The organism is Pseudomonas sp. 8(2025) (assembly GCF_052665325.1).
Genome location: NZ_JBQOIE010000026.1, coordinates 1 through 57671 on the forward strand (window position 1 = coordinate 1; position 57671 = coordinate 57671).

At 62.3% G+C, this 57671-nt stretch carries 46 protein-coding genes and 1 pseudogene (1 of these 47 running past the window's edge); 17 read left to right on the forward strand and 30 right to left on the reverse strand.

Annotation, left to right across the window (positions count from 1 at the left end; genetic code table 11):
• The 5 genes and pseudogenes from ACUXVH_RS29635 to ACUXVH_RS29655 all read right to left on the reverse strand — a co-directional run.
• Positions 1–204: pseudogene (locus ACUXVH_RS29635) on the reverse strand (energy transducer TonB); the annotation flags it as partial.
• A gap of 3 nt (positions 205–207) precedes the next feature.
• The gene (locus ACUXVH_RS29640; RefSeq protein WP_011061113.1) at positions 208–633 is read right to left on the reverse strand and encodes an ExbD/TolR family protein; all 426 of its coding nucleotides are present in this window, start codon (positions 631–633) and stop codon (positions 208–210) included.
• 11 nt (positions 634–644) lie between these two features.
• Positions 645–2462, reverse strand: coding sequence for a DUF2341 domain-containing protein (locus tag ACUXVH_RS29645; RefSeq protein ID WP_065363954.1), 1818 nt, complete (start codon positions 2460–2462; stop codon positions 645–647).
• A gap of 21 nt (positions 2463–2483) precedes the next feature.
• Entirely contained in the window at positions 2484–4118 is a 1635-nt protein-coding gene (locus ACUXVH_RS29650; protein WP_370505756.1) for a ShlB/FhaC/HecB family hemolysin secretion/activation protein, read from the reverse strand.
• A gap of 74 nt (positions 4119–4192) precedes the next feature.
• Entirely contained in the window at positions 4193–4795 is a 603-nt protein-coding gene (locus ACUXVH_RS29655; RefSeq protein ID WP_011061110.1) for a transposase, read from the reverse strand.
• A 339-nt stretch (positions 4796–5134) separates the two neighbouring features.
• Between ACUXVH_RS29655 and ACUXVH_RS29660 the strand changes: the two genes are divergently transcribed.
• A complete protein-coding gene (locus ACUXVH_RS29660; RefSeq protein ID WP_370505755.1) occupies positions 5135–5323 on the forward strand; it encodes a short-chain dehydrogenase in 189 nt (62 codons plus the stop codon).
• Between the two features lie 177 nt (positions 5324–5500).
• Here ACUXVH_RS29660 and ACUXVH_RS29665 read toward each other — a convergent pair whose 3' ends face one another.
• The gene (locus ACUXVH_RS29665) at positions 5501–6712 is read right to left on the reverse strand and encodes an MFS transporter (RefSeq protein ID WP_065363952.1); all 1212 of its coding nucleotides are present in this window, start codon (positions 6710–6712) and stop codon (positions 5501–5503) included.
• A gap of 14 nt (positions 6713–6726) precedes the next feature.
• Positions 6727–7044: a hypothetical protein gene (locus ACUXVH_RS29670; RefSeq protein WP_255313421.1), complete on the reverse strand. Its 318-nt coding sequence runs from the start codon at positions 7042–7044 to the stop codon at positions 6727–6729.
• A gap of 99 nt (positions 7045–7143) precedes the next feature.
• Here ACUXVH_RS29670 and ACUXVH_RS29675 point away from each other — a divergent pair, with 99 nt between their 5' ends.
• The gene (locus ACUXVH_RS29675; protein ID WP_065363950.1) at positions 7144–8037 is read left to right on the forward strand and encodes a LysR family transcriptional regulator; all 894 of its coding nucleotides are present in this window, start codon (positions 7144–7146) and stop codon (positions 8035–8037) included.
• Between the two features lie 123 nt (positions 8038–8160).
• On the opposite strand, the gene ACUXVH_RS29680 is transcribed toward ACUXVH_RS29675, so the two are convergent.
• From ACUXVH_RS29680 to ACUXVH_RS29690, 3 genes are all read right to left on the reverse strand, one after another.
• Complete coding sequence (locus ACUXVH_RS29680; protein WP_065363949.1) at positions 8161–8700, reverse strand: AAA family ATPase; 540 nt, start codon at positions 8698–8700, stop codon at positions 8161–8163.
• A gap of 339 nt (positions 8701–9039) precedes the next feature.
• Positions 9040–9636, reverse strand: coding sequence for a hypothetical protein (locus ACUXVH_RS29685; RefSeq protein ID WP_065363948.1), 597 nt, complete (start codon positions 9634–9636; stop codon positions 9040–9042).
• A gap of 63 nt (positions 9637–9699) precedes the next feature.
• The gene (locus ACUXVH_RS29690; protein WP_065363947.1) at positions 9700–9978 is read right to left on the reverse strand and encodes a hypothetical protein; all 279 of its coding nucleotides are present in this window, start codon (positions 9976–9978) and stop codon (positions 9700–9702) included.
• Here ACUXVH_RS29690 and ACUXVH_RS29695 point away from each other — a divergent pair.
• Both ACUXVH_RS29695 and ACUXVH_RS29700 read left to right on the forward strand, forming a co-directional pair.
• Positions 9977–10447, forward strand: a complete 471-nt coding sequence (locus ACUXVH_RS29695; RefSeq protein WP_065363946.1) for a DUF6896 domain-containing protein — start codon at positions 9977–9979, stop codon at positions 10445–10447. The two genes, ACUXVH_RS29690 and ACUXVH_RS29695, sit on opposite strands and share 2 nt — an antisense overlap.
• A complete protein-coding gene (locus ACUXVH_RS29700) occupies positions 10444–10875 on the forward strand; it encodes a hypothetical protein (protein ID WP_065363945.1) in 432 nt (143 codons plus the stop codon). The genes ACUXVH_RS29695 and ACUXVH_RS29700 overlap by 4 nt, the downstream gene beginning before the upstream one ends.
• A gap of 123 nt (positions 10876–10998) precedes the next feature.
• On the opposite strand, the gene ACUXVH_RS29705 is transcribed toward ACUXVH_RS29700, so the two are convergent.
• Positions 10999–12183 (reverse strand): contractile injection system protein, VgrG/Pvc8 family, encoded by a 1185-nt coding sequence (locus ACUXVH_RS29705; protein WP_065363944.1) that lies wholly within the window; start codon positions 12181–12183, stop codon positions 10999–11001.
• A gap of 164 nt (positions 12184–12347) precedes the next feature.
• Complete coding sequence (locus tag ACUXVH_RS29710; RefSeq protein ID WP_065363943.1) at positions 12348–13451, reverse strand: extracellular solute-binding protein; 1104 nt, start codon at positions 13449–13451, stop codon at positions 12348–12350.
• A gap of 139 nt (positions 13452–13590) precedes the next feature.
• Between ACUXVH_RS29710 and ACUXVH_RS29715 the strand changes: the two genes are divergently transcribed.
• Both ACUXVH_RS29715 and ACUXVH_RS29720 read left to right on the forward strand, forming a co-directional pair.
• Positions 13591–14382 carry a response regulator transcription factor gene (locus ACUXVH_RS29715; protein WP_011061102.1) on the forward strand — a complete coding sequence of 264 codons (792 nt, stop codon included), beginning with the start codon at positions 13591–13593 and terminating at the stop codon, positions 14380–14382.
• Positions 14383–14505: 123 nt separating this feature from the next.
• Complete coding sequence (locus ACUXVH_RS29720) at positions 14506–15288, forward strand: hypothetical protein (protein WP_065363942.1); 783 nt, start codon at positions 14506–14508, stop codon at positions 15286–15288.
• Between the two features lie 302 nt (positions 15289–15590).
• Here the strand turns inward: ACUXVH_RS29720 and ACUXVH_RS29725 are convergent, their stop codons facing one another.
• Positions 15591–16178, reverse strand: a complete 588-nt coding sequence (locus ACUXVH_RS29725; RefSeq protein WP_169891718.1) for a TetR/AcrR family transcriptional regulator — start codon at positions 16176–16178, stop codon at positions 15591–15593.
• Positions 16179–16327: 149 nt separating this feature from the next.
• On the opposite strand from ACUXVH_RS29725, the gene ACUXVH_RS29730 reads away from it, so the two are divergent.
• The 4 genes from ACUXVH_RS29730 to ACUXVH_RS29745 all read left to right on the forward strand — a co-directional run bounded on the left by ACUXVH_RS29730 (position 16328) and on the right by ACUXVH_RS29745 (position 20282).
• Complete coding sequence (locus tag ACUXVH_RS29730; protein ID WP_065363940.1) at positions 16328–17428, forward strand: alkene reductase; 1101 nt, start codon at positions 16328–16330, stop codon at positions 17426–17428.
• A 54-nt stretch (positions 17429–17482) separates the two neighbouring features.
• Entirely contained in the window at positions 17483–18271 is a 789-nt protein-coding gene (locus tag ACUXVH_RS29735) for an SDR family NAD(P)-dependent oxidoreductase (protein WP_065363939.1), read from the forward strand.
• Between the two features lie 75 nt (positions 18272–18346).
• Positions 18347–19216: an alpha/beta fold hydrolase gene (locus ACUXVH_RS29740; RefSeq protein WP_065363938.1), complete on the forward strand. Its 870-nt coding sequence runs from the start codon at positions 18347–18349 to the stop codon at positions 19214–19216.
• A 67-nt stretch (positions 19217–19283) separates the two neighbouring features.
• Positions 19284–20282 (forward strand): NADP-dependent oxidoreductase, encoded by a 999-nt coding sequence (locus ACUXVH_RS29745; protein ID WP_065363937.1) that lies wholly within the window; start codon positions 19284–19286, stop codon positions 20280–20282.
• A gap of 192 nt (positions 20283–20474) precedes the next feature.
• Here the strand turns inward: ACUXVH_RS29745 and ACUXVH_RS29750 are convergent, their stop codons facing one another.
• The 7 genes from ACUXVH_RS29750 to ACUXVH_RS29780 all read right to left on the reverse strand — a co-directional run bounded on the left by ACUXVH_RS29750 (position 20475) and on the right by ACUXVH_RS29780 (position 28383).
• Positions 20475–20864, reverse strand: a complete 390-nt coding sequence (locus tag ACUXVH_RS29750) for a hypothetical protein (RefSeq protein ID WP_255313422.1) — start codon at positions 20862–20864, stop codon at positions 20475–20477.
• Between the two features lie 285 nt (positions 20865–21149).
• Positions 21150–21749: a LysE family translocator gene (locus tag ACUXVH_RS29755; RefSeq protein ID WP_170866300.1), complete on the reverse strand. Its 600-nt coding sequence runs from the start codon at positions 21747–21749 to the stop codon at positions 21150–21152.
• A gap of 71 nt (positions 21750–21820) precedes the next feature.
• Positions 21821–23317, reverse strand: a complete 1497-nt coding sequence (locus ACUXVH_RS29760) for an efflux transporter outer membrane subunit (RefSeq protein ID WP_019095976.1) — start codon at positions 23315–23317, stop codon at positions 21821–21823.
• Between the two features lie 11 nt (positions 23318–23328).
• Positions 23329–24447, reverse strand: coding sequence for an ABC transporter permease (locus ACUXVH_RS29765; RefSeq protein ID WP_015635464.1), 1119 nt, complete (start codon positions 24445–24447; stop codon positions 23329–23331).
• Between the two features lie 4 nt (positions 24448–24451).
• Positions 24452–25600 carry an ABC transporter permease gene (locus ACUXVH_RS29770; protein WP_019093651.1) on the reverse strand — a complete coding sequence of 383 codons (1149 nt, stop codon included), beginning with the start codon at positions 25598–25600 and terminating at the stop codon, positions 24452–24454.
• A gap of 3 nt (positions 25601–25603) precedes the next feature.
• The gene (locus ACUXVH_RS29775) at positions 25604–27373 is read right to left on the reverse strand and encodes an ATP-binding cassette domain-containing protein (RefSeq protein ID WP_041117996.1); all 1770 of its coding nucleotides are present in this window, start codon (positions 27371–27373) and stop codon (positions 25604–25606) included.
• Positions 27370–28383, reverse strand: coding sequence for an HlyD family efflux transporter periplasmic adaptor subunit (locus ACUXVH_RS29780; protein WP_445496640.1), 1014 nt, complete (start codon positions 28381–28383; stop codon positions 27370–27372). The genes ACUXVH_RS29775 and ACUXVH_RS29780 overlap by 4 nt, the downstream gene beginning before the upstream one ends.
• A 111-nt stretch (positions 28384–28494) precedes the next feature.
• Here ACUXVH_RS29780 and ACUXVH_RS29785 point away from each other — a divergent pair, with 111 nt between their 5' ends.
• Complete coding sequence (locus ACUXVH_RS29785) at positions 28495–29130, forward strand: TetR/AcrR family transcriptional regulator (RefSeq protein WP_026020031.1); 636 nt, start codon at positions 28495–28497, stop codon at positions 29128–29130.
• A 5-nt stretch (positions 29131–29135) separates the two neighbouring features.
• On the opposite strand, the gene ACUXVH_RS29790 is transcribed toward ACUXVH_RS29785, so the two are convergent.
• The 8 genes from ACUXVH_RS29790 to ACUXVH_RS29825 are packed head-to-tail and all read right to left on the reverse strand — an operon-like array spanning position 29136 to position 48655.
• The gene (locus tag ACUXVH_RS29790; protein WP_011061085.1) at positions 29136–29918 is read right to left on the reverse strand and encodes a thioesterase II family protein; all 783 of its coding nucleotides are present in this window, start codon (positions 29916–29918) and stop codon (positions 29136–29138) included.
• Between the two features lie 3 nt (positions 29919–29921).
• Complete coding sequence (gene pltF, locus ACUXVH_RS29795) at positions 29922–31418, reverse strand: L-proline--[L-prolyl-carrier protein] ligase (protein ID WP_065363936.1); 1497 nt, start codon at positions 31416–31418, stop codon at positions 29922–29924.
• Positions 31415–32557 carry an L-prolyl-[peptidyl-carrier protein] dehydrogenase gene (gene pltE, locus ACUXVH_RS29800; protein WP_011061083.1) on the reverse strand — a complete coding sequence of 381 codons (1143 nt, stop codon included), beginning with the start codon at positions 32555–32557 and terminating at the stop codon, positions 31415–31417. Before pltE ends, pltF begins: the two co-directional genes overlap by 4 nt.
• A gap of 1 nt (position 32558) precedes the next feature.
• Positions 32559–34193 carry an NAD(P)/FAD-dependent oxidoreductase gene (locus ACUXVH_RS29805; RefSeq protein ID WP_053158244.1) on the reverse strand — a complete coding sequence of 545 codons (1635 nt, stop codon included), beginning with the start codon at positions 34191–34193 and terminating at the stop codon, positions 32559–32561.
• Between the two features lie 50 nt (positions 34194–34243).
• The gene (locus ACUXVH_RS29810) at positions 34244–39568 is read right to left on the reverse strand and encodes a type I polyketide synthase (RefSeq protein WP_065363935.1); all 5325 of its coding nucleotides are present in this window, start codon (positions 39566–39568) and stop codon (positions 34244–34246) included.
• Positions 39569–39616: 48 nt separating this feature from the next.
• A complete protein-coding gene (locus ACUXVH_RS29815) occupies positions 39617–46993 on the reverse strand; it encodes a type I polyketide synthase (RefSeq protein WP_065363934.1) in 7377 nt (2458 codons plus the stop codon).
• Positions 46994–47025: 32 nt separating this feature from the next.
• Positions 47026–48375 carry an NAD(P)/FAD-dependent oxidoreductase gene (locus ACUXVH_RS29820; protein ID WP_011061079.1) on the reverse strand — a complete coding sequence of 450 codons (1350 nt, stop codon included), beginning with the start codon at positions 48373–48375 and terminating at the stop codon, positions 47026–47028.
• A gap of 13 nt (positions 48376–48388) precedes the next feature.
• Positions 48389–48655 (reverse strand): phosphopantetheine-binding protein, encoded by a 267-nt coding sequence (locus ACUXVH_RS29825; RefSeq protein ID WP_011061078.1) that lies wholly within the window; start codon positions 48653–48655, stop codon positions 48389–48391.
• Positions 48656–49140: 485 nt separating this feature from the next.
• On the opposite strand from ACUXVH_RS29825, the gene ACUXVH_RS29830 reads away from it, so the two are divergent.
• From ACUXVH_RS29830 to ACUXVH_RS29840, 3 genes are all read left to right on the forward strand, one after another.
• Positions 49141–50172 carry a LysR family transcriptional regulator gene (locus ACUXVH_RS29830; RefSeq protein WP_011061077.1) on the forward strand — a complete coding sequence of 344 codons (1032 nt, stop codon included), beginning with the start codon at positions 49141–49143 and terminating at the stop codon, positions 50170–50172.
• Positions 50169–51677 carry an NAD(P)/FAD-dependent oxidoreductase gene (locus tag ACUXVH_RS29835; RefSeq protein ID WP_011061076.1) on the forward strand — a complete coding sequence of 503 codons (1509 nt, stop codon included), beginning with the start codon at positions 50169–50171 and terminating at the stop codon, positions 51675–51677. Before ACUXVH_RS29830 ends, ACUXVH_RS29835 begins: the two co-directional genes overlap by 4 nt.
• Positions 51678–51827: 150 nt before the next feature.
• A complete protein-coding gene (locus tag ACUXVH_RS29840; RefSeq protein WP_445496647.1) occupies positions 51828–54047 on the forward strand; it encodes an OsmC domain/YcaO domain-containing protein in 2220 nt (739 codons plus the stop codon).
• Between the two features lie 247 nt (positions 54048–54294).
• Here the strand turns inward: ACUXVH_RS29840 and ACUXVH_RS29845 are convergent, their stop codons facing one another.
• Both ACUXVH_RS29845 and ACUXVH_RS29850 read right to left on the reverse strand, forming a co-directional pair.
• Positions 54295–54732 carry an HIT family protein gene (locus ACUXVH_RS29845; RefSeq protein ID WP_065363933.1) on the reverse strand — a complete coding sequence of 146 codons (438 nt, stop codon included), beginning with the start codon at positions 54730–54732 and terminating at the stop codon, positions 54295–54297.
• A 74-nt stretch (positions 54733–54806) separates the two neighbouring features.
• Positions 54807–55166, reverse strand: coding sequence for a DUF7677 family protein (locus tag ACUXVH_RS29850; protein WP_065363932.1), 360 nt, complete (start codon positions 55164–55166; stop codon positions 54807–54809).
• A gap of 186 nt (positions 55167–55352) precedes the next feature.
• Between ACUXVH_RS29850 and ACUXVH_RS29855 the strand changes: the two genes are divergently transcribed.
• The 3 genes from ACUXVH_RS29855 to ACUXVH_RS29865 all read left to right on the forward strand — a co-directional run.
• A complete protein-coding gene (locus tag ACUXVH_RS29855; protein WP_191974382.1) occupies positions 55353–56201 on the forward strand; it encodes a suppressor of fused domain protein in 849 nt (282 codons plus the stop codon).
• Positions 56202–56221: 20 nt separating this feature from the next.
• Entirely contained in the window at positions 56222–56689 is a 468-nt protein-coding gene (locus tag ACUXVH_RS29860; protein WP_011061071.1) for a hypothetical protein, read from the forward strand.
• Positions 56690–56867: 178 nt separating this feature from the next.
• Positions 56868–57671: the 5' portion of an amidase gene (locus ACUXVH_RS29865; protein ID WP_065363931.1), read on the forward strand. Its footprint extends 909 nt past the window's final position; only the first 804 of its 1713 coding nucleotides appear in the window; it begins with the start codon at positions 56868–56870; its stop codon lies off the right edge, out of view.

Consider the following 57671-nt stretch of genomic DNA (forward strand, 5'->3'; position numbering starts at 1 on the left):
GGGTGGAGGCGGCGGAGGCGGCAGCGGGATGATGGTCGGCACCTTCGGCGCTTCCCGGCGCACCCCGGCCATGTCATTGGCCCACTGCCACAGCAGCCAGGCCGCCACGGCACCCAGCAGCAGCCCCGCGCCCCACTTGAGCAGGCGCAGGGCGCGCGGCTTGTTCTGTACCGGCGGCAGCTCGAACGGTTGATGTGCGCTCATGGCTCAGCCCTGGCTCGGTTTGCCGGTGACCAGGCCGACCTGGGACAACTCCAGGCGGCGCAGCAGGTCGAGGACTTCGATGACCTTCTGGTACTGCACCGTGGCATCGCCACGGACGATGATCGGGAAGTCCGGGTTCTGCGCCTTCTCGATGCGCAGGCGCTCTTCCAGCTCGCCCAGGGTCACCGGGTAGGCGTCGAGGAACACCTGGCCGCCATCGTTCACCGAAATGGCCTTGGTCTTGGCCTCGGACAGCGACACCGAGGCGCTGGCCTTGGGCAAGTGGATCTGGATGCCCGAGACCTGGGCGGTGGCGGTGAGGATGAACATCACCAGCACCACCATCAGCACGTCCACCAGGGGCGTGATGTTGATGCTGTCGACGGCGGCATCGTCTTCGTCGTCATGGGAGGCATTCACGGAAGCCATGGCAGTTCTCCTCAGGCCGGAACCGACGCGTTACTGTGGCTGACCCGCCAGTGGGCGTTCTCGCTGTGCTGGCTCTCGCCATGCAGCTCCGCCAGCCGGGTGATGAACTCGTCGACGAACACCCGCATATCGGCGCCGACTTCCTTGTTGCGGGTGATCAGGCGGTTGTAGCCAAACAGCGCCGGGATCGCGACGAACAGGCCCATGGCGGTGGCCAGCAGGGCCGCGGCCATGCCCGGGGCGATGGCGTTGATGTTGACGTCACCGGCCATGGCGGTGCCGAGGAACACCACCATGATCCCCAGCACCGTGCCCAACAGGCCGATGTAGGGGCCGCCGGCAATGGCGTTGGACAGGGTCGAGAGCTTGGAACTCAGCTGCTGGTTTTCCCGGGTGCGCACGCCATCCATGGAGCAGCGGATGGCCTCGATGGTGGCCGCCGACACCGACGAGGTATCGGCGCCCTGCTCGCGCCGGGTGCGAATTTCTTTCACCGCCACCAGGTACAGGCGCCACAGCGAGGAATGCTCCAGGCGGCTGGCCAGCACCTGGTCGTCGGCAAACATCTCCAGGCGGGTGCCGACCTTGGCGAACTGCTCGCGAAACAGCGCATTGGCAGCGCTGACCCGGCCGACCATGCGGTTCTTGCGCAGCATGATCACCCAGGACTGGATCATCATCCCCACCAGCACCAGGATGATCACCCAGGCATCCACCGGCACCGCCTTGAGCAGGAAACCCAGGCTGCCGAAACCAAAACCCGACTGTTCTTCATCGACGCCATAGGCCACCAGCTTCGACTCCGCGCCCTGGGCGCTGGCATCGGCCAGGATCAGCGCCGCCGGACGTGCCACCTTGGACAGGCGCAGCTCGTCCAGGGCCCCGGTGAAGGGCTGGAAGTGACTGGCCTCGGCCCCGGCGGCCGCTGGCAAGTCGGCGCCGATGGCCAACGGTGAATTGAAGGTGGGAATAGCCTGGGCCAGGCTCGCGGTCTCGCGGCCGTTGACGTACAGCGCCAGCCGGCTGCCCTCGCCGCTCAGGGCCAGGTGCTGCCACTGCCCCGGGTTCAGCGGCTGAGTGGAGGCAGCGCGCTGGCCGTCCACTTCGACGAAGGGCATGCCCTGGTTGATGCCGATCAGCAAGCTGCCGACACCTTCGCGACGAGCCAGCAGCAATTGTTCGCCGCTGGCCTGGTCCAGGCGCACCCAGGCGCTGAAGGTGAAGGCGCCGCCGGCGTTGTGCTGCAGCGACGGGCTGGCCGGCAGCAACAGCGGCTGACCGCTGAACTGCAAGGCCCGGCCGATCACCCCGTCAATCGCCGCGCCGGTGGCGTTCTGCGCGGTATTGCCGTAGGCGGTGGTGTCCTTGGCGGGGGTGCCGTTGCTGCCGTCGAAGTGGTAGATCGCGGTGTAGCTGGGGTCGAAGGTCAACTGGCCGTTGGCCGTGCTCGGGGCCTTCTGGTTGCCGTAGTACATCCAGATGTCCTGGCGCTGGCCGCCTTCGACCTTGGGCACATCGACCCATATCAGCGCCATGCCCATCAGCGGGTCGAAGCTTTCGATCTGGTGATTGAGCACGGTCTTGTCATCGGCGGCGACAAAGCGCAGGTCGGCGCCGTCTTCCTTGACCCCGTCGAAAGTGAAGTTGCCGGTGTGCAGGCGCACCAGCAGCGCGGTGCGGCCCAGGGCCTCGTTGATGGGCGCGCCTTGCGGGGTGGTGTCCACGCTGATCTGCTTGCGGTAATGCCAGTCGTCCTGCCACCAGGCATGGGCCGTGGCCGGGAGCACGAAGCCCAGGCAGATCAACAGGCTCAGGAATAAGCGTTGCATGTGAAGGGTCTCCGTAAAAAGTCAGAACGTCGCTTGCACGCTGAAGTGCAGGCGCGGGTCGTATTTCTGGGTGTTGGGGCCGTCCTTGAGCGGGTAGCCCCAGTCCAGGCTGCCGGACAGCCACTTGCTCAAACTGGCGCGGGTGCCCAGGCCGACACTGGCCAGGCTGTATTCGTCCTCCTGCTCGGGCAGCGGGTCGTGCAGCGACAGGTGCGCGCCTTCGGCAAAGGCATAGAAGCGCCACTCCTGCACGTAGCTGCCGAGGAACTTGGCCAAAGACGGCGTGCGCAGCTCCTGGGAAAACAGGTAGCCCTCGTCCCCGGTGCGCTCGGCGGCCAGGTAGCCGCGCACCGAGGTGGCGCCGCCGGCGGAATACTGCTCGTTGGACACCAGCGGCCCCGAGGCCAGCTGGAACGCCGCCTTGGACGCCGACTGCCAGTCGTTGGCGAAGGTGTAGGTGAAATTCAGGTCGCCCTTGAGCACCGAGAAGCTGGCGCTGGCCTCGTCGCGCTTGTAGTGAAACTCCTCGGCGTCGCTGCCGTAGCCGAAGAAGCGCCGGGTGCCGACGATCAGGTTCAGGCCCAGGCCCAGCTGGGCTTTCTCGCTGTAGCGGTAGCCGTTGTAGCCAAAGGTCATGGGGGCGTACTTCAGCGGAATCTGGTCGCTGCTGCGGCCAAAGCGCATCTCTTCCTCGAAGTCCTTGAAATCCACACCCACCGACAGCGAGTTGGCCCAGTTGCCCGCGGCGGGCAAGGTGTAGATCGCCGACACCCCGTAGGAATGGCCCTTGCCCAGCACATTGCTGCCGCCGATGGTGGCGATGTTGCTGTCGGACTGGTAACCGGAGAACTGCAGGGCCCAGCGATCGCTCAGCGGCGCGGTGTAGGAACCGGACCAGACCTTGGCGTTGTCGGTGTCCTGGGGCGCGGTGAAATAGGTCAGGGAAATGCTGTGGCCCAGTTGCCAGAGGTTGTCGTAGCCGACATTGACCACCGTGCGCAGCTTCTCGGTGTCGGCGCTGTAGTCGTTGTTCAGGCCGACACTGGCGTGCCAGGGGTTCTGGTCTTCCACTTGCAGGTCCACGTCCATGGTCCCCGGGCGCTGGCCTTCGCGCACCAGCGGCATGACCTGGCGCCCGGCGCCGCGGTTGAGCCCGGCCAGCTGGCTTTGTACCGTGGCAAAGTCCGGTACCTCGCCTTCTTTCAGCGCCGGCACCTGGTCGCGGATCTCCACCGGCGAATAATGCTTGGCCCCCACCACCCGCACCCGACCGACCTTGGTTTCACTGACCTGCAGATAAACGATACCGTCCTCGACCTTCTGCTCCGGCAGCTCGACGAACACCGACTGGTAGCCGCGCTCCTGATAGACCTTCTGCAGCGCATCCCGGGCGCCTTCGATATCGGCCAGGGCCTTCTGCGGGCCAAGGAAGGGATACACCGCCTCCTCGATGGCCCGGGCATCGAGCACCGTATTGCCACGCACGAAGTACTCATTGACGTCCACCAACCGCGCCGCGGCCGAGGCTTCGACCGGGGCCGGCTCGCCCTCCTCGGCCTGCACCGCCGGCACCAGCGCCGCCAGTGCCAACCAACCGCACAACGGCCACCAGCGCCCGCCACTGCCCGGTCGCCCTGATTTGCCCAGATGCTCCACACCGCCCCCTAAAAAACTGAAAATTGGCGCGCGTACGCGCATTGCCGTCGCCGTCTGCACAGCGTTTGGCCGCTTCAATTGCTGGTGATCGAGGTGTTTTCGTGGCGAGCCAGCCAGGTGTGCAACAGCGCGAAGTTCAACGAGAACTCGGGCATTTGCAGCAAGGCACCGCAGAACACTTCACCGATGATTTTCTGGATCAACTGCACCGCCCGCGGGTTGTTCAACAGCGTGGCGATGTCGCGACTCAGGACACTGAAGCTCCAGACCTTCTGGTTCAGATCGAGACCGACGAACCAACGGAACAACAGGTTGTAACTGAGCTGTTCATACAGCTGCTGCTCGCTGGGCACCGAATACAGCAACTGCAACAACAGAATGTGCATCACCGTGCGCGGCGCAATCAGCATCCCCGGCTCGGCATTGAGGCCCTGGAGCAGATCGCGGTGCTGATCCAGCAACTCATCGATCTGCGGACGCAGCAGCACCAGCGAATGCCCCGGCGGGATATAGCTGGCCACCTCCTTCAAGGCGCCCTGCCAATCATCCTGGGAGACGATCCAGACCCACGGCGCGCCGTAGCGATAGACCGACACCGGCTTCTTGCGCGCGGCCTCGACAATCTTCGACAGCCGTTGATCCAGCTCCTGCATGCCCACTTTCGAGTAGCGTTCCATAGTCCCCATAGCCTCACTCCCGGCGTCCCGCCTCGGCTTAAAAAAGTGGCCTGGCGGCCCCCTCAAGCGCGTTACATACCCAAGACGCGCGTGGCCATGTGCTACCGAACTTTTGTCATAAAAGCTTCATTCACGAGAGCAACGCGCGAACGTTGTAGGAGTCGGCTTGCCGGCGAAGACAGCCGCCAGGGCAGCGCTGGGCTGTCGTTATTCCGCGCACGACCAGGCCGCCCTCTTCGCCGGCAAGCCGGCTCCTACGAGAGGGAATTGTTGTACTGGGGAAAGCTTGAAAATGCGCCGCCCGGACGGGGGCTCTGTTTCATAAGCAAGACCGCACCATTGGACGTGCTACATGCCAAGGGTGCGGCACCTTTACTGGCCATGACTCAACTGCTGGAAAGCCTCTCCCGCGCAGAGCCGGGGAATGCTGACGACGCCAATCTGCAACAGATCTCCAACGTAGCGGCAATCGTGCTGCGTGACAGTTGCGCCCTGTTGGGTGTGATGGGCTGGCGGCTGCAAGCCTGATGCGTTGCGCTCCGTACTGCTGGGCGGCGCGGAGCGCTTCAAATGGAGGCGGTGATTTGTTTTTTAGGGGGAAAGAAGTCTTTTAAAAGTGGTTGAAAACGGCCAATAGCGGATGTTGGATCAAATCCGATCTTACAAATTGTGGACAGTTGCCTGCCTTACTCAGTCTGCCTTCTATTAAACCTGGTTTCGCGATGTGAAAAAGGCCATCACTGCCGCGAGTACCAGCAAGACAGAGCTTGCGAGAAATGTCATGCGATAACCGCTGCCGTCGAACAGCAGCCCACCGAGGGTAGAGCCCAGCGCAATGGATAGCTGAATGACTGCCACCATCAAGCCGCCACCGGCTTCAGCATCCTTGGGCAGCGCCTTGGCCAACCACGACCACCACCCCACAGGTGCCGCCGTCGCGATCAGGCCCCACAGCCCAAGCAGTACAAAAGCTGCCACGACTTTGCCGCCAAGGACAATCAAAGAAAGTGCAATCGCGGCCATCAAGAGTGGAATGCAGACCAGGACGCGGTACATTCCGGTTTTCAGGAAAGTGCCGATCAGAACGGTCCCGACAAAACCCGCCACGCCGATGACCAGCAGGACCATCGACAACAGGGATACATCTACACCTGTGACGGTTTCCAGGAACGGGCGCAGATAGGTGAACAATACAAACTGCCCCATGAAGAAAATGCCCACACTCAACATGCCGAAACTGACCAATGGGCTCTTAAACAACCGGAAGACATTGCCAGCGCCCGGTTTGCGCGGCGCCGGCGCCATGGCTGGCAGGCTGATCCACTGCCAGATCAACGCGATAATCGCTACCGGAATAAGGCAGAAAAAAGCACCCCGCCAACCGATGACACTCCCCAGATAGCTTCCCAGCGGAGCGGCCACTACGGTTGCCAAAGCATTGCCGCCGTTGAAGATTGCCAGAGCCTTGGTCACGCTATGGGCAGGTACCAGGCGCATGGCCATTGCCGCCGACATCGACCAGAATCCACCGATCACCACGCCGATCAGCGCACGACCAATCATGTACACCGTATAGTTCGGCGCCAGACCGACCACCAGCCCCGACACACACATAATCCCGGTCAGTACAAGCAACAGCGTCTTGCGGTCCATTGAACCCACTAGCCTGGAAATCGCAAGGCTTGTCAGCACCGCGAAGGCGCCGGAGATGGCGATCCCATACCCGGCCAGTCCTTCACTGATTTGCAGATCAGATGCAATCGGCGTGAGCAAACTGACAGGCATGAACTCCGAGGCAATCAACGCGAATACGCACAGTGTCATCGCAAAGATGCCACTCCAGTAAGCCGGCAGTTCACCAGTCCCCGGCGTGCCGAAGGCCTCACCTGCCGGGGTGTCGAATACTTGAGCCGTCATTCAAAAACCTCTCATCAAACAATTGCAGGCGTTTTAGCGTTTCTATCCAGATTTTTGGGCGTTACAAGATTGCCCACAATTTGAAGACTGTATGAGCTCTTGAAGGTCACCTTTTGCACAGTGACCTTGTCACTTTTGTAAAAATTGTTGGCGCCTTCCGGCGCGCTGACAGCGCTTTTCGAGTCAGTTGCTAAGGCAGCACCGCCTGCGACTGAAAGGACGCCCAGGGCCGCAATCCTGACGCCGCTGGCCTTTACGAATGCGCGCCGATCAAGCCCTGGAGAGTTCAAGGCTTCTGCAGCTTCGAGGAGGGTTACAGGTGTCTCGCTCATCATCAGTACTCCGTTCCAGATATGTGACAGAGCTTGACGGATTCGAAATATCTTGATTAGTAGGCGTAATCTTCATGTGGTTTTGAGAAAAACTCAGCAATGGCCAGTACTAAAGTCAACGATCTCCAAGCTTTTCTTGCGGTGGCGCGAGATCAAAGCTTTACGAAAGCCGCCGCTAAACTGGGCATTACTCCCTCTGCGCTGAGTCATACGATCCGGGCACTTGAACAAAGACTGGGGATACGACTGCTGGCCCGCACGACACGCAATGTGTCGCCCACAGAGGCGGGAGAAAGATTGATGCGCTCGATCGCTCCGCTTTTTGATCAGATTACCGCCGAGCTTGAAGCGCTGGGCGAGCTGCGGGACAAGCCCAGTGGCACGATTCGTATTTCCTGTACTGATGATCAGATTGAGTTGTGCATTCGGCCAATGCTTGCAAGCTTCCTGAAGAGCTACCCGGATATCACACTGGAGTTCTACGTCGACTATGGATTCACCAACGTGGTCGAGGAACGATTCGATGCTGGCATTCGCATGGGCGAATCGATCAGCAAAGACATGATCGCCGTTCGCATAGGCCCAGATTGGCGGTTGGCTGTGGTGGGCTCTCCAGAATATTTCGAACGCAACCCGGCACCAACAACCCCCCATGAGCTGACCGGGCATGACTGCGTGAATATCCGACACAGACCATCAGGGGCGATCTACGCATGGGAATTTGAAAGTAATGGCCAGGCTTTTACCGTCAAGGCAGATGGACAACTTGTTTTCAACAGCATCATGCACGTACTCAATGCCGCCGTTGATGGCGTTGGCTTGGCCTACGTACCAGAGGAATTGGTAGCACCCTATCTGGCTGACGGCCGGCTCAAAGAAGTCTTGGCCGACTGGTGCCCTGAGTTTCAGGGTTACCATTTGTATTACCCGAACAGGCGACAAGCGTCTCCCGCCTTTTCTGCATTGGTGGAGGCGCTGAAATATAGAAGCTGAGCCCTCTGCATTCGACGCGCGACAACGTCTGCTATGGATCGATTGCGGCCGATCGTGACAGGCAACAATCGGCCAGGAGCTGCCGCTCGTAAGCGGCAGTTTCCGCAGTCAGTCAACCGTCGATCAATCCTGCAGAGCTTGGACAGTCGCACTTCCCATACTCGCGAGAAAAATGCCGATATCCCGATTCGACCGCAGACAAACCACGAGGCAAGCTGATGGCGCTGTTGCTACAAGTTGCTGCATTTTTTCTCGCGCTGATTTTTTCGTCCGCCACATGAATCTAAAAAACTCCGGCAGGTTCGCCAGCAGCTCGGGGCAGTTCTCCGGCAAGTCGGGCCGAGACTGACCGCGTTGGAGCAGCGTTCTGCGCAGTACGCGCAAGAATCGAAGCGTCGCCGAACGATCAATCCATATCAAAAGATCGGCACGGGCCACCCGGTTGTCCCAAGTGGCTGAATGGCCACCTTCGAATATCCAGCGATCTCGAGCCTCTACATCGAGACAAAGCCGCGTCTTCTCGTCCGGGCTTCGTTCGATCCACCCTGGCTGCCAGTGGATAGTGTCGATATGAACGACCGGCAAGCCCGTGCGCTGACCAAGCTCACGCGCCAAAGTGCTTTTGCCTGATCCAGGTTGACCAACAATCATCACCCGTTGCATCGAAGCTCCTTCTCGCTATGCAAGCTGATTTTTTGGGGCGGCGATTTTACGTCAATGCTTACCTCGGTCAACAACAGGCGCTCATCACGACAGGCAACTTCTGACCGAAAGCGGTCAGCCCAAACGACAAAGCATCGACACAGGTGAGTCCAAACGGTTAGCCGCCAAGGGCCACAGATACTTAGGTCAGGCCCCGACCAAGGGATAGAGCATTGGCCCTCTCCGTCGATCTAGAAGCATCTCAACTGGCATTGTTCGAGCAGCGCCCGTTCACGCAGTCAAACGCCCTTTCAGCGAAAATCGCTGGCCTGGCCGTTGCTTTCGATAGCGCCATCTCCCCTACCCCAACTGCAAAAAAAACCGACCAATCCCCGCGCCTATCCGCTCTGAAAAATCCTCATCCAGAAACAGATACCCCATGCCATCCGAAAGCACGCCTTTGTACTCAGGCAGCGCTCTATCCAGATCGCCCCCATAAATGGATACCCTTCTGCGCCCTGCCTCCGCTGAAACAGGCGCCTGCAGCCAAGCGTCCACGCCATCCAGCTTCGAGGCCAGGTTCTCGTCATCGTCCACGTCGGCGTTCACCCCCACCCGTACCGCCCCGCACTCTGAAATCGGCTGAACAGCCTCATTCCGCTCGGAACCGGCTCGAACATAGCCCATGACAACCGCTTGCGAGCGTCCCTGGACGGCACGCAACTTTCGATAGTGGCCGACCTCGCCCGGCAAGTACGGTACAAAAACCGAAACCCAATAACTCCTGTCGATCAGGGCCTCTGAAAACCAATGTCCAGGAAAGGCCATCAGGTGTGTCAGCGGTACTCCATCAGGCGAACAGGGCCAAGCCAGCTCCGTGGGCAGGCAGGCCCCACCACCGGCATAGGCATCCTCTTTTGCAGGCGTTTCACCGGTAAATATCAGCTCGTCAAACATCCGTTTCTATCCACTCCATCACAGGTTGCCGCATTCGTTAACAGCCTCTGGCCAATACTTGGGTCAAGACTTCACGCCACGCACCGCACGTCCACAATCCACCATCAGTTCCTCCAGAAAGGGGCGCAACTGCGCCTCGCCCACCGCCAGCACCCGCTTGTACTCATCCTGCCCGTACCATTCCCAGACAGTTGTGGAAAACCCCATGTTTTCGGCTCCGAAATTTGTCCGGGCGAATATACCGATATCAACGTACTGGCGCGCATCCAGCACACTCGTCGCTTGTATCGCGCCGCAATCTCTGAAATCTTCTGCCCCCTTGCCCACGATGCCAATGCCCATGAACCCGCACTTCGCCCATCTTGTTTCCGACTACCAAGCCAGCATCCGCATGGCTGTCGAACTGATGCAACAATCCACCATTCCCCTCCCTGCCAGCAACGCCGATTGGGTGGGAACCGATATCCCGGATCAAGGAGAACTGGCTGGCGGTATTCGCTACTTCAAGCACGGCTATGGCTGCGCCGTTCACCTGCCAACGGCAACGGTGAGCTTTGACTTTGGCGAGCAGGGCGAAATCGACGGAATAACCCTATCGAGGCTGGCCGGCTTTGCCGAGAACAGGCTCGTGGAATACGGTTTTACGGATGAGGATGAACTAAAGCAGTGCTTCGACCAAGAAGTGGCAGCAGGCTCGCTGGTGTATTCGGGCTATATCCTTTATTACGTCGCAACCGTTAGATCCCAAGCGCGCACGCTCGAAGATAGCGACAGTCCCTCACCCCCCGAGCACCCCGGAAGCCCATCATGAAGTTCACCTCAGCCGGCCAAATCATCGACCCACAAACCGTCGGCTATCGCAGCCTGGGCTTCGGCGAGGCACTGACGATCCCGGTAACGCCCTATGAACTGCGCATCCACCACGGCGATCTGCCGCAACGCTTTCTTGACTGCGCGGACACCTTTGCCGCCGAATGCAAAACCGACGATATCGACCAGGGTTTTGTCGACATCCAGGAACTTGCAGAGCTGGGCTACCCAAGCTTCAGGACGCTGTTGAAGGACCATCCCGATCTGGCGGCGCGCCTGGTCCAGGACTACCTGTATTTCGAGTTGCTGTTTTCGCTGTTTCCGCATTCCAGCGGCCTTGAAGTCGTGATCAACAGCATCACCCGCGTCTGCTCAAAAGAAGGCGTCATCCTGCTGACGGGCCAGACCTACGCGGCCAGACACTCATGAGAAAGCCCTGGCGTCAGGACCGAGGCCTGGGATCAGGCCAATGACGGCAACCGACGATTCACTATCGAGCGCGGTCCGGACCTTCTCCCTGGCGGCTTGATGCGCGTTCAGGGCAATAGCGTATCAGCCGCAACACAGGCAACCGCTGATCAGCGGTTGATCGGGGTCGTTTTCAAGAAATGCGACTTTGACCTCCACACCGGGTCGCAGCGGCGTCACTTCACAACGCCAATTGGCAGTACCGGCCAGCCAACAACTGCTCTTGTCGTCGAACCGACCTTCGCGGTCCCAGGGAAACTTGACCTTGACCCTTTCGAAGCGCTGACCACGCGAGTTCGCCTGGTCTTCCAGGGCAATGACCAGCGCCGTCTGGGTGCCTGGCGCCAGAGGCTTCTCATGAGCCAAAGGCGGGCGATAGCAAAGGTCCAACGCAAGCGCGGTGAAACGGTTGCGATAACCCTGGCGCAGTTGAACCTGGTTGTCAGTGTTGACATTGGCGACGCTCTCACCCGCAACCTGTGATTGCTTGCCCTCATGAATGACCTGAGTCAGTAGCCAGAGGTCGCTGCCCTGGCCCGAGGTTTCCAGGACATGACCACTGAGCAGCCCGCTCTGCGTACCTTGCCCTTCAACCTGGCGCGACTCCCTGGCACGCAGGCTTGTCGGCGTGCCGTGACCGACCGGTAACAGGGTGGCGAGCCCATCGTGCCCGGGGGCAAAAGCCGTGGTCGGCCCGATCGGGGGGAATACTGCCTGCTGATCGCCAAAGACCAGTACGTGGCCTTGAGCGCTGTGCTGGAAGTAGAAGTGAATTCCCTCTTCCTCGCACAGACGCTGAATAAAATGCAGATCGGTTTCATCGTACTGGGTGCAGCAGTCACGCTCGGGGTAGCTCGCCCCGAGCTCAAAGCGGTAGGCATCCCCCAGAATCCCATGCTCCTCCAGGACCAGGGCGACGATAGCGGGCACCGAGAACTGCTGATAGATCCTCTTGTTGATACGGTGACGCAAGTAGGACAGGTGCGGCACCAGGGCCAGGTTGTAGTGCGTCAAGCCTTGAGCGTCCGGGCCTCGCGCAATGTGATAGATGCGCCCATGAATGCCATTGCCCCAAGTGTCGAATGCCAGAAAAGCCGGCACATCGAAGAGGCATTGCAGATCCAGATCCGGTCGCTCGCTCACACACTCCACATTGAAGAAATAGGGCTTGCTGATCGCCTCTTCTCCGGTGAACGCGCGCACCTTGAAGTCGTGCGCAAAACCGTCGATTGTCAGGCTGAACCGGGGTGCATTGGCTGGGCTTAACATCCACTGTTCTCTTATTGCATAACCTGTTGAATGGGCACGGTCGTGCAGCGCCTTGCGCAAAAGTTCATCTTGCACAAGACGCGTACATGTCTCCGAGTGCTTGAACAATGCGCTCACACACAATGAAGATGTGCATGAAGCAGCAAGCGAAGAGTCAACTCAGATCAGATACTGCTCTTCACCTTGGTCCAGACCCGAGTACGGATTCTTTCCAGTTTCAAAGGCAGCGGCTCAAGCGGAACCAATGTGGCGATGGTTTGCTTGTCTGGATAAATCCAGGGGTTATCGCGCAACTTCTGCTCGACAAACTCGGTGGCATCTTTATTGCCATTAGGATAAAGCGTGTGATTCGAGGTCTTGGCAATCACTTCCGGGCGCAACATATAGTTGATGAAGGCCAGCCCTTCCTTGGGGTGAGGGGCATCTTTCAACAGCACCAGGTTTTCCGACCAGACCAGCGCACCTTCACGAGGAAGGCTGTAGTTGATCCTGCGCCCGGTCTTGGCACTTTCATTGGCGGCCTGCGCAGCCAGGGCGCCATTGGCCCAGCCCACAACGACACAGATGTTGCCGCCCGCCAAGTCGGTGTCGATTCTGGAGGAGTCGAAATAAAGGATATAGGGGCGAATCTTCAACAGCAGCGCTTGAGCTTTCTGGTAATCATCCGGGTTCTTGCTATTGCTGGGCAGCCCGAGGTAATTCAAGGCAATCGAGATGATCTCGCTGGGAGAGTCGAGCATGGCCACACCACAAGACTGCAGCTTGCTGATGTTCTCTTCCTTGAAGATCAGGTCCCAACTGTTGACCGGGGCATTGTCGCCCAGGGCTGCCTTGACTTTATCAACGTCATAACCAATGCCGGTGGTGCCCCACAAGTAGGGCACGGCGTAGCGATTGCCAGGGTCATTGACCGCCAGTTGCGCCAGGATGGCGGGATCGACATGGGACAGGTTACTTAGTTGACCTGAATCAAGTGACTGCAGGACTCCGGCCTGGATCAGGCTGGGCAGTACATTGGAGGTCGCCACCACCACGTCATACCCCGTGCGCCCGGCCATGACCTTGCTCTGCATGATATCGGCGCTGTCGAAGGCATCCATGTGGATACGGGTGCCGGTGGCCTGTTCGAACTCCTTTGGAGTCTCCGGCGCGAGCAGCCCGAACCAGTTGTAGAGGTACATGGCAGGCTCTGCGGCACCCGCCGTTGTGCTTATTCCGGCATAGAGAAACGCAGCCGAAAAAATGGTTCGCAAACGTGACTTTCTCATGCAACATCCTTGTCCAGACGACGTGCCCTCATGGCGGTCGTAAACCCGTGCCAGCGAATATACCGGGCATCAGCCAATAGTAAATACCTACGATTACTTAGCTCCGGCCGACCATTCCCTAACCCTAAAGGGGTAGAAAATGCCACTCGATCTTCATAGCCTGGCCTGGCACCGTTCGATTGGAAAACTGATTCTGCAGTTGAATCGCCCAGAGTTCTGGAGCTCACTTATCCGCACACTCAATGAATATGTGCAGATTGATAACTGGGTGGTTTTGATCTTCAGCAATCAACAAGTGCAAGTTGTCAGCCTGCCCGAGGTGGCAGATGCAGAAGAAGTGGATGCGTTCATTCACCTCTATGTAAAAGGCCTGTATTTGCTGGACCCCTTCTATATCGCCAACCGGGAAAACCCGCAGAGCGGCTTCTTTCATCTACTGGATATAGCGCCGGAGTACTTTGTTGAAACCGAGTACTACCACAAGTACTTTGCACAATATATTTGCGTAGATGAAGTGCAATACAACATCCAGCTCGATGCTGACAGAACACTGTGCATTTCCATTGGCAGCAACGCCCATTTCAGCCAGGAACACATCACCATGCTGGACATCATCAAGCCGTGGGTCACGGCACTCATGCATCAACGCATGTGCTTCGAAGTCGATGTGGAAAAAAGCCTCAGCGAACCGCCGCAATGGCCGGAGACGATCACCCAGTTTGGTACCCAGATAACCACGCGGGAAAGTGATGTGCTCAGGCTGCTGCTCAGTGGCTTTTCCAACAAGGAAATCGCAGGAAAACTCTCCCTCTCCACAGAGACGATCAAAGTGCACCGCCGCAACATCTACGCCAAGTTGAACATCAAGTCACAGTCCGAACTCTTTGCACGCTTCTTCATGCCCAGGCAGGATGTGCTCTCATTAAGCTAGGCCCCGGGCCTGGAATGAACTCACGGGCCTGGCACGAACAGCGAGAGCACCAGCAGGCTCACGTACGTTCGACCGAGCGTTGCTCATTCGCCTGAACACCCACATGGAGCCGGTAGCCATTCGATGGATATCCAATTTCGCGGTAACGCAATGCCTGGCAACCCCGCCGCTGGCACCTGCGATGAATACAGCCTGAGCGCCATTTCCAGCCTGGATGAGCTGATCGACGCCTACCGCAAGATCGCTGGCGACCACCCGGGTTTCCAGCCCCTTCTCTCGCTGGATGATCTGCCCCAGGCCCGCTACACCTCCGGGCACGCCCGCAACAACCTGGGGCTGGACGATGCCTCGGAGCAGGAGATCGCCCTGCTACCTGCAGAATGCTTCGAACAGGGTGAATACCTGGGCTACCCCACCACCAAGGCCGAGTTCGCGATCTGCTTGCGCAACTTCACTGACCTGGTGGCAGGCAGCTCGTTCGAAGACGCTTGCGCCCACGGCCTGACCCTTGATGCGCCAGCCCTGCGCGAATGGGTGGACTATCAGCAAAACCCTGTATCACTGCTCGACCAACCCCTCTCGGCACTCCTGGTGCCCGTCGAGCAGTCCTGTCAGGCGCTCGCCGCTTTTCCCAACGGCTACTTCAGTTGCGACCTGAGCCCCGCGCAAAACTTTGCGGTGGCCCGCCATTTCGCCCAGGCCCACGGTTATGAATTGATAGGGGTTGGCGCGTCTTACCTCGGTTTCCTGCGTGCAGCGCCTGCTGACCTTTGCGTCGCCAGCGCGGTGGCGAGCGATTTTTGTGCGCTCTACAACACCCCCGAGGAGGACCGGCAAGCCGTGGTTTCAACGGTTGTCGAGGCTGTTCGCGGTCGCACCCATTTGTGGCTGCGCTACGTGGAATGACGCTCGGAGAAAAGACGATTGAGGTTGGCTGAGCAAGGATCTAGGCATGTCAGACATGTGCGGTATATGTGGTCGAAAACTGGGCCTCAAAGACGATTCGCTTTCGGTCGATTGTGGCGGTGACTGTTGGGGTTGCATTGGCCCCATTGAGGCTGATCTTGGAAATGCCGAATCGTCAGTCAAGGTGAAGGAAGAATTTGACACTGGTGTGCGCCCAGGCAGATCCGAGGCACGTTTCAAATCATAATTGACGCCGACGTGCGCTCAACGACCGCAAGCGCACAACCCTGGCATGCCCCCCTTTATGCCGGCTTGCCTTTATCAACCGGCAACGACGCAAACATCTCAGCGCGGCACACCTCAAGAATCTCATTCGCCAGGGCGGAATCATCCGGGCAGGCACGCGACAACATGATCGCACCCACCGCGCGGGACAGCAGGTCGATCATTTTCCGTCTGCCCTCCTCCGGAGCGGCATCCGGCCGGGTCGGGTATTTGTCCCCCAGGGTTTGCAGGGTGTGCTCGACCCCTTCGGCAAACGTCGCTTTCACATCATCCGATTGGCGCGCCGCATCGCCACACAACGCGGCCATGGTGCAACCGCTGCCACGTCCGTCGCGATGTTCCCTGGTCACATAGACGTCGATGAAGCCAGGCACATCCAGCGCCTGCACGCCTGCCAGCGACTTGGCAAGGCTGCAGGCCGAGGCCTCGGCCATGAGGTCGGCCTTCGAGCCGAAATGCTTGTAAAAGCCGCCGTGGGTGAAACCGGCCGCCGCCATGAGATCCGACACACCCACACCGTCGAAGCCGCGCTCACGGAACAACTCTGAGGCCGTTTCAACGATGTGCTCTCGATTGGCCTGCGCCTGGGCCTTGCTCACTCTCACGTGCAATACCTCATGTTCATTGGGAAATCATCGGCCCAATCATACATAGATGTCGATCATAATCAAAACCGTTGACAGTTTAGATTTCGATCATCATCCTAATTGCACACACCACCGACCTCCACCCACGGGCACGGAAGAGACACCAGATGACCGATCAGAATCTGTTCACCCCTTACACCCTTGGCGCCCTCGCGCTGGCGAACCGCATCGTCCTCGCGCCACTGACCCGCAACCGCGCGGGCGCAGGCTTTGTTCCCAGCGAATTCGCCGCCACCTATTACAGCCAACGCGCTAGCGCAGGCTTGCTGATCAGCGAAGCCACGCAGATTTCCCAACAGGGCCAGGGCTATCAGGACACCCCCGGGATCTACACCCAGGCGCAGATTGATGGCTGGCGCACGGTGACCGACGCGGTCCACGCCCAGGGCGCAAAGATCTTTGTGCAACTGTGGCATGTCGGCCGCGTGTCCCACGTTGATCTGCAAGAAAACGGCGCCGCCCCCGTGGCCCCTTCCGCGCTGCGTGCGGCCACCAAGGTGTTCGTCAACAACCGCTTTGAAGACGCCTGCGAGCCCCGCGCACTGGACATCAACGAACTGCCGGGGATCGTCGCCGATTTCCGCCAAGCCGCGGCAAACGCTATCGCTGCCGGATTCGATGGCGTGGAAATTCACGGCGCGAACGGCTATTTGCTGGATCAGTTCCTCAAGGACAGCGCCAACGTGCGCACCGATGCTTACGGCGGCTCGATTGAAAATCGTGCGCGTCTGTTGCTCGAAGTCACCGCTGCCGTGGTCAATGAAATCGGCGCGGATCGCACCGGGGTGCGCTTGTCGCCGGTGTCGCCGGCCAACGGCGTCTCCAGCAGCAATCCGCAGGCGCAATTCAATTACGTCGTCGATCAACTCGACGCCCTCGGCGTCGTTTACCTGCACATGGTCGAAGGCGCGACCGGTGGCCCACGTGACGTGGCGCCATTGGATTTCACCGCCCTGCGCCAGCGTTTCAAAAACACCTACATCGCCAACAACGGCTATGACCTGGAGCTGGCAACCTCACGGCTCGCCGAAGACCAGGCCGATCTGATCGCGTTCGGTCGCCCGTTCATCGGCAACCCGGATCTGGTGGAGCGTCTCAAGACCGGCGCCGCCTTGTCCGCATTCAATCCCGCCACCCTCTACGGCGGCGGCGCGGCAGGCTACATCGACTACCCGACGCTGGTTGATTCGAGCGCCAGCGCAAGCTGAGCAAGCAGAAACCGAGCTGTCCGTTTTCACCCATTTTGAAAGAGAGATGACCCCATGAACACTCGCCCTACCGTTCTCATCACTGGCGCCTCCACTGGCATCGGAGCCATCTACGCCGAGCGCTTCGCGCAACGTGGCCATGATCTGGTCCTGGTTGCCCGCGACCGGGCACGCCTGGACGCACTTGCAGCCCGACTGCGCGGCGAACACGGGGTCGCCGTCGAGGTGATGAAAGCGGATTTGACCCAACTCAGCGATCTGACAACCGTTGAAAGCCGCCTGCGCGACGACGCCCGTATCGGCATCCTCATCAATAACGCCGGCGCCGCGCTGTCCGGCAACTTCATCGAGCAAAGCACCGACAGCGTAGCGCAACTGGTTGCCCTCAACACCACGGCACTGGTGCGGCTGGCCAGTGCCATTGCCCCGCGCCTGGCCAAAGCCGGTGACGGCGCGATCATCAACATCGGTTCGGTGGTGGGCCTGGCGCCGGAGTTCGGCATGACGGTCTATGGTGCAACCAAGGCTTTCGTGCTGTTCCTGTCCCAGGGCCTGAGCCTGGAACTGTCGCCCCGGGGCGTGTACGTGCAGGCCGTGCTGCCGGCCGCCACCCGCACGGAAATCTGGGACCGCTCCGGCGTCGACATCAATACCCTGGACGAAATCATGGAAGTGGGCAATCTGGTGGATGCCGCACTGGTCGGTTTCGATCGGCGCGAACCGGTGACCATCCCGCCACTGCAACAGGCTGAACCCTGGGATGACCTGCAGAGCGCACGTCAGGGCCTGCTGGGGCACATCCGTCAATCCGAGGTTGCCCAGCGTTACCAGACCCAAGAGTGATCTTCAGGTAGCGAGCATTCGCGGCGGATTCGCGGCAGGCACTGCGACGAATCCGGTCCGCTGTTCGGAGTAGCAATGAATCCAACGCAGACAACCTTCCCCCCGGCTTTGCAGACGTCGTTCATCAACGCGGCGAACCAGTCGATCATGGTCAGGGGCATTCCCTTCGCCTATCGCGATACCGGTCCCGCGGGCGGCGTGCCCCTGGTGCTGTTTAACCACTGGGGCGCGGTGCTGGACAACTTCGACCCGGCAATCATCGATGGGCTGGCACAGACCCGGCGAGTCATCACCACCGACTATCGCGGCATCGGCGGCTCGGGTGGAACCGCCCCGCTGACGGTCGGCGACATGGCGCAAGACGCCATTGGGCTGATACAGGCCCTGGGGTTCAAGAGCGTCGATGTGCTGGGCTTTTCACTCGGCGGCTTCGTCGCTCAGGACATTGCCCTGCAAGCCCCCCAATTGGTGCACCGCTTGATTCTCACCGGCACCGGACCGGCCGGCGGCATCGGTATCGACAAGGTCGGCTCGGTGACCTGGCCCTTGATGCTCAAAGGCTTGCTGACCTTGCGCGATCCCAAGTACTACCTGTTCTTTACCTCGACGCCCCATGGTCGTCGAGCCGCCTCGGAATATCTGCAACGCCTGAAAGCTCGCAGCAAGCATCGCGACAAGGGCCCAACGCCCGGCGCCTTCCGGCGCCAGCTGCAAGCCATCACCGCGTGGGGCAGACAGGCGCCGCAGAACCTGGGCCACTTGCGGGCGCCGACGCTGATCGTCAATGGCGACAACGACATCATGGTGCCCAGCATCAACTCTCATGCCCTGGCCAAGCGGATCCCCAACGCACAGCTGGTGATGTATGAGGATGCCGGGCACGGCGGCATCTTCCAGTACCACGCGGACTTCGTGGCCAAGACCCGGGCGTTCCTTGACGACTGAGCCCCATGACAGCAACCCCACCCAAGCACCGCCCACACCTATTCCAACCGACAAGAGCCGCACCACGATGAAAGCCTTTCTAATTGATCGCTATGGCAAGAACAGCGGGCGCATTGGCGAAGCGCCCACGCCAACGGTAGGTGCCCACGACGTGTTGATCGAGGTCCACGCCAGCAGCGTCAACGTGCTGGACTCGAAGATCCGCAACGGCGAATTCAAGCTGATCCTGCCCTATGCATTGCCGCTGGTACTGGGCAACGACCTGGCGGGCGTCGTGGTTGAGGTTGGCCCCCAAGTGCAACGCTTCAAGCCGGGAGACGAAGTCTACGCGCGCCCGCCTGAAACACGGATCGGGACGTTCGCCCAGTGGATCGCCGTGAACGAAAACGCAATCGCCCTGAAACCTGCCAACACCAGCATGACCGAGGCCGCGTCGATCCCCTTGGTTGCACTCACCGCCTGGCAAGTGCTGGTGGAAACCGCGCAGGTGAAAAAGGGCCAGAAAGTGCTGATCCACGCAGGCGCAGGCGGTGTCGGCACCCTTGCCATCCAGCTGGCCAAACACCTCGGCGCTTTCGTCGCGACCACCACCAGCACGGCGAATGTCGAATGGGTCAAAGCCCTGGGCGCCGATCAGGTAATCGACTACAAGCAGCAGAACTTCGAAAGCCTCTTGCATGGCTACGACCTGGTGTTGAACAGCCTGGGCAGCGACGTACTGGAAAAGTCCCTCAAGGTCCTCAAGCCCGGCGGACAGCTGATTTCCATCTCCGGGCCACCCACGGTGCAATTCGCCCAGGAGCAAGGGCTGGCCTGGCCGTTGCAGCAGGTCATGCGCCTCTTGAGCTTCGGTATCCGGCGCAAGGCGCGCCAGCGGGACGTCCGCTACGCCTTTGTGTTCATGCGGGCCGATGGCGCCCAGCTGCAACAGATCACCGCGCTGATCGAGGCCGGAATCATCAAGCCTGTGGTTGACCGCAGCTTCAGTTTCGAATCGACGGCAGAGGCCTTGCAGTACGTCGAGCAGGGACGAACCAAGGGCAAGGTGGTGGTCAGGATCAAATGACCCCATCGCCTACCGATGACCCGACTGAATCGACGACAACCCCTGAACCCGACGAGGCAACGCCAGCGCAGGCGCCGGACAAACCTGCACCGCAAGTGCCGGCGGATGCTGTTGCGCCGCCACAGATCCTTTGGCACCGCTTGATGCTGGAGCCGTAGGTCCGTCGGCTTTTCTGGCGACAACCCAGGCCGGCTAAACCTCGGCCGACGCCCCCTCATCGGCTTCGCGCAGAATCCGTTCAAGCGCCGGCCGCGTCCACTTTTCCCAAGGCAACTCATCCTGCCCATCCCCCGGGTGACGATACTCTCCCGCATCAAACGCGAGGTAGATGGAAAAGGCCGGCTCGGGCATGTCAGCGTTCAAGGACACATCAACAATGTCACTGAACAAGGTATTCATGACCGCATCGCCGTAATGAAAGTCGCGCTGCCCCTCGATAAAGAGCCGGGCCACCGCCATGGCGACTTGATTGAAAAGAGCACACCGGTCTATCTGCATCCCGTCATACAGAAGATTCAGGTCATGGCAGGAGTCGCTTTCGATCGATTCCAGCACCTTGTGAAGCTCGGCTTCACTCAACATCCTCTGCATCCACTGGCCCACCGTTTGTCCGGGAGGCGCAGATTAACATCCGCCAAACGCCCTGTTCATCGGATCAAGGCCACCGAGGAGGACCGGCAAGCCGTGGTTTCAACGGTTGTCGAGGCTGTTCGCGGTCGCACCCATTTTTTCCTGCGCTACATGGAATGAGCCCCCCGGGTGTTGGCGACAACAGAGTGGTGCTGGAACACGGGGGGTACAAGGGCCTCTCTCAGCAGCGCCATTGCCCTAGCCTCACTTGGGCGCTGAAAGCCGCGGCAAAAACACCTACACCGCACGAACCACGGTGTAAGTGAGGGTGGCGGAAAACAGCGCCAGAACGACGGCGGTGCCCCGGGAAAACAGCGGTCCAGAAACCCGCCCCAGGTATTGGGCTCGAATGCCCGCCCCCAGCGAGACCCAGAGCAAGGCTATTGGCGCCAGTGCCAGGAAGAAAGCGCTCAATGACGGCAGGAAATCCCCCAGGCTGGCGAATGAGGTGGCCGGGAAGATCACACTGGCGAAGATCAGCCCCTTGGGGTTGAGCAAGGTCGCAATCAACAGGTGCCGTGGCCAGCTCTCAAAGCGCTCGGTGTGCTGGGCTCCGGTGGTGGAGGTCTTCCAGGTCTTCAAGGCCAGCGCCGCGATGTACAAGGCGCACAGCAGCTTGATCAGGTGGATCAGCCACGGGTAGTCGTGGGACAGCAGCACAAGCCCCCAGCCCCAGGTGCAGATCGAAACGGTGTAGCCGAGCATTTCGATCAACACCAGTGGCAGCGAGCGCAACACGCCGAACTTGAAGCCCGAGGCCAGCAGCAAGGTGTTTGAGGGCCCCGGCACTACCAGTATCAGGGACGAAAAAAGCGCGATCTTGTAGAGGTCATCCATTTGCATGGCTTCCTATTCCGTTAGGAAAGTGGGTCTGGGGGGAGTGCTGCCAGAGGCAGCGTTTCAGGGGCTCAGGTGGAATGCCCACCCATGGATTTGTAAATGCTGATCAGGTGAGTACGCAGTTGACTGTCGCTATTGACCAGGTCGCGCTGCGCCTCCAGCACGGTGCGCTGCGCTTCCAGTTCCTCCAGGTAGCTGGCCTCCCCGGCCGCGTACCGGACGCGGGTCCACTCATAGGTGCGGGCCTTGCTGTCATAGCTGTCCTTGAGGTGCGCGGCACGCTGGTATTCGTTGTGGTAGCGGCTCATCGCATCGTCCACTTCCTGCCAGGCTGCCAGTACGGTCCGGTGAAATGCCACGGCCGCCTCTTGCTGTTCGAGTGTGCGCAGGACCACGGTCTTGCTGCGCCGCCCACGGTCGAACAGCGGCAGGTCCAGGCGCGGCCCTACCGACCAGGTGCGGCTGCTCCAGTCGGCAAACTGGCCGCTCTTGTAGGATTCGAAGCCGAAATCGGCCCCCAGCATCACGCTCGGGTACAGTTCGGCCTCGGCCACTCCGATGCCCGCCGTCGCCCGGTGCAAGCGGGCCTGGGCTGCGCGGATGTCCGGACGCTCCCGGGCCAGGTCGCCAGGCAGGCCCAACTGCAGGTTGGGCAGCGGGCGGCTCAAGGCATTATCAGGCCGCTCCGCGAGCAAGGTTTCCAGGGCTCCGGGATGCTCCCCCAGCAACAGCGCAATACGGTTGCCCGCCTGGGTGTGCAGCGCCTTCCAACCCGGTATCTGTGCATGCAGCGAGGCCAGCCGTGCCTCTTGGCGTTCCACCGCGAACCCGTCTTCCTCGCCCTCCCGGGCCTGGACGGCAACCACTTGCAGGTGCGCGGCCAGGATCTGTGCCTCCTGCTCCAGAAGACGGGTCTGGCGCTGTGCGGTACGCACTTCGAAGTAGTTTCGCGCCAGCTCGCTGGAGACACTGAGCAACACGTCGTCCAGGGTCGCGGCCGCACCATCGACCTCGGCCTGGGCGGCTTCACCCAGGCGTGACACCCGCCCCCAGAGATCCAGCTCCCATGAAACGTCGAACCCGGCCTGGTACAGGCTATAAGGGTCGGTAAGCACCTTTTCCAGGGCATCACTGTCGCTGCCCAAGGCTTCAAGCATTCGATTGTTCGGCGCATACCGGCTTTGCCGGTTTCGCGAAGCCGCCGCGGAAAAGGACACTTCGGGCGTTTCCAGGGAAGCGACTATCTGGCGTTGCAACCGCACCTGGGCAAACCGCAGCAAGGCCGTGTGCAGGTCCGGGCTGCCTTCGCGCACCTGGGCCTGCAGCTGGTCCAGCACCGGGTCGCCAAACACCTGCCACCAGTTGCCGTCTGCGGTTTGCGAGGTGGTCGCCGGGGCTTTGCCCGGCACCGAAGACGCTGGCGGACCACTGTGCCAATCCGTCCAGCGTTCCGGGCTGGGAACTGCCGGGGCCTTGAAATCGGGCCCGACGGTGCAGGCGGTGATGGCCAGCAGCATGGCCAGCGTCAGCCCATTACGCAGGTATCCAGAGTGAGTAGTTTTCATGACGTTCCTTATCACACCAATCGATTGCGAAACAGCCACGCAGCCAGCGGCAGGGTCACCAGCGCAACGGCAAACATGGGCACCAGGTTCCAGGACACATCCGCCAGCGTTGCCCCCTCCAGGTAGATCCTCCTGACCAGGTCGATGGCAAAGCGCAGCGGATCGAGATAGGTCAGCAGTTGCAGGGCCTCGGGCATGCTGTGCACCGGGGTGATCAGGCCGGAGAGCAGGATCAGCGGCATCATCAGCACGAAGGTGTACACCATGGCCTGCTGCATGTTGGCCGACAGCGCCGAGATCGACAGCCCGATGCCCACGCAGGCGCTGGTGAAGACGAACAGCCCCAGGTACAGGTCCAGCACGGAGCCGATCATGGGGATCTTGAACCAGAACAGGCCGATGAGGAGGATCAGGCTGGACTGCAAAAGACCGATCAGTACCGACGGCAGGGCCTTGCCCAGCAGGATCACGAAAGGCGTCAGCGGAGTCACCAGCAGTTGGTCGAAGGTGCCCTGCTCGCGCTCCCTGGCTACCGACAACGCCGCCAGCATCAGGGTCTGGATCATGCTCAGCGCGGCGATCAGGCCCGGCACTATGTTCCAGCGGGTTTGCAGGTTGGGGTTGAACCAGGCACGGGTCTCCAGGCGTACCGGCGCGTTGTCCACCGCCAGGAACTGCTGGTTGAAGTCAGCCACCAGGTTGGCGATATGCCCGGCCGCCATTCCCGCGGTCGTCGAGTTGCGCCCATCCAGGATCAACTGCAAGCCGGCGTTTTCATGCCGGCTCAGGCGCTCGTCGAAGTCTGCGGCGATATGCAGCACCAGCAAGGCACTGCCCCGGTCGATTACCGGGGCGATCTCATCGACGCTGGTCAGGGTCGACACTCGGGCAAATACCCCGGAGGCATCGAAGCGTGCCAAAAGCTCTGTCGAAGCGCGCCCCTGGCTCTGATCCAGCACGGCATAGGGCACGTAGTTCAGGTCGTAGGTGGCGCCGTAGCCGAACAGCAATGACTGGACGATCGCCGGGGCAATCAGGATCACCCGGTTGGCCGGGTCCTTGACGATGGCCAGGAACTCCTTCTGAAACAGGAACAGCAACTCGCGTAGGAAATTCATCAGCTTGTCCATGGCTTCAATCCAGCTTCTTGCGGGTGCACAGGCGTGCAGCGTTCAACAGGAACACGGCGTAGGCCGCGAGGATTGCGAGGTTCTTGGCGATCAATGGCCAGTTGTTGCCAGCCAGGAACAGGGTCTTGACCAGCTCCATGAAGTAAGTCGCCGGCAGGATCGAGCCCACCACGCGGATGAACGTCGGCACATTGCGCAGATCGAAGAGGAACCCCGAGAGCATCAGCGCCGGCAGGAAGCTGAAGATGATCGCGATCTGGCTGGCCAGGAACTGGTTGCGTGTCTTCGCCGAAATCAGCAGGCCAATGCCCAGGGTGACCAGCAGGTAGAGCATGGAGCTCAGCAGCAGGAGCACCAGCGAACCCTGGATCGGTACCTCGAACAGCAACCGCGCCGAAACCAGGCACATCACCAGGCCCAGCAGGCCCACCAGGAAATAGGGAATGATCTTGGCCAGGAGTATTTCGATCGACCTGACCGGGGTGACGAACAGTGATTCGAGCGTGCCCCGCTCCCACTCCCGGGCCAGTACCAGAGAGGTCAGGAAGGCACCCACCAGGGTCATGATCAGGGCGATGAGCCCGGGCACCAGGTACCAGGTACTGCTGTTGGCGGCGTTGAACCACATGCGTTCGACGACCAGCACCCGACCGGCCGACTGGGGCTGCCGGGAGCGGTCGAACTGCTGCTGTTGCCAGACATTCAGCGCGCCCCTGACATAGCGTCCAAGGGTCGCCGCGCTGTTGGCATCGGCGCCATGCAGGAGCAATTGCAAGCGCGCATCCTGCTGTTCGAGGCGCCTGGAAAAATCCGCCGGCACGCGCACGATGCCGTCGACCCGACGCTTGTCCATCAGCGCTTGGGCCTCGGCCATGCTGGTCACCTGGACCACCGAGAAGTAGTCCGAACTCGCAAGCTTCGCCACCACGCTGCGGGCGCTGGGGGAGCTGTCTTCCAGGACCACGGCCAGCGGCGTGTTGCGAATGTCCAGGGACAGGCCGTAGCCAAATATCAGGATCAGTACGATGGGCAGGACAATGCCTATCGCCAGGTTGCTCTTGTCACGCATCAATTGGCGCAACTCCTTTCGGGTGAGCGCAATGAGCCTGCGCCTGAACCCTGAGGCGGATCGATTGGAGTCAGTCATGGTCATTCCTCACTGCACCGGGGCGCTGGCCTGGGCCCGAGCACGCTCGACCACGGCAATGAAGGCGCTGTTCATGTCGGCAAGCGACTCGCTGCCCTGGTGGCGTACCTGTTCCGGAGTGCCCAGGGCCAGCAGCCGTCCGGCATCCTGGATGACGATACGGTCGCAGTACTCGGCCTCTTCCATGAAGTGGGTGGTGATCACGATCGTCGTGCCGCTTTGCGCCAGGGCGGTGATACGGCGCCAGAATGCCCGGCGGGCCAAGGGGTCGATACCGCTGGTGGGTTCGTCGAGAAACAGGATCTGCGGCTCGTGCAGCAACGCGACCGCCATGGCCAGGCGCTGCTTGTAGCCACCGGGCAGCTCGCCGCTGCGCAGGTGCTTGTGTTCGTCGAGGTCGAACTGTTCGAGCATCAACGCCACCCGCGCTTTCAGCTTCGCGCCGTGCAGGCCATAGGCGCCGCCGAAGAAGCGCAGGTTCTCCAGGGCCGACAGGTTCGCGTACAGGGCGAACTTCTGCGAGACGTAGCCGATCTTGCGCCGCGCCGCCGCACGTGCGGTGCGCAGGTTGACGCCAGCCACCTCAAGGTGCCCGCTGGAGGCGGGAAGCAAACCGCAAAGCATGCGAAACGTGGTGGTCTTGCCGGCTCCGTTGGGGCCCAGTAAGCCGAATATCTCGCCCTTCAACACCTCGAACGAGGTGCTGGCAACCGCGGTGAAGTCCCCGAACTTGCGCACCAGGTCGCGGACCTCGATGACCACCGCACGCCCAGAGGCAGCGTCGCCCTGGCCGTCGCTGGCGGGCGCCTGCGCCGGCTCGTCCAGGCTTGCAACGCTGCCAACCTGTTGCCGGAGCAACACCATGAAGCCATCTTCGAGGCGGGCCTCCAGCGCCTGGGGAGAGGCCTGGCCAGCCAGGGATGGAATGGCCTGCAGAGGCACCTGGGCGCTGCGGATAAAGCGAACCATGCCGCCTTCGGGCACGGCATCTATGATGTGTTCATTGTCGTCAAGCAAGCGCGCCTGCAACAGCCTGGCCGGGGTGCCGGCCTCGGGGCCGACGCCATAGCACAGGCCCTGCGCCAGATGGCACAACTGCGCCGGTGGCCCCTGGGCGATCAGCCGCCCCTGGTACAGCACAAAGACCTGGGCGCAACGCTGGGCCTCGTCCATGTAGGCAGTGCTGATCAGCACCGTGAGGTTTTCCTGCTCGATCAGTTGTTCGATGATGCTCCACAGTTCCCGCCGCGACAGCGGATCCACCCCCACGGTGGGCTCGTCCAGCAGCAACAGTTGCGGTGAACGGACCAGGGTACAGGCCAGCCCCAGTTTCTGTTTCATGCCGCCGGAAAGCTGTCCGGCCAGCCGGTCGCGAAAACGCGTCAGGTCCATCATCTGCAGCAACCGGGAAAAGCGCTCCTCGCGCTGCTGGGCGCGCACGCCATGCAGGTCGGCGTAGAGTTCGAGGTTTTCCTGGATCGTCAGGTCTTCGTACAGGCCGAACTTCTGGGGCATGTAGCTGATGAGGTCCTGCACCTGCTGCGGATCTGCGGCGACGTCCAGCCCCAGCACCTTCAACAGCCCTTCGTCGGCCTTGAGCAAGCCGGCAATCATCCGCAACAGGGTGGTTTTTCCGGCCCCGTCCGGCCCCACCAGGGCACTCAACTTGCCACTGGGCACCTCCAGAGAAACCTGCTCTAGAGCCAACTGTTCTCGCGTTCCACTGCGAAAGCGCTTGACCAGTTCAACAGCCTGAACCGTTACCGCTGGCGCACTCATGGCGTGGCCCCGGCCACCGGTGCCTGGTCAAGGTAGACGGTCGCCGGCATACCGAGCCGCAGGCGATCGTCAGGGTCCTTGACCAGCACCCGGATCTCGTAGACCAGGCTGGTGCGCAGGTCTTCCGTTTCCACCGACTTGGGGGTGAATTCGGCAACCGAGGAGATGTAGCCGACTTTGCCGTCGATGGCCTGGTCAGGAAAGCTGTCGGTGTAGACCCGCGCCATCTGGTCCGCACGTATGTGGCCCAACTGGCGCTCGTTGACATAGGCCCGTACCCACTTGGGGTCGGTCAGGGCCAGGGCAAACACCGGGCGCTGCGGCGAGGCCATATCCCCCGGCTCCAGCAGGCGCGTGCGGATCCGGGCCTGGGTCGGCGCCTTGAGCTGAGCGCGCGCCAGGTAATGTTCCAGCAGGTCCAGGTCGGCCCTGGAGGCTTGCAGGTCGGCCGTGGCCTGGGCGATGTCTTCATTGCGTGGGCCGATCTTGGCCAGGGTCCAGGATTCGCGCTGCTCCTGCGACTGGGCCTTGGCCACTTGCAAGCGGGCGGCTGCCTGGTCCAGGCGTTGCTGGCTGACGCCCTTGCCCTGGGTGTCGTCGGCGATCCTGCGCAGGCGCTGCATGTGCAGTTGAGCCAGCTGCATTTGCGCCTGGGCGGCATCAAAACGTGCCTTGGACTGCTCGACCTCTTGAGGCCGTGTGCCATTTTTCAAGCGCAGCAGCGCCTGTTCCTGGGCGCCGATCCTGGCCTTGGAGCGATTTATTTCCAGGCGCAGTGTGCGTGTGTCGAGTTCCGCCAGGACCTGGCCTGGCTGCACCAGGTCGCCCTCTTCGGCATACAGCGCGGCGATTCGCTCACTGCCGTCGAACGCCAGTGACATCTGGCGAATGTCGACGTTGCCATGGAGCTTGAGGTGGTCGTTCTGCTTCTCGGGGCGAAGGAGAAACCAGGAAACACCCGCTGTGGCCACCAGCAGTACGGCAACCCCTACAATCAACTGCTTCTTCATCCATGAGTCCTTTGTTTGCCAAGGCTTAATTAAAATTCAATTTGAATTTAAATTAGAAAATAACAGATACTGGCCATGAAGCAACCCCCCGCTCAGACCACGAGGAACATCATGAACACGCGACGCAGAACCAGCAGAAGCGACGGCGAACACACTAAAATCCGCATTCTCGAAGTGGCTGCCCGCCTGTTTGCCCAGCATGGCTATGCCAACACCGCGAGCAAGCTCATCTGTGAAGAAGCCGGCGCCGACCTCGCCGCCATCAACTACCACTTCGGTAGTCGGGAAGCCCTGTACAAGGCGGTGCTGATCGAGGGACACAAGCAGCTGGTGAGCTTCGAAGCCCTGTCGCAGCTGGCGCAAAGCGAAGAGCCGGCGCTGATCAAGCTCGATAGCTTCATCGATGCCATCGTCACCCGGGTGCTCGATGAGCAGAGCTGGCAAAGCAAAGTCTGTGCACGGGAAATACTGGCGCCCACTGTCCATTTCACCAGCCTTGTGCAAGAAGAAGTGATGCCCAAATTCCGCCTGCTGGAAGCGCTCATCAGCGAGATCACCGGCTTTCCGATCGGTGACCCGGCGCTGGCGCGTTGCACCATCAGCATCATCGCGCCCTGCCTGATGCTGGCGGTGATAGATCGCCAGCAGCCCAGCCCACTGCAAGCCGTCCTGCAACACGACGCCAACGCCCTGAAAGCCCACTTCAAGCTGTTCGCCAGGTCCGGCCTCGCGGCCATTGCCCAATAGTCGGCTCACACCGCCAGACTGCCAGGCTGATTGTGCAGGGCGCTGCCCAGCACTGTTTTGACCCGCGACATGACCTGGGCGTCGAGAAAGAAATGGCCACCGGCAAACACGAACTGCTCGAAGCCGCCCAGGGTGTAGCGCCGCCACTGCTGCATCTGCGCAGGCGGCGCAATCAGGTCCTGGGCGCCGCTCAGGCAGATCATGCGGGTGTCCAGCGGCTGCGGCTGGGCACCGGCGTAGGAGTAGACCATCTGTATGTCGGCCTGAATGATGGGCAGGTACATCTGCATCAGGTCCTCCTCGGCCAGCACCACCGCCGGCACGCCCCCCATGGCCTGCAGCGCGGCGATGGCCTGCTCTGCCGGCAGCTGGTGCAGCGGTGCTACCCGTTGCCGCACATGGGGCGCAACCATGCCCGAGAGCATCAGTTGCTGCGGCATCGGCAACCGCCGCTCCTGCAGCACACCGGCGACCGCAAAGGCCAGCAAGGCGCCCATGCTGTGGCCGAAGAAACAGCAGGGGATGTCATCGCCAAACTGCTCCAGGCAGTCGGCCACGTCATTGGCCGCCGCCTGCATGTCGCTGTAGCAGGCCTCCTGGCTGCGACCCTCGCGGCCCGGCAACTGCAAGGCATACAGGTCGACCTGGTCGTACAGGGGCAGGAACCAGCGATGAAAGACCGAGGCCCCGCTCCCGGCATAGGGAAAGGTGAACAGGCGCATCTTGCCCCGAGGCCGGCTGGCATAGGGAAACCAGGCGTCCTTGGCCACGCGTGATGGAGTTCCCATGGGTCAGCCCTCCACCTGCCTGGCCAGGGCGAAGCGATCGACCTTGCCATTGGCGTTGCGTGGCAGTGCGTCCAGGCACAGCACCTTGTCGATGATCATGTAGCGAGGCAGGCGCTGGGCGCAGTGGCGCTTGAGGTCGATCAGCGAAAGAGCGTCCCGGGTGTGAGCGACCAGCACGCCCCACAACTGCGCGTTCATCCCCTCCCCGACCACCAGCACGGCGGCCTCGCTGACCTGGGGATGGGCCAGCAGCGCGGCTTCGACTTCCCCGCGCTCGATCCGGTTGCCACGCACCTTGAGCATGTCGTCACGACGCCCCAGGTATTCGTAGTTGCCGTCAGGCCGCTGCCTGACCATATCGCCGGTCTTGTAGGGCCCCTCCTGAGCCGGCTTGGCGAAATAGCCCAGCATGACCGTAGGCCCCTGCACCACCAGCTCACCTTCTTCACCCACTGCACAGCGGCTGCCATCAGGCTTTTGCGCCCACACCTGGTTGCCGGAGGCGGCCGTGCCGATGGGCACCGGGAGCACGCGCTCGGGATCGATGGCGCCGACCTCGAATGCGGTGCACACATTGGTTTCCGTGGGGCCGAAGAGATTGGCCAGACGCACATCGGCATAGGCCGCGCGCAGGTCACGCAGGTGCTTGACCGGAAAAGGCTCGCCGGCGAACAACAGTACCCGCAGGGTGTCCTGGATATCGCTGAGCAAGTCGCCGTCTTGCATCATCATCATGAGTACCGAGGGCACCGAGTACCAGATGCTGATTTCGTGCTGGCGGATGAAGTCGGTCAGCAGCCGCGGCGAGAACGCGATCGACTCGGGAACCAGGCACACCGTCGCGCCCACATTGAGCGCGCAGTAGATGTCCAGGACCGACAGGTCGAAATGCAGGGGGGCATGGTTGGCGAAACGCTCGCCAGGCTGGAAGCAATAGCGCTCGCACGCCCAGTCGACGAAGGCCAGGGCATTGCCGTGGCTGAGCGCAACCCCTTTGGGCACGCCGGTGGACCCGGAGGTGTAGAGGATGTAGGCCAGATCGTCCGGCTGGATGCGCAGCGTAGGCACTACGCTGGAGCCGGTATCGATGTTGCGCCAGTAGCCGGCGCTGGCCGGGTCGTCCAGGACCACGCTGCGCACCTGGGCAAGCGCGGAGCCGGCGAGTTCTTCCTGGCGTGCCGCGGTGCAGAGGACCAGCACGGCCTGGGAATCCCCGGCGATCTTTTCCAGGCGCGACACCGGGCTCAGAGGGTCCACCGGCACATACACCACCCCCAGCCGCAGGGCCGCCTGCATGACCGCCACCAGGTCCACCGACTTGTGCGCCCAGAGCAGGATCCGCTGCCCCTGGCCGACCCCCAGGGCACAGAGCATTGCCACGAATTCCCGGATCCTGAGCTCCAGCGCCTCGTAGCTCAAGGCATCCTGCTCATCCACCACCGCCGTCTGCCGCGGGTAGCGGGCAAGGCTGTGCATCATCCGTTCATGGAGCAGCTTCATAGCTTCAGCTCCCGGGCAATGATCTCGTGCTGCATGTCGCTGGTGCCGGAAAAGATCGTAGTGCCGATGGAGTCGCGCAGCATCGCCTCGATCCCGAAAGACTCCAGGCAGCCCCGGCCGCCGAAAATCCTCACCGCATCGATGCTAGATGCCAGCGCCCCTTCACTGATGGCCAGTTTCGACAGGGCAATGTTGAGCTGCCCCGGATCGCCCTGGTCCATGCCCCAGCACGCCCGGAACAGCAGCAACCGCGCCGACTCCAGGCGCAGCTTCATTTGCGCGATACGGTGCGAAACCGCCTGGTTGTCGCCAATCGGCTTGCCAAACTGGCGCCGGGTGCGCGCATGCTCGATGGTCTGTTCCAGTTGCCGTTCCATCATCCCCAGGAACGCTGCGAACAGGCAGGCACGCTCCCAGCCCATGGAGCTCTGGAACACCTGCCGGCCCTGCCCCTCCTCACCCAGGCGGTTGACCTCAGGAACCCTGCAATCGTCAAAGAACACTTCACCCGCGGGGCAGCTTCTCAGGCATACCTTGTCCAGGGGCTCACTGACCCTGAGCCCCGCACTGCTGCGGTGGACGATAAAACCGCTGACCCCCAGGGCACCGTACTCGGGCTGGGTGGTGGCATAGGTCACGAAGATGTCGGCAATCGGCGCATTGCCGGCAAAGCTCTTGTGGCCGTCAAGGCGATAACTGCCATCGGCCTGGGGCCAGGCACGGCTCTTCAAATTGCTGGAGTCGGAGCCGGCCTCGGGTTCGGTGATTGCGTTGGAGCCGATGAATTCACCGCTGGCGAGTTTGGGCAACACATCGCGTTTGGTTTCCGCTGTTGCGAACTCGACGATCGGCATCGCACAGGCAAACTGGTGGGCCGCCGCCGCGAACACCAGGCCCATGTCTGTGCAACCCAGGCCAAAGGCGTGCATGGCAATGGCCGTCGACAGTGCACCCAGGCCCTGGCCACCGTATTCCCGGGGAATCGACAGCCCCAGCAATCCGGCCTCGCCGCAGATCGCCCATTGCCGGGCGGTGAAATACCGCGAGTGTTCATTGCCACAGGCCGCCAGTTGCTCGGCACACACCTGGGCGATCATGGCCGCATGTTTTTTCTGGGTATCGTCGTAGTTGAAGTCCATTTCAACTCTCCTTGCGCAGGGAAGGTTTTCTGAAGGATCGATAGAAAATCAGCCGCCCGACCTCTGAGGGCACTTGCATCAGACCCCACCAGAGCGCCTTGAGCTTTCTCAAGGTGGTCAGTTGATAGACACGAGCGTGAGGATTAGCAAAATCAAAAATAGGCGGAACAAAACTGGCGTTGGCAAGCTCCGCAAAGATGCTGCTCGCCGCGTGCGCAGCAGAGACCTTGGCGCTTTTGACGTCATCACAAAGGCCCAGCGTAGTGTTGAGAATATCCTTGTACCCCTGATACAGAGGCATCCAGAAACCGTCCTCTGCGAGCTGGTCGATTTCATCGAACACTTGCGGGTCCAGGTCCTTGGCAAAGGCATCGTTGATCTTGCGCGCGGTGATGGTGGCGGCAATCGACTGCAGCAGCCAGACACGGGCGAAGGCATTCCACAACTCGGGGTCGCGAAACGACACATAGGCCGCTGAGGCGATCCGGTCACTCAAGCTGATGATGCTGTCCTGGGTCAGGACAAAATCATTCAGGGCCGGGCTGCGGTAGTCACCGCTGTGCGCCGCCTTGATCAGCCGGTGCGCCAGCGCCAGAACCAGTTCCGCAGCATTGGACAGCTTGCGCGAGAACAACAGATCATTGCTCGCGGCGCCCTCATCGAACATCAGGCAGCGGCGTTCGAGCGCCGTGCGATAGACCTGCCGGGGCGGCTGGCGCAGCGCCCACTCGCGCACCCGCCGGGCGCCGGACAGGTGCCGCCCCAGGCCGGGGTACAGCTCGATCAGGCCGGCCAGTACCTGGTCGCCGTCCATGCTCGGGCAGAGGTCCTCACGCAGTGAAACCAGCACGCTGACCAAAGGGTTGCGCGAGTGCTGATGGTTGTTGAACGGGATGACCCCCACCCAGCCCCCGTCGAACACGTGATGCAGAGTGCCGCCATGCCACTGGCCGGGAAAATCGCCCTGCACGCACTCATCGAACGGCACCACCCCGAGCATATGAGTGGAGAATTCCAGGGTCCGGGTCTTCTGCGTCGAAGCCTGGCTGACCAGGCCAGCCTGCCGCGCCAGCACCTGGCCGCCCTGGCTGCCATCAACCATGAAATCGGCAGTGACCCAGCGCCCCAGTGCCGTAGCTACCTTGACCCCGCTGTCCTCGACCAGCACCTCGGGGCTGTTATCGATCTCCACCAGCTGCGCGCCATAACCGATGGCCGCTGCCAGCAGATAGGCATCGATATCGGGCCTGAACAGATGATTCTCGCCATGCTCGGAGGGCACGTTGAATTGCAGCGCCTGACCCAGGTCCACCGCCCGGCTGCGCTGGTGATAGATGAACCCGAGGTTCTTCTTGACCCCGGAAGACGGCATCACCTTCTGCTGGATATCCCGGGTGCGGGCGATATTCTTTATTTCCGGCACGCCATAGCGGTCGGCAATCAGCTCGAAAATCATCGAGGTATAGGGAATCGTCGCCTCACCGGTAAGGTCGGGGGGCATCTGCCGGTTGCGCAACAAACCGACCCGGACCTTGTTCCGGGCCAGGCAGGCGGCGAGCATGATCACGCTGATGCTGTTGCCCGCCAAGAGAATGTCGTAATGCTCTGGCGCCTTGCCAGACTGCACATCGTTCATAACCACCTCAATCACAGATCATGGGTCTGGGTTGCACTGTCCGCGGCCCGTCAGGCCTCGGCCACGCAGCCCTGTTCCTTTATCGAACGGGCCAGGAAGTCCGGCCACATCAGGCCCGGACACTCAAGAAACTCGCGGGCCTTGATCTCCAGCTTCAGATCGCGCCGGCAGCGGGCGACCATGTCCATCACCAGCAGCGAGTCCAGGCCGTAGTCCATCAGGCTGCCGCCATCCTCGAGCTTGGCCCGCACCTGTTCGGTCTTGACCCCGAGCAACTGCGCGTACTGCTCCCACACGTAGTCATCCAGCAATGCCAGGGCAGCAGCTTCGTCGGCGCCCGCCAGTTGCTGCAGGATCTCCACGTTGCTGCTGTCGCCGGCCCTGGCGGTCGGAGCCTGGCTGCGGATGTACTGCAGCAGCGGTTGCGGGCCGCGGGATTCGAGCAGTGGCTTGAAGCGATTCCAGTCCACCCCTGACACCACCATCTGGGGCAGCTCGCTGGCCAGAATCCGCGACAGCAGGCCGACGTTCTGTACCGGGGCGATCTGTTTCAAGCCAACGCTGGTGAGGAAATTCAGCACCTGCTCGTCGAACAGGTGACTGCCGCCGGCCCACAGCCCCCAGTCGATCACCAGGGCACTCAGGCCCATGGCCCGACGCTGCCACGCCAGGCTGTCGAGGAACTGATTGGCGGCTGCGTAGCTGGCGACATGCTGCGAACCCCAGACACTGGCGATGCTCGAACACAGGACAAAGAAGTCCAGGTCCAGCCCCAGGGACAGTTCGTGCAACAACCAGGTGCCCTCGACCTTGGGCCGCATCACCTGGTCGAAACTGTCACGGTCGACGTCCTTGAGATCCTGCGGAATTGAAATCCCGGCGGCATGGAAGATGCCCTTCAGGCTCGCGCCCGGCGCCTCCAGACCGCAGAACAGCCGCTGCATGTCCTGGGGCGAGGTGATGTCGGCCTGGACGTAACTCACCCGCGATGCCGCAGCGCCGAAGCGCTCCAGGCCCGTGGCGACATCCTCCAGTGGCCGCCGGCCGGTGATCAGCACAGCGCCCGCGCCTTTATCCAGAAGCCACTGGGCCATGGCCAGGCCAATTCCACCCATGCCGCCGGTAATCAGGTAACTGCCCTGCGGGCAAGGTGCATAGGCCTGTGCTGGCAACTGCGCAGCGCTGAAATGGTTCAGGCGCTGGACATAACGCTTGCCCGGGCGCAGGCAGATCTTGTCCTCGCCATCGGGGTCGCTGACTTCTTCGGCCAGCGCCCTTGCCCAGTGAGGATCGTCGGGGGCCAGGTCGATCAGCCCGCGCCAGTGTTCGGGGTGCTCCAGGGCGAGCGTCTTGCCCAGCCCCCACAACGGCCCGGTCGCCACTTGCAAGGGCTGGTCGCGATCCAGGCCAACGGCGTTTGCCCCTTGGGTCACCAGCCACAACCGGCCACCGCGCGGGCCCAGTTCGATGAGCGCCTGGACCATCTCCAGCAACGGGTGGAACAGCGTCGCCTGCAGGCTCGACAGGCTCTGAAGCGTGGTCGAGCCGGCATCCTCGATGTCTTTGCCATCGAGCACGATGATATCGGCGGCCAAGACCTCGCCTTCATCGGTCAATGCCTGGCTCGGGTCCTGGGCCAGCACCCTCCGCGCGCTATCGAGCAACTGCTGCGGGCACAGGACCCGGGCACGATGCCCGCCACGCTGCAGGTGTTCGACCAGGGGAGCGGCGGTCTCCGGCGAGCGGCTGACCAGGGTGAACAAGCGGCCCTGCTGCGGCACTTCGGCGCGCTGGCGAGGGCGTTCGAGCCAATCCAGGCTGTAGAGCACGTCGGGCTGGTAAAGCATGCCACGCAGCGCCTCCTCACTCGGGGCGGCAGCCAGGGTCAGCCCTTCCAGGCTGCCTACACACTGGCCGTGCACATCGTACAAGGCGCAGTCGAACTGCTGCGGATGTGCCTGGCTCGTGGCAATCACCAGGCTTTGTGCCCGGGGCGAAGCGGACCGGCTGGCGACCCAGCGGCGGATGCCGCTTAGCGAGCCCGGCGCATCGCCCGGCACCGCCTGCCCCAGGTACTCGAGGACCTGCCCAAGGCGATTGCCGTGCGGATCGGGTTCTGCCGGCAACTGCATGTGGTAGACAAAGCCTGCGTCCTGGGCGGCGGCATGGCCCGGGTCCGGCAGGCCGCCCCGGACAGCCGCCGGCAGGCCTTCCAGGGTCAGCGACAGGACCGGCTGCCAATCGGCACCGGCAACCTTGGCCGCTGCGCTCAGGGCCGAGCAGTTGACCTCCCAGGCCGCCCCGGACAGCGGCTTGAGTTCGGTGAACAGATGCAACTGGTCATCGACATGGAACGCCAGGGCCGGGGTGATGCTGGCGAGGCTCACCCCATAGGTGTCCAGCTGCAAGTGGCCGGCCAGCTCATCGCTCAGGGCTGCCAGCAACCGGTCAGGACGCAGCAGCGCCAGGTCATCGCGGATCTCGCCGCCCACGGCCTGCAGGAGCGCGCTATCGAGCGTCGACTCGAATGCCGGAGTGGGTGCATTGACCGAATGCCCCAGCAGCCGGCCGACCGCTCCCGCAGCGACCTGTTGCAGGGGCGAGCCGCCGGCGTTGTCGAACCAGTAGCGCTGGCGCTGAAACGCATACCCGGGCAAGGCCTGGCGCAAGGCCCCGTCATGCTCGTGCAGCCGGGCCCAGTCGAGGTTATGGCCGCCCACGTAGAGCTGCGCGGCGGCCAGGCGCAGGTCCCTGGACGGATCGCCGGCCCGGCGCAGGCTGGCCAGGACCAGGCTGCCGTCCGCCAGGGGGTGACGGCCGATCAGCGGCGTCAACACAGCATCGGAGGCCACTTCAAGGAAGGTTTTAACCCCCAGCTCTGCGATCAGGGTGTTGACCCCTTCGCTGAACCTCACGGCCTGGCGGGTGTGCGTACACCAGTAATCGGGCGAGCTCAGGCTGGAGAGCGTATGCACCCGGCCAGTGACACTGCTGATGACCGGCAAGTGCGGCTCGCTGAAGGTGATCTGCGCCACCGTCTGGCGGAACGCTTCAAGCATCGGCTCGGTGGCTGCGGTATGGAAGGCATGGGAAACCGCAAGCTTCTTGACCTTGCAACCGCTGGCGAGCGCCGCTTCGGCCAGCGCCTGGACCTCGGCTTGCGGCCCGGCCACCACCACGTCCTGCGGGCTGTTGACCGCCGCCAGTTCGATCGCGCTACCGGGCCGGTCCTTGAGCAGCTCCAGCAGTTGCGCCTCGCTCATGCCCAGTGCGTACATCGCGCCGCCGGCCGTCATCAGTTGCTGGGCCAGGCGCCCACGCGCCTCCACCATACGCAGCGCGTCAGCCAGGGATACCGCCCCGGCCACACAGATTGCACCGATCTCGCCGAAACTGTGTCCGAACAGCGCATCGGCAGCGACCCCCCAATGCATCCACAACCGCGCCAGGGCATATTCGACCGCGAATATCGCCGGCTGGGCATAGCGGGTCTGTTGCAGGTAGCTGTCACTGGCCGCACCCGCGTCCAGCACCAGGGTCAGCAGGTCCACGTCCATCAGCGGCTGCAACAGGGCGCGGCATTCATCGATCTGCGCCTTGAAGAATGGTTCGCTGTCATACAGTGCCTGGGCCATTGCCCGGTACTGGCAGCCCTGCCCCGGAAAGAGCATCACCAGCGGCGCCGCCGCTCCCTGGCAGCGCCCTTCGAATACATGCCCCACCACCTTGCGTGACGCATAGGCTGCCAGTTGCTCGCGCAGCCCCTCACGGCTATCGGCCACGGCCGCGAAACGATGGCCAAAGTGCGCCCGCCCGACGTTCGCCGTGTAGCACAGGTCCTTGAGTTCGAGCTGGCTGTTGTCGGCGATAAACCGTTCATAGCGTCCGGCAATCTGGCGCCGGGGCGTCTCGCCCTTGGCCGACAGAGTGATCAGCTGCCAGGGGTTGTCGCGCCCCTGGGCACGTTCGCGCAGCGGCGCGTCGCCCACTAGCACATGGGCGTTGGTGCCGGTGACACCAAACGAACTGACACCGGCGTGCCGCGCCTTGCCCTGGCGTGGCCAGGGCGTGGATTCGGTGACCACCTTCAGGGCCAGGCGATCCCATTCGATCCGCGGGTTGGGCGTGTTGAAGTGCACCTGGGGCACCAGGGCCTCTTGTTGCAGGCACAGCAGGACCTTGGCCAGCCCGGTCACCCCGGCGACCGGTTCGAGATGCCCCATGTTGGCCTTGATCGAGCCCACCAGCAGCGGTGCATCGACGGGCCGCTGCTTGCCCAGTACCGCATGCAGGGCGTGCAGTTCGATCGGGTCGCCCAGCGCGGTGCCGGTGCCATGGGCCTCGACATAGTCGACCTCGCTGCCCTGGAGCCCGGCCTGGCCGAGCGCCAGCCTGATCACCTCTTCCTGGGCGTGGATGTTGGGCACGGTGATGCCGCTGCTGGCGCCGTCGTTGTTGACCGCACTACCCTCGATCACGGCCAGCACCGGGTCCTGGTCGCGTACCGCATCGCTCAGCCGCTTGAGCGCAAGGATCACGCAGCCTTCGGCGCGCCCGTAGCCATCGGCCGCCGCGTCGAAGGTCTTGCAGCGGCCATCGGGGGCCACGGCCCGCAGCTTGCTGACCAGGATGAAACCGTAGGGCGACAGGATCAGGTTGACCCCACCGGCCAGCGCCAGCTCGCTCTCGCGGCTGCGCAGGCTGTTGCAGGCCTGGTGCAGGGCCACCAGGGATGAGGAGCAGGAGGTGTCGAGCACCACCGCCGGGCCCCTGGAGCCCAGGGTGTAGGCAATGCGCCCGGCCACGAAGCTGGTTTCGCCATAGAACTGGTAGGCGTTGACGTCCTCGACCGCGCCCAACTGCTGGCGCAGGCGCACGTAATCATTGGTACTGACCCCCATGAACACGCCGAGCTTCTTGCCATGCAGGCTGTCGGGGGCGATCGCGGCGTTCTCCAGGGCCTCCCAGGCAACCTCCAGGGCCAGGCGCTGCTGGGGGTCCATGCCTTCGGCTTCCTTGGGCGAAATGCCGAAGAAGCCCGGGTCGAACTGATCCACCCCCTCGATGAAGCCACCGCGCATGACGTAAGCCTTGCCGGGTGCCTGGGGATCAGGATGGTAATAGTCGGTGCCGTACAGACGGTCGCTGGGCATGTCGCCCACCGCATCGGTGGCGTTTTTCAGCAGGCTCCACAGCCGCTTCGGTGTGTCGGCACTGCCCGGCAGCCGGCACCCCAGGCCCACTACGGCGATCGGCTCGACAGGCGCCGAGCTCTTGCCGGCCACCTTTTCCTTGAGCGCACGGATGGTGGTGATTGCCTGAGCAAGACTCTCTTGCAGCTGTTCCTTGCTTACATCGCGGACATCGTTATCCATAAAGGCCTCGATCAGTGATTCTCTGGCAGTTGTCATCCAGCCCCAGGGCTAGTAATTGGCGATATCGCGCAGCTCGTCTTCGAGAGCACCAATCAGCTCGGCCCGTGACAGTTCATGCAGGTCCTGATGCCGCGACGCTGGCGACACAGGTTCGGGCGCCGCCACCGGCTCCCGGGTTTCAGGCGCCAGGAGCTGGCCCATGAGGTAGTCCGTGACCTGTTCGATGGAGGTGTATTCGAAGCCGAAGGTCGAAGGCAGGTCGATGCTCAACGCCCGGCCCAGCCGTGAGCGCAGGTCCAGCGACATGACCGAGGACATGCCCATGTCGAAGAAGCCCTTCCTGACATCGAGCTCCAGGCCATCGGCAACGCCGAACACCTGCCCCACTACCTCGCAGACCAGCGCCTGCATGGCCCGGCGCTGCTGCAGCGGTGGCAGGCCAATCAGCTCGGCCAGACGCTGATCCGCTGCGCTATCCGCTGCACCCAGGTGTTCGAGCAAGGGCCAGGGCAGCACGCTCAGGTACAGCCCTTTGAGTTGTTGCCAGTCGACATTGAGCAGCCCGCACTGGCCCTGGCCACCCAGCACGCGGGCTATGGCCTGCACTATCTGCGAGCGCTGCAAAGGCTGCAGGCCGCTGCCTTGCATGGCCGTGCGGGCTGCGGCGTCCTGCTCAAGCTCCTGTTCGCTCTGCGTCAGGTGCAGCAGCTGGCAGTTCAACCCCTGGCGCCGGCGCTGTGCATGCACCCACAAGGCATATGCATCGGCAATCGCCGAGCGGGCGAAGCCGGCCCCGCCAAGCAGGGAAGACACGCTGCCCAGGATCAGGAAGAACGCTTCGGGGTCATCGATCAGCTGGTGAACCTGCTGCAAGACCTCAAGCGGCCGAACGCCTTCCTGCATTCGCACGACAAACTCTGGCTCCTTGAGCGCAACCGTGCGCCAGTCAAGATCGAGGTGGATAAAGCCGGCGATGCGGTCTTGCGCTCGCAGCGTCGCGAAGGTGTCAGCCAGGTTTTCCCGGCTCAGGTCCGAGAGGCTGCTGATCGCCATCGCTTCGGGCATCCGCTCAGGCATGTGCAGTTGCCCGGGGGCCTCGCAGAGCAGCAGCACACGCTGCACACCCCGCTGCCCGAGCGCCGTCAGCACAGTCTCCATGTCAGATCCCGGGACGGCATGCAGCACAACGGTTCCGTTCAGCGCCGGCGGCTCCAGACGCTGTAGCGGGTCGGCTTGATCCTCCACCAGGTATTGCACCTCGACCCGGGCGCCGCTGATCGCAAAGTGATCATGGCCAGGTTGGCCGTGCAACAGCCGGCAGAGGCTGGCGTAGCTTCTTCTGTCGCTGCCCTGCAAAGTCACCAGACCGCCCCACCAGGCAGGATGCTCCAGGGCGAAGATATGCGCGGCGCCCTGCCAGGTGGCCTGGACAGCGGCCATGGCCGGCGATGCAGCATCACTGGCATGAAGGGCGAACCAGACCGGCTTTGCCGGTGTTCCGACGCTGGCAATCGCACCGGCGAAGGCCTGTACCAGCGCCGCAGAGGCCACCAGGGATATACCGAGGCCGTCGGCCTCCTGAGCCTCAACGCCGGCAACGATCACCCCCAGGCAGGACGGATCGGCCACTGCCCCGCGCAACGCCGAGGACAGCTTGCGGGCCAGAGGTTGTTGCCCGGCGTGCAGCTCGATGACTTCGACCGGACGCTGTTCAGCCGCAAACGCCGCAGCCAGTGGCTGGACCTCGGCAGTGCTCCAGGCCAGCACCATCCAGTAGCCCTCGCGTTGCCGAGCGCCCTCGCCCGGCATCGGATAGTCCTGCCATTGGCGAGCGATCATCGGCAGGTCGTGGGGTGCAGTCTGGAGGTCGGGCAAGTACCACGAACCAGGATGGCCAAACTGCGGACCTTCGAACAGCGCCAGCTGGCAACCCCGGGCATCCACTACCTGCAGGCTGTCGGGTTTGTCGGCGTCATGGCCGGCCAGCACAATCCATACCTGCGCCGGCAGGTCTGCCCATACCTGGAGCCCGGAGAACCCGACCAACGCGGCGGCGTGGGCGCCTTCAAACAGCTCGACCACACTGGCCAGCAACTGGGTCTGGCGCTCGGCCGCCGTCAGGGAGTGGGCAAAGCGGTACAAGGCCGGCTGCCCGCCCGTGGCCGCACACCCGGACCATGGGCACAGGCCAACGTCCGGCGCCGGCGGTGAAGGCTCATCGAGCATCGACACCCCGCACAGGGTTTCCTCCTGCAACTGCGCTGCACAGTCAACCAGGGTTCCGCTCATGCAGACCTGGCGGCGCTCGTCGCCGGCCCCTTGCAAGGCCAGTTCGAAGCAGGCGTCAGGGGCCTGGGTGAGGTGGATGCTCAGGTGCGAAGTGAGGTGCTGTTCGCCGTGCAGGCGCAGCTGGGCAATCTGCAAGTCACGGATCTGCTGCACGCCCCGCGGTGTTTCCCGCACCGCCTGGAGCACGGCATCCAGCAACAGGTGAGTCTTGACCCTGTACCCCTGTTCGCCCAGCGGGTCGTAATGCCCGGCCTGGGGAGCGAGAGCCCCCGACCAGTACCAGAGCTGCCCGGCCGGCCGTACCAGCCTCTGCAGGCAAGGATGGCCCGAGGCTGCCCGGGCGGGCTGCACCGCCGTAGCCGGCTGGCCAGCATCGATCCAGTAGTCGTTGAGCTGCCAGGGATAGGTGGGCAACCCGATGGCCTGACAACCGTCCGGCAAGCGCTCGGGGCCCGGCGGCTGGGCGCCGCGGCCAAAGGCCTCGGCCAGGGTCGCCCAGGGTTCGCCGGCCGCGGGTTTGCGGTCATTGGCGATGGGGCTGCCGGCCAGCCAGGCCTGTAGTGCCTGAGCCAGCTCGCGGCAATCCTGGCCATGGACGACCAGGCGTTCCTTGAACGCCGTGCGCCGCATCAGCGCGTTGTAGCAGATGGTCTGTGGGCAGTGCTCGGTAGCGCCCAGGAAGGACACATAGCGCTGGGCCAGCTCCGCCAATGCCGCCGGGGTGGCCGCGGACAGGCACAAGGCCACTGGCGCTGTGGCGGGTGGCAAAGGCGCTGTCGCGGGCGCCGTATAGCCCTTGAGCAGCACATGCACGTTGGTCCCGGTGAAACCAAAGGCACTCACCCCGGCCACCCGCGACTCCGGCCGGCCCGGCCAGTCCATGGCCTGATGCGCCAGCTTGAGGTTCATGGCCGCCCAGTCGACACGGGTGTTGGCCCGCTGCAGATGGGCTTGCGGGGCAATCCGGCCGTGCTCCACCACCAGGCAGGCCTTGATCAGCGAAGCGATGCCCGCTGCCGCCTCGAGGTGCCCGATATTGGCCTTGACCGAGGCCACCGTCAGCGGCGGACTGTCGGGGCTGGCCTGGCGATAGGCGTTGTGCAGGGCGTTGAGCTCGATGGGGTCACCCAGCACCGTGCCGGTGCCATGGGCCTCGACGTAGCTGACTTGCCCCGGATGCACGCCGGCGTTGGCCAGTGCTTCGCTGATCAGCGCCTCTTGCGCCGGACCATTGGGCACTGTCAGCCCGGCACAGGCACCGTCGTGATTGACCGCCGAACCGAGAATCGTCGCGACAATCGGGTCACGCTCCCGCTCGGCCTGGGCCTGGCGCTTGAGAATGACCACGCCGCAGCCCTCCCCTCGACCGTAACCGTCGGCACTGTCGTCGAAGGCCTTGCTGATGCCGTCCGGGGCCAATGCGCCGGCCTGCCCCATGGATTGAAAGATCGACGCCGAGGCGATGACATTCACCCCACCCACAATCGCGATGTCGCACTCCGCGGCACGCAAGCTGTTGCACGCCAGATGGATGGCCGTGAGCGATGACGAGCATGCGGTGTCCACCGTCAGGCTCGGCCCACGCACGCCGAGAAAATGCGAGAGGCGCCCGCAGATCGCCGAAAACGAACTGCCAGTGCCGTAGTGGGCATCCACGCCTTGCGCGCTACCCAGGACCCGGGTTTCGTAGTCGTGGGAGTTGGCCCCGACAAACACCCCGACCCTCTGTTCCAGCAGCTTCTCCTGAGGGATACCGGCCCGTTCCAGAGCCTCCCAGGCCACCATCAGCAACAGCCGTTGCTGGGGGTCCATGCTCCGGGCTTCCTTGGGGGAAATGCGGAAGAACGCTTCGTCGAACCCTTCGGGGCGCTGGATAAGGCTGGCAAACCGCGGGAAGGTTTCCTCCGGCTTGGCGCCGGCGAGCCGGGACGGCGGTACCGGCCCCACGGTGTCCGTCTGTTCCAGCATCAGCTTCCAGAGTGCCTCGGGGCTGTCGGCCTGGGGAAACCGGCACGCCATGGCCACCACGGCGACGCTCCCCGCGGCGTCGGTCGCCCCGGCATCGACCGTTACCGGGGTGCTGGCCGGCTCCCGGGACAGCAGCCCTTCCAGGTACTGGCCCAGCCGGTTGATGGTGGGATAGTCGAAGCCCACGGTCGCCGACAGCTTGAGGGCGAACTGGCGCTCCAGCATGCGCTTGAACTCAACCAGGGAAATCGAGCTCAGGCCCAGTTCGAAGAAGCCTCGATCCGGGTCCGGGTCGGCACAGGCCACGCCGATGATCTGCGTCAGCAGTGCACCAATCTGCGCCCGCACATCCCCCACCGGCTGCGCCGCTGCGGGCACCTTGGCCGGTGCCGGCACAGCGACTTGTGCCAGCTGCGGCACGCTCAGCGCCACATCGTTGGCCTGGGCGCAGAGATTGCCCTGGGCGTCATACACCAGTACCTGCGCCCGCAGCTGGGACACGAGCCCTGCCGGCTGCGGCCGCGGCGCCGGGGCAAACCAGAAACGCTCCTGCTGCCAGGGATAGGCCGGCAGCTCCAGCGCCGCCTCCCTGGGTTGGAAGGCTTGCCAGTCGGGACCCGCGCCCCACTCGTACAGGCGGGCAACAATACTGGCCAGCTCCAGGGCGGCGTCGCCCTGCTTGTGCAAGGCGCCGCACACCAGCCCCTGGGTTCCCTTGTCGGCCAGGGCCTGGTTGATCGACGCCGCCAGCACGGTGTGCGGGCCGATCTCGACGAACAGCCGGTGCCCCTGCTCGATCAACTGTTCGATGGCGCGATCGAAGCGCACGATGCCACGGGCATTCCTCGCCCAGTAGTCGGCATCTGCCAGGATCGGCTCCTCGGGCATCGCGCTGGTGGAAATCCAGGGCGTGTGCGCGGCAACCACCGGCAAATCCTCCAGCCCCGCGCGGATCTGCGTCAGGCACTCATCCATCTGGCAGGAGTGGAAGGCATATTCCGCCGGCATCAGGTAAGTGAAGATGCCTTCGTCACGCAGTTGCTGATCCAGAGCCTGTACAGCCTGCGGGCTGCCGGACACCACACAGCTGTTTCGACTGTTGACCACCGACAGTTCCAGTTGCGGGTTGTTCGCCAGACGCGACTGGAGCGTCGGCGCGGGCAAGCCCACCACCAGCATCCGCCCCTGCCCCAGGGTGTCCTTCATGGCCTGGGCCCGATGGTGGATGACCCGCACCGCCGACTCCAGGTCCAGTGCTCCGGCGCAATAGGCCGCGGCCACTTCCCCCATGGAGTGACCGACCACCGCCGCCGGGATCACACCCCACTGGCGCAGGCATTCACTGATCGCCACCTGGATGGCAAAGATGCAGGGCTGGGCAAATTCGGTCAGGTGCAGGCGGGACCCACTGGCGTCGCTGCGCAGCTCGGCCTCCACCGACCAGCTTGCCCACTGGGCCAGCGCCTGGTCGCAACGCCGGATCATCGCCAGGAAGGCCGGCTCCCGTTCAAGCAGGTCGCGGCCCATTCCCACCCACTGGGCGCCCTGCCCGGTAAACACCAGCACGGGCCCGCGCCGATCCTCTTCGTCCGTCGTGCAGGCCAAGATCGGGGCCGGCAACTGCTCCAGCTGGCTCTTCAATTGCGCGGCGTTCGCACCCACCACGGCCGACCGGTAGGGAAAGTGATCACGACGATGAATGGCGCTGGCGACAAAGGCTTGCAATTGCCCATCGTCCTGCTGCGGCAGATGAACGGCATAGGCCCTGGCCTGCTCCACCACGGCCTGCGCGGACCTGGCCGATACCGGCAGGACCCAGGGCCGGCCCTGTGCCGATCGCTCCTGCTGCGGCTGTGCCTGCCGATAGGCGCTGGCATCTTCGAGAATCATGTGGACGTTGGTGCCACTGAGCCCGAAACCACTGATTCCAGCCAGGCGCGGCCGGTCGGGCAACGACTCGATCGCCGTGGGCACCGCCAGCCGGGAACGCTTCCAGTCCACCAGTGGGTTCAACTGTGCGAGATGCAGTTGCGCAGGCACCTCGGCGTGCTTGAGAACCATCATGGTCTTGATCACGCTGGCCATTCCGGCGGCCGCATCCAGATGGCCCATGTTGGCCTTGACCGAGCCCACCCACAGCGGCCGCCCACGCCCCTGGAAGGCACTGTCCAGCGAAGAGAGTTCGATCGGATCGCCCAGGGGCGTACCGGTGCCGTGGGCCTCGACATAGTCGATGTCGTCCACGCTCAAGCCGGCCACTTTCAGGGCCTGGCTGATCACCGCAGCCTGGGCATTGGCGTTGGGCACGGTCTGGCCGGCACTGGCGCCATCCTGGTTGATCGCCGAGCCCCTGATCACCGCCTGGATCGGGTCGCCATCGCGCAGGGCATCTGCCAGGCGCTTGAGCACCGTGACCCCGCAGCCCTCGCCCCGGACGATCCCGTCGGCCGCCGCATCGAATACCCGGCAGCGGCCACTGGGCGAGATCGCCCTGATCTGGCTCATGTAGATCGTCAGGTCCGGCGCCAGCATCAGGTTCACCCCTCCGGCCAGGGCCATGTCCGCCTCCCCTGCCTGCAAGGCGCGACAGGCCAGGTGCATGGCCACCAGGGAAGAAGAGCATGCAGTGGTCACGGTCATTGCCGGCCCATGAACACCCAGGTGGTAGGCAATACGCCCGGCGGCGAAGCTGAATTCCTTGCCGGCGGCATAGTAGGGATTGATCTGTTCGATCCCGGCCTCGCGGGAATGCAGTGCCAGGTAATCCATGCCCAGCATGCCGACATAGACCGCGGTCCTGCTGCCTTTGAGCTGCTCGCGGGTCAGGCCGGCACGGGCCACGCTTTCACAGGCGACCTCCAGCAGCAGGCGCTGCTGCGGGTCCATTTCCTTGGCTTCAGAGGCCGAGATGCCAAAGTAATGCGCATCGAAGCGGTCGATGTGCTCGAGGAACGCCCCCACCTTGCTGTAGGTCGTACCGGTTTCAGCAGCGCTCTCATCGTAGATCGCCGCTGTGTCCCAGCGCTCTGCGGGAACCGGTCCGACAAAATCGGTCCCAGCACGAAGGAGCTCCCAGAATGCCTCGGGGGTCGATGCACCTTTGGCAAAGCGGCATCCACTCCCGATGATTGCAATGGGTTCAAAATCCATGGGCGCACGAGCATCCATTCAGTCATCTCCTTCGACTGGGTGTTTAGTGTTTAGAACGCGGGTTTGGCGGTAGGAACCTGCATGTCGCCCAGGTACTTGTGCCAGAGGTGTTCCGGGTCGCTTTCAACCGCAGCGATGATTTCGCGCATCTTGTCCAGCACTTCCAGGCGCTTGCCGCTGTAGACGTCCCCTTGCAGCAATTGCAGGATGTCCAGGCGGTAGCGTGGGTCTTGAACGAACGCGGTGAAGAGGATGTTCAGGCGGTAATAGAGCGTGATGAACTCATACCAGTTCTTGATGCCATTCCTGATCATGCCTTCGTAGTGAGTGAAACTGGACTTGCTAAAGTCGTTGTTCTTCACCGCCTCGATGATGTCGCCGCTGGCGATGCGCGCACTGTTGAGTGCAACGCTGACGCCGCTGGAGAAGATCGGGTCGACGAACCGTGCGGCATCGCCGATCAGCACGAAGCTGTCGCCACAGACTTCTTTCATGCCGTAGCTGTAGTCCGCCTCTTTCTTGAACGGGCGGACCTGCTCCGATGCCTTCAGCGCGTCATGCAGGTTTTCCCGGGTCTTCACCGCTTCCCAGAAGAACTCTTCATAGGTGAGGTCGGAGTTGGTGTAGTTCTGCTTCTGCGTAACCACGCCCACGCTGGTAATGGTTTCGGTGATCGGGATCTGCCAGACCCAGGTATTGGTCATCGGCAGGAAGTGAATGAAGATGTAGTCGACCTTGTCCGGGCTTTGCGTCGCCGACTTGCGGTCGAAGTTGTCGAACCAGGAGTGAATCGCGAACTGGTTGAAGACCGGGTCCTTTTCTCGCAAGCCCAGCCGGCGGCCCAGCAGCACGTTGCGACCGCTGGCATCCACCACCATCTTGGCCTTGATCTCCACGCTGCGCTTGCCCAGCTTGGCATTGACAATGACATTGCCCGGGCTGAGAAACTCGACGTCAGCGATCTCCACGCCCTGGAAGACCTTGGCCCCCAGCGAACCTGCGTGCTCCAGAAGAATGCGGTCGAACTTGCCGCGGTCGACGTGGAACGTGAAGTCGCGATCGACCCCTTCCTGCTTGCGCTCGTTGAAGAGGATTTCCGCCGAACGGAAATCGTGGTCCAGGCCCTGGAAGCCCATCTTGTCTTCGGGGCCGGAATCTGCCGAGGTCCAGGCAGCGCCGAACTTCTTCGGGAAGTTGGCTTTCTCGATCTTTTCCATCACCCCGATTTCCAGCAGCACCGGAGTGGTGGCCGGTACCAGCGACTCGCCAACATGCTCGCGCTCGAACAGTTCTTTTTCGAACACCGCGCATTTGACACCGGCTTTTGCCAGGTAGGAGGCCATGGTCGAACCCGCCGGCCCGCCACCGATAATCACTACATCATAATCATGATCGCTCATTGCCCACTCCCTGTTAGGCGCACTCGGCCTTTAGTTGCTCGACAGTCCTGGATATTGCATTCAGGTCTTTAAAATATTTGCCGGTGATATGGGTACTTGGAATCGAGACACCCATTTCATCCCTGATGTAGACCATGAGCTTGACGATATTCATCGAGTTGAGAATGCCCCACTCCAGTAGTGGAGTCTGGTCATCAAGCTCATCTTCCTTTGCACTTGGCCCGATCAAATCTTCCATGATGTAGCGACGAATCTTTTCTTTAACTTCCTCTCCGTCCATAGACGTACGCTCCTGCATTCGACAATCGTGGGTTGGGAAAACCCGTCTACAATCCTCAATAAGAATGCACTTGTGAATAGCCGTTTTTGCAAAAGGCCTTTGCATATCCGCAAAGGCAAAACAGCCCCGACAACATCGAAGCCAACACAACTTAACGATGTTCCACAGGCCTATATGACAGCCTTCAGAAAGTCATCTTCGAGCGCCCAAGCATAGTTTTGGCGCTCTGCGCAATTAGCCACTAGAACTATTTTTGTATCCAGATAGTGCAAACCAAGCCTTGCACTTGGACGGTGTTCCGCTCTGCGCCGGGTAGAGCTGTGGCGCCTGAAATGTTATGAATCAATTTTCCCAAAGCCAACTAATCATGGCCCCAGCACTGCTTGACAAACAAAAAGCCTAGCCGTACTAAGGAGGCTGTCATGATCTATTTGTAATTTGCCTTTACAAAAATAAGACACTAAAAATTCTAAAAGGATTTAGGAATGAAGGCGCTAGGCGTTGTCAATGACATAGACCTTTATATATCCGTAACTAAAACGGGTAGTTTCTCCGAAACAGGAAGACTACTTGGCATCCCACCTTCTTCGGTGATGCGCAGAATCAATAGCCTCGAAAAAGAACTTGAAACCTGTCTATTCAATCGATCGACAAAATGCTTGATACTTACCGAAACAGGCCTGCTCTTTCTCGAACATGCAAAGAACATCTCGAGATGCATTGGGCATGCTAGATCAGAAGTAAAAGAACACACTGCATCGACCCTAGGCGTTCTCAAGGTTTCAGCACCCGTGGCCTTTGGACGGCGCCATGTAGCGCCTTTATTGAGCAGAATACTGAACCATCATCCCGGTTTGAAAATTGAATTCTCGCTTAACGACAAAGCTCTCGACCCCAGCATCGATAACGTCGATATCTGTATCAAGCTGGGCATATTGCCGGACAGTAATCTGATTCCAACGAAACTTGCGGATATGCGGCGCGTGCTCTGCGCAAGCCCGGAATACATCCGGCAACACGGCTGTCCGCAAACTCTTGAAGACCTGTACCAACATGCCTGCCTGATCCACAGCACCTGCAGCAACTTCTCACTGACCTGGCAATTCAAGGTCGATGGCCTGCTCAAGAAGCTCATGCCCAGCAGCCGGCTATCGGTCAACAGTTCCGAGTTGCTGGTGGACGGCGCCCTTCAGGGCATAGGAATCATCCACGCGCCCACCTGGCTGGTGCATGAACAGATCGCCAGCGGCCAACTGGTGTCGCTGCTCGACGAATATTGCGAGGCCGATCCGCAACAGGGAGCGATCTACGCACTGAGGGCACGCAGCAGCGTTGTCCCGGCCAAGACCCGCCTGTTCATCAATGAGTTGAAACGCTCGATCGGCAGCACGCCTTACTGGGACTTGCCGTTTGAAAAGGAAATACCGCAGACCCTGGCCACCCTGCATTTCGATACCGCAATGCATTCAGCGCTTTCCAGAGCGACCACCTTGCAAGACAAGAGCCAGACATCATGAATCAGTACGACGTCATTATCATCGGTAGTGGTATCGCCGGCGCGCTGACCGGCGCCGTCCTCGCGAAGTCCGGGTTGAACGTTCTGATCCTCGACTCGGCCCAGCACCCACGATTCTCCGTCGGCGAAGCGGCGACACCGGAAAGCGGTTTTCTGCTGCGTTTGCTCTCAAAGCGCTTCGACATCCCTGAAATCGCCTACCTCTCGCACCCCGACAAGATCATCCAGCACGTCGGTTCGAGCGCCTGCGGGATCAAGCTGGGCTTCAGTTTTGCCTGGCATCAAGAGAACGCGCCGTCGTCCCCCGACCACCTTGTGGCCCCGCCGCTGAAGGTGCCGGAAGCCCATCTTTTCCGGCAGGACATCGACTATTTCGCCCTGATGATTGCCCTGAAACACGGCGCCGAATCCAGACAGAACATCAAGATCGAGTCGATCAGCCTCAACGACGACGGGGTCGAGGTGGCATTGTCCAACGCCGCCCCCGTCAAGGCCGCGTTCATCATTGACGCTGCTGCCCAGGGCTCTCCGCTTTCCCGCCAACTGGGCTTGCGCACCACCGAAGGGCTGGCGACCGACACCTGCTCATTCTTCACCCACATGCTCAATGTGAAGAGCTACGAAGATGCCCTGGCTCCGTTGTCCCGCACTCGTTCCCCCATCGAACTGTTCAAGAGCACCTTGCACCACATCTTCGAAGAGGGTTGGTTGTGGGTCATCCCCTTCAACAACCACCCGCAGGGCACCAATCAGTTGTGCAGCATCGGCTTCCAGTTCAACAACGCCAAGTACCGTCCCACCGAGGCGCCGGAGATCGAGTTTCGCAAACTGCTGAAAAAGTACCCGGCCATCGGCGAACACTTCAAGGATGCGGTCAATGCCCGGGAGTGGATCTACGCGCCGCGCATCAACTACCGCAGCGTGCAAAATGTCGGGGATCGCTTCTGCCTGCTGCCGCAAGCCACAGGGTTTATCGACCCGCTGTTCTCCAGGGGGTTGATCACCACCTTCGAGTCCATCCTCAGGCTGGCCCCCAAGGTGCTGGACGCCGCCCGCAGCAACCGCTGGCAACGGGAACAGTTCATCGAAGTCGAGCGCCATTGCCTGAACGCGGTGGCGACCAATGACCAGTTGGTCTCCTGCTCCTATGAAGCCTTCAGCGACTTTCACCTGTGGAATGTGTGGCATCGGGTCTGGCTCAGCGGCTCCAACCTGGGCAGTGCCTTTCTGCAAAAGCTGCTGCACGACCTGGAACACAGTGGCGACGCCCGCCAGTTCGATGCAGCGCTTGAGGCGGTGCGCTTCCCTGGCTGCCTGTCCCTGGACTCGCCCGCCTACGAAAGCCTGTTCAGGCAGTCGTGCCAGGTCATGCAACAGGCCAGGGAGCAAGCCAGGCCGGTGGCCGAAACCGCCAACGCGCTGCATGAGCTGATCAAGGAGCACGAAGCCGAGTTGTTGCCCCTGGGCTATTCGCGGATATCCAATCGTTTCATCCTCAAAGTCTGAATGCCTGAGTGATGCCCGGGGCCGGGCGCCGGTGCCTGTAACCGGCAGCCAGCCCTGGCGATCCACCCGTCCGCCGAAAACCACAACACTTCCCGCGCAAAAACCCGGATAATGCCCGCCATTTTTTGCTTTGTGATGCCGGTGCCCCCCATGGAAATCAAGGTCAACTTTCTCGACAACCTTCGACTTGAAGCCAAGTTCGACGACTTCACGGTGGTGGCCGACCAACCTATCCGCTACAAGGGCGATGGTTCGGCGCCGGGGCCGTTCGATTATTTCCTGGCTTCTTCGGCGCTGTGCGCGGCGTACTTCGTGAAGCTGTACTGCCAGACCCGCAATATCCCCACCGACAATATCCGCCTGTCGCAGAACAACATTGTCGATCCGGAAAACCGCTACAACCAGATCTTCAAGATCCAGGTCGAGCTGCCGGCGGACATCAGCGACAAGGACCGCCAGGGCATCCTGCGTTCCATCGACCGTTGCACGGTGAAGAAGGTGGTGCAGACCGGCCCCGAATTCATCATCGAGGAAGTGGAAAACCTCGACGCCGATGCCCAGGCGCTGTTGATGCCGCAATCGGGCTCCAGCGAAGGCACCTACATTGCCGGCAAGGACCTGCCCCTGGAGCAGACCATCGCCAACATGTCCGGGATCCTCGCGGACCTGGGGATGAAGATCGAAATCGCTTCGTGGCGCAATATCGTGCCCAACGTCTGGTCGCTGCATATCCGTGATGCGCAGTCGCCGATGTGCTTCACCAACGGCAAGGGCGCCACCAAGGAAAGCGCCCTGGCCTCGGCCCTGGGCGAGTTCATCGAGCGCCTGAACTGCAACTTCTTCTACAACGATCAGTTCTGGGGCGAAGAGATCGCCAACGCCGAGTTCGTGCATTACCCGGACGAGCGCTGGTTCCAGCCGGGGCGCAAGGACGAGCTGCCCAAGGAGATCCTCGACGAGCACTGCCTGGCCATCTACAACCCCGATGGCGAGCTGCGCGGCTCGAATCTGTACGACACCAACTCGGGCAATATCGAGCGCGGTATCTGCTGCCTGCCCTATGTGCGCCAGTCCGACGGCGAGGTGGTGTATTTCCCCTCCAACCTGATCGAGAACCTGTACCTGAGCAACGGCATGAGCGCCGGCAACACCCTGGCCGAAGCCCAGGTGCAGTGCCTGTCGGAGATCTTCGAGCGGGCGGTCAAGCGCCAGATTCTCGAAGGCGAGATGGCCCTGCCGGATGTGCCTCAGGAAGTGCTGGCCAAGTACCCGAGCATTCTGGCCGGCATCCAGGGCCTGGAAGAACAAGGCTTTCCGGTGCTGGTCAAGGATGCGTCCCTGGGTGGTGAGTTCCCGGTGATGTGCGTGACCCTGATGAACCCGCGCACCGGCGGCGTGTTCGCCTCGTTCGGCGCCCACCCAAGCTTCGAGGTGGCGCTGGAGCGCAGCCTCACCGAACTGCTCCAGGGCCGCAGTTTCGAAGGTTTGAACGACCTGCCGCAGCCGACCTTCGAAAGCCAGGCGCTGATGGAGCCGAACAACTTCGTCGAGCACTTCATCGACTCCAGCGGCGTGGTGTCGTGGCGTTTCTTCAGTGCCAAGGCGGATTTCGAATTCGTCGAGTGGGACTTCACCAGCCAGGGCAGCAGCGGTGAAAGAGCGGCGGCCAACGCCGAGGAGGCCGCGACCCTGTTCGGCATCCTCGAGGGCCTGGGCAAGGAAGTCTACATGGCGGTGTACGAACACCTGGGGGCCACGGCCTGCCGCATCCTGGTGCCGGACTACTCGGAAATCTACCCGGTGGACGACCTGATCTGGGACAACACCAACAAGGCGCTGTTCTTCCGTGAAGACATCCTCAACCTGCACAGCCTGGACGAAGACGGCCTGCGCTCGCTGGTGGAGCGCCTGGAAGAAAGCGAACCGGACGACTACACCGACATCACCACCCTGATCGGCATCGAGTTCGACGACAACACCGCCTGGGGCCAGTTGACCATCCTGGAGCTGAAGCTGCTGATCCACGTGGCCCTGGGGCAGTTCGACCCGGCCAAGGAACTGGTGGAGATGTTCCTGCAATACAACGACAACACCGTCGAGCGCGGGCTGTTCTACCAGGCCCTGAACGCGGTGCTGGAAGTGGAGCTGGACGACGAGCTGGAGCTGGGCGACTACGAGGCCAACTTGCGGCGCATGTTCGGCAACGAACGGATGGACGCGGTGATCGGCTCGGTGCAAGGCAGCGTGCGCTTCTACGGCCTGACCCCGACCAACCTGCAGCTCGAAGGCCTGGACCGCCACCTGCGGCTGATCGACAGCTACAAGAAGCTGCACGCAGCGCGAGCCAAGTGGAGCGCAGCAAACCGCTGATCAACAGCCCCTTGTAGGAGCGAGCTTGCTCGCGAAGCACTCAAGCACGCCGCGCTCCCCCAGTGAACGCGGCGTTTTCGTTAACGAGCATCGCGAGCAAGCTCGCTCCTACAATTAACCAGACGCCCGGATTGATCGCACCACCAGACACCGTAGGAGCGAGCTTGCTCGCGAAGCCCTCAAGAACGCCGCGTTCCGCCAGTGAGTGCGGCGTTTTCGTTAGAGACCATCGCGAGCAAGCTCGCTCCTACAATTGGCCAGCCAGTATCCGGGCAAGCTGCTGGCGCAATGGGCCGTGCTCGGCCTCGACATAGGGCGGCGCGGTCTTCCAGTCGTAGAACCACACCGGCATCCGGCGCTTGCCTTCCGGCTCCGAGGCGTAGCGGGGAAAGATATGGCAATGCAACTCAGGCTCCGAGTTGCCGAGGATTTCATAGTTGATGCGCAGCGCTCCGGTGGCCTCGAGCAGCGCATCGCCGATGCGGGCCATGTCCAGCAGGTAGGTGGCCCGGGCCTGGGCATCCAGGTCGTTCAAGCTGGCCACCACCGGGTCCGGCAACAACAGGCAATAGCCCTCAAGAAACTGCACATCGCCCATCACCGCCCAGCCCGAAGCCATGCGGCAAATCAGCTTGTCGTTGGCACCCTGGCGGGCCAGTTCTACACGTTGCGAAATCAGCGACATTCATAATCCTTGATGAGGGGGTTCGTCGTTTCGAAGCCATAGTGCCCGAGGCTTGTATCCAGCCGTCGAAAAACCTAGGCCACGCCGGCTGGCCAGGGCTTGCTGTCGTCCCGCTCGGGCGGGCCGTACAGCTCCTGCTCCCAGTCCTCGAACGCCGGCCGTGCCTGGTAGCCCGGATCGCAATACTGACGGATGTACTGCGCCGCCCGGTGCTCGGCGTACTTGGCATTCACCGGTACGCCCTGCTCGTCCAGCTCCAGCACATTGGCAAAAATGGCATAGGCCATCTCCAGCATGCTCGGCTCGTCCCCGAGGCAACTGCGGTAGTCGACGCCTTCCAGCAACGGATAGCCCAAGGTGCCGTTGGCGACCCAGAAACTGAAGGTTCTCAGTGCCCCGGAAAACTCCGGACTTAGCTTCTTCGGGTAAGACATGCTGATCACTTTCCTTGATAGCGGACCGGGGCGGATTCTCGGGCAGCCACACCGGCAAGGCAAGGCTTCGTGCAACTTGCATCCGTCGGTTTCCATGGGCATGGCAAACCCGTCACAATGTGCCCCCTCTCTCTACCCCTGTGCTGTGCGCCTTGTGCAACGCACTTGCCCCGCAAGGATCGCCCGATGAATTTCCTGGAAAAACTGCTCAGCGTCTTCAAAAAGCCGGCGCCACAAAAGGCCGAGCCCACCCTGCCCGCCGGCGAACCGGCCGCCGCAGAAGAGCCCTACGCCCAGTACCAGCCAACCGAAGCAGAGCTGGCCGGCATTGCCCTGATGGAGGCCGGTGCCGCCTGCCTCGATCGCCACTGGCAAGCGGTCGGCCACTGTGAGCAAGACGTCCTGGGCTTCGCCATCAGCCCCAGTTTCATGGGCGGCTCGCACTGGCCCTCCACGCGCCAGGCCTATCGCATCGTGCGTCGCAACAACGGGATCATTCTCGCCACCGAGGGCCTGTCCGACCCGTTCGATGGGGTCACAGGTGATGATCTGGGCAATGGTTTCGAGATGGAACTGTTCGTCGAAACCCCGGACATCCCACCCCATGCCCAGGGCGCGGTGGGTGATGTCTATCCGTTCGCCGATAGCTGGGCTTTCGAACTGCTGCGCTGCGTGGCCAACACCACGGCCGATGCCGGTGGCCTCACTGCACGCCTGCAGCGCTACGGGGTGCTGTCCCTGGAACTGCCCGGCGTCAGCCAGTCCCGCGCCATGAGCGAGCAACTGCCAGCGCATTTCATCAGCGCCGACGACTGCGCCGGGGTACTGGTGGGCGGCCCGGCCCCGGACTTCCCGACACGCCTGGAAGACATGCCGCTGTCCCCCGTGACCCTGGTGCCGGTGGTGCTGATCACCGCCGCGGAGCTGGAGTACGTGCGCAGCGGCGGGGCCCAGGCCCGGGAAGACCTGGCCGTGCGCTTGAGCGCCGCCGGCCATGCTCATGTCAGCCATTTGCAGCGCGCCAGCCTGATCTGAACCAAGGAGCCTAGCCGTCCATGTCAGAAGCCGATGCCTACTTTCCTTTCTACCTGTTCGCTGCCCGGTTCCCGGACCAGGCAGAGGCCGAACGGTTTGCCTTCGAACAGTGGGAGCCCGAACCCGCGGCCGACGCCAGCGATGCCGAGTTCAGCGCTTGGGAAGCACGCAACCCCAGCTGGGGCCTCAAACAGGAGCTGGGGTACTACATGGACTCCGATTTCGTCGAGCTGATCGGCAGTGAAGACGGCCCGCAATACCTGGAATCGCTGATCCGCAGCGACGCCGAAAAAAAGCAGCTGCGCACGCGCGTCGACTCCGGCTACAGCCATTTCATCATCGTTGGCTGCGAGTCGATTTACGGTGACCACAAATCGATCTCCGGCGGCGCCAATCAACGCCAGCCCGCAAGCACGGCAACCCTGGACTACCTTGGCGAGTTCAACGTGGAGCCCGCAGGCCCTGGCGCAGCTGGCCTGAAGCAATAATCCATCAAGCCGATTCCTCTGCCCCGCACTAGATGCTAAAAAGGCCCCCAGCGTTCCCATGCCACCCTTGTCGTGCCAGCCGTACCACGAGAATCACCATGCACAGCCAATACCCCAACACACGCGCCCCGTTGCGCCCTCTGCACCTCATCACCCACCAGCCAACGGCGGTAGCAGCATGATCGAAGTCACCGAAGTCTCCATTGCCCACCTGCGCGCCGCCCTGGAATCCGGGCAGACCACCTCGGTGGAACTGGTCCAGGCCTATCTGGCGCGGATCGAGGCCTATGACGGCCCGAACACCGCCACCGCCCTCAACGCCGTGGTGGTGCGCAACCCCGAGGCGCTGAACGAGGCGCGGGCCGCCGATGAACGCCGCGCCAAGGGCCAGACCCTGGGCCCGCTGGACGGCATTCCCTACACCGCCAAGGACAGCTACCTGGTCAAGGGCCTGACGGCTGCTTCCGGCAGCCCGGCCTTCGCCGAGCTGGTGGCCTACCGCGACGCCTTCACCATTGAGCGCCTGCGGGCTGCCGGGGCCATCTGCCTGGGCAAGACCAACATGCCGCCCATGGCCAACGGCGGCATGCAGCGCGGCGTGTATGGCCGCGCCGAAAGCCCCTATAACGCCGCTTACCTGACCGCGCCCTTCGCCTCGGGCTCGTCCAATGGCGCCGGCACCGCCACCGCCGCCAGCTTCGCCGCCTTCGGCCTGGCCGAGGAAACCTGGTCCAGCGGCCGTGGCCCGGCCTCCAACAACGGGCTGTGCGCCTACACCCCGTCGCGCGGGGTGATCTCGGTGCGCGGCAACTGGCCGCTGACCCCGACCATGGACGTGGTGGTGCCTTTTGCCCGGACCATGGCCGACCTCCTGGAAGTGCTGGACGTGGTGGTGGCCGAAGACCCGGACACCCGCGGCGACCTGTGGCGCCTGCAGCCCTGGGTGCCGATCCCCAGCGTCGCTTCGGTGCGCCCGGCCTCC

Coding starts and splice junctions, on each gene's coding strand:
- ACUXVH_RS29640 (WP_011061113.1), bottom strand. CDS start 633: ATGGCTTCCGTGAATGCCTCCCATGACGACGAAGACGATGCCGCCGTC.
- ACUXVH_RS29645 (WP_065363954.1), bottom strand. CDS start 2,462: ATGCAACGCTTATTCCTGAGCCTGTTGATCTGCCTGGGCTTCGTGCTC.
- ACUXVH_RS29655 (WP_011061110.1), bottom strand. CDS start 4,795: ATGGAACGCTACTCGAAAGTGGGCATGCAGGAGCTGGATCAACGGCTG.
- ACUXVH_RS29665 (WP_065363952.1), bottom strand. CDS start 6,712: ATGACGGCTCAAGTATTCGACACCCCGGCAGGTGAGGCCTTCGGCACG.
- ACUXVH_RS29670 (WP_255313421.1), bottom strand. CDS start 7,044: ATGAGCGAGACACCTGTAACCCTCCTCGAAGCTGCAGAAGCCTTGAAC.
- ACUXVH_RS29675 (WP_065363950.1), top strand. CDS start 7,144: ATGGCCAGTACTAAAGTCAACGATCTCCAAGCTTTTCTTGCGGTGGCG.
- ACUXVH_RS29680 (WP_065363949.1), bottom strand. CDS start 8,700: ATGCAACGGGTGATGATTGTTGGTCAACCTGGATCAGGCAAAAGCACT.
- ACUXVH_RS29685 (WP_065363948.1), bottom strand. CDS start 9,636: ATGTTTGACGAGCTGATATTTACCGGTGAAACGCCTGCAAAAGAGGAT.
- ACUXVH_RS29695 (WP_065363946.1), top strand. CDS start 9,977: ATGAACCCGCACTTCGCCCATCTTGTTTCCGACTACCAAGCCAGCATC.
- ACUXVH_RS29690 (WP_065363947.1), bottom strand. CDS start 9,978: ATGGGCATTGGCATCGTGGGCAAGGGGGCAGAAGATTTCAGAGATTGC.
- ACUXVH_RS29700 (WP_065363945.1), top strand. CDS start 10,444: ATGAAGTTCACCTCAGCCGGCCAAATCATCGACCCACAAACCGTCGGC.
- ACUXVH_RS29705 (WP_065363944.1), bottom strand. CDS start 12,183: ATGTTAAGCCCAGCCAATGCACCCCGGTTCAGCCTGACAATCGACGGT.
- ACUXVH_RS29710 (WP_065363943.1), bottom strand. CDS start 13,451: ATGAGAAAGTCACGTTTGCGAACCATTTTTTCGGCTGCGTTTCTCTAT.
- ACUXVH_RS29715 (WP_011061102.1), top strand. CDS start 13,591: ATGCCACTCGATCTTCATAGCCTGGCCTGGCACCGTTCGATTGGAAAA.
- ACUXVH_RS29720 (WP_065363942.1), top strand. CDS start 14,506: ATGGATATCCAATTTCGCGGTAACGCAATGCCTGGCAACCCCGCCGCT.
- ACUXVH_RS29730 (WP_065363940.1), top strand. CDS start 16,328: ATGACCGATCAGAATCTGTTCACCCCTTACACCCTTGGCGCCCTCGCG.
- ACUXVH_RS29735 (WP_065363939.1), top strand. CDS start 17,483: ATGAACACTCGCCCTACCGTTCTCATCACTGGCGCCTCCACTGGCATC.
- ACUXVH_RS29740 (WP_065363938.1), top strand. CDS start 18,347: ATGAATCCAACGCAGACAACCTTCCCCCCGGCTTTGCAGACGTCGTTC.
- ACUXVH_RS29745 (WP_065363937.1), top strand. CDS start 19,284: ATGAAAGCCTTTCTAATTGATCGCTATGGCAAGAACAGCGGGCGCATT.
- ACUXVH_RS29750 (WP_255313422.1), bottom strand. CDS start 20,864: ATGTTGAGTGAAGCCGAGCTTCACAAGGTGCTGGAATCGATCGAAAGC.
- ACUXVH_RS29755 (WP_170866300.1), bottom strand. CDS start 21,749: ATGGATGACCTCTACAAGATCGCGCTTTTTTCGTCCCTGATACTGGTA.
- ACUXVH_RS29760 (WP_019095976.1), bottom strand. CDS start 23,317: ATGAAAACTACTCACTCTGGATACCTGCGTAATGGGCTGACGCTGGCC.
- ACUXVH_RS29765 (WP_015635464.1), bottom strand. CDS start 24,447: ATGGACAAGCTGATGAATTTCCTACGCGAGTTGCTGTTCCTGTTTCAG.
- ACUXVH_RS29770 (WP_019093651.1), bottom strand. CDS start 25,600: ATGACCATGACTGACTCCAATCGATCCGCCTCAGGGTTCAGGCGCAGG.
- ACUXVH_RS29775 (WP_041117996.1), bottom strand. CDS start 27,373: ATGAGTGCGCCAGCGGTAACGGTTCAGGCTGTTGAACTGGTCAAGCGC.
- ACUXVH_RS29780 (WP_445496640.1), bottom strand. CDS start 28,383: ATGAAGAAGCAGTTGATTGTAGGGGTTGCCGTACTGCTGGTGGCCACA.
- ACUXVH_RS29785 (WP_026020031.1), top strand. CDS start 28,495: ATGAACACGCGACGCAGAACCAGCAGAAGCGACGGCGAACACACTAAA.
- ACUXVH_RS29790 (WP_011061085.1), bottom strand. CDS start 29,918: ATGGGAACTCCATCACGCGTGGCCAAGGACGCCTGGTTTCCCTATGCC.
- pltF (WP_065363936.1), bottom strand. CDS start 31,418: ATGAAGCTGCTCCATGAACGGATGATGCACAGCCTTGCCCGCTACCCG.
- pltE (WP_011061083.1), bottom strand. CDS start 32,557: ATGGACTTCAACTACGACGATACCCAGAAAAAACATGCGGCCATGATC.
- ACUXVH_RS29805 (WP_053158244.1), bottom strand. CDS start 34,193: ATGAACGATGTGCAGTCTGGCAAGGCGCCAGAGCATTACGACATTCTC.
- ACUXVH_RS29810 (WP_065363935.1), bottom strand. CDS start 39,568: ATGGATAACGATGTCCGCGATGTAAGCAAGGAACAGCTGCAAGAGAGT.
- ACUXVH_RS29815 (WP_065363934.1), bottom strand. CDS start 46,993: ATGGATGCTCGTGCGCCCATGGATTTTGAACCCATTGCAATCATCGGG.
- ACUXVH_RS29820 (WP_011061079.1), bottom strand. CDS start 48,375: ATGAGCGATCATGATTATGATGTAGTGATTATCGGTGGCGGGCCGGCG.
- ACUXVH_RS29825 (WP_011061078.1), bottom strand. CDS start 48,655: ATGGACGGAGAGGAAGTTAAAGAAAAGATTCGTCGCTACATCATGGAA.
- ACUXVH_RS29830 (WP_011061077.1), top strand. CDS start 49,141: ATGAAGGCGCTAGGCGTTGTCAATGACATAGACCTTTATATATCCGTA.
- ACUXVH_RS29835 (WP_011061076.1), top strand. CDS start 50,169: ATGAATCAGTACGACGTCATTATCATCGGTAGTGGTATCGCCGGCGCG.
- ACUXVH_RS29840 (WP_445496647.1), top strand. CDS start 51,828: ATGGAAATCAAGGTCAACTTTCTCGACAACCTTCGACTTGAAGCCAAG.
- ACUXVH_RS29845 (WP_065363933.1), bottom strand. CDS start 54,732: ATGTCGCTGATTTCGCAACGTGTAGAACTGGCCCGCCAGGGTGCCAAC.
- ACUXVH_RS29850 (WP_065363932.1), bottom strand. CDS start 55,166: ATGTCTTACCCGAAGAAGCTAAGTCCGGAGTTTTCCGGGGCACTGAGA.
- ACUXVH_RS29855 (WP_191974382.1), top strand. CDS start 55,353: ATGAATTTCCTGGAAAAACTGCTCAGCGTCTTCAAAAAGCCGGCGCCA.
- ACUXVH_RS29860 (WP_011061071.1), top strand. CDS start 56,222: ATGTCAGAAGCCGATGCCTACTTTCCTTTCTACCTGTTCGCTGCCCGG.